Source organism: Streptomyces sp. NPDC031554 (assembly GCF_055580685.1).
Genome location: NZ_JBVIKX010000003.1, coordinates 692,431 through 736,036 on the forward strand (window position 1 = coordinate 692,431; position 43,606 = coordinate 736,036).

The following is a 43,606-nucleotide window of genomic DNA, read 5'->3' on the forward strand; positions in this document are numbered from 1 at the left end:
CGCTGCGCCGCGGGGACGGCCCCGCGGCGGGAGAGGCGTACGCCCGGCTCGCGGAGCGCTGGCGCTCGGTGCGGGACCGGCGCTCGGCGAACTGACGGTGCGGCAGGGACGACGGGTGTTCCGGCGTGACCTGGGTCACGGTCATATGCCCCCGAACAGCGTACGGTCAGCCGCACTTCACGGAACTGACGGGGCGTAGGTCCCGATCCGGGCTTTTGTCGCAAGGGTGACGGACCGCACGTACACGGCCCTTGCGCCGGTTGCCCCTCCTCGTGCCAAAATAGGACAAGGAGTCCGGGGAGGGCTCCTCCGTCCACTTGTGCTCCACCGTGGGGGGAATCTCAGCATTGCACGCTTTGGGGGGTCTGGTGCCTCCTGATCGCCGTGTGACTGATCGTCACACCGGCGTGACTGTCCGCTATGGCACGGTCCATCGGCTTCCGTCGCCGATGAACACCTGGGGGGCAATTCCATCGGTTTGGCCGACGAGGCTGGACGGATGGTGTAGTTGTAGTGCCGAGGACAAGCCGTTCGTCCTATAACCGACTCGACTCGCGTCCGCCATTTCGGGCAACGCGGGTCAAGGTGCAGAATTTAGAGGAAAGAACCGAGAAGGTTCGGTTCTCCCGAGGAGGCCGCTCATGACCGCTCGCACCCCTGATGCTGAGCCGCTGCTGACCCCCGCTGAGGTCGCCACCATGTTCCGTGTGGACCCCAAGACGGTCACGCGGTGGGCGAAGGCCGGCAAGCTCACGTCGATCCGCACGCTCGGCGGACACCGCCGTTATCGCGAGGCTGAGGTTCGCGCACTGCTCGCGGGTATTCCGCAGCAGCGCAGCGAGGCCTGAGCAACCGAAGAACCGGGCAACACCACCGCAGGTCCCCCCATCTGCCGAGTTGTCCGACCCCTTGTTCCAAGCGACGTGGGTCCTGCCCCAACAGGACCGTAGCCCACACGGTGCGTCGTCGATCGCGCCGGACTCCGCCGAGTCCGGCGCGATCTTTTTGTGCCCGCACGTGCCCGTCGGGGCGTCCTGTGGGCGGGTTCGTCGAAGTCCGGGGCTTCCTGTGGAGGGCTGTCGGATCCGCTGTGGGGGCACCCTGGGGCATCCGTGGGGGCGCCCTCCGGAGTGGTGCAATTGCACATATTAAATTGAAGAGTTGTAGGAAGCGGGTAAGAACCCACCTTCTCGAAACTCATGCGGTGACACCCGTCACACGCCGTCGGCCTTGTTGTCGCCATCACGGGTGCGCTAGTGGAATCGTCAATCATCAGGCTGTGGGCGGCCGTTCGTCCTCGCCGGCTTCCCGTGGTGCTCCCGGGAAGCCCTCCGCGGCCGGGGGTGCGCCGTCCGTCGCCAGTCGCTGGAGGCGGCGGCAGACGGGGCAGTGGCGGGTCAGGTGCCGGTAGGACGACGCGGCCGACAGGTGCGCGCGGAGCAGCGCCCGCGTCTCGTGCCCGGCCGATGCCGCCATACGCCACCTCCAGTGGAGCCCGCGGGGAGCGCGGCCCTGAACTTCTGGGGTACCGGCCGAAGGTGACGCCGTCAAGGGCGCGCGGAGGCGCCTCCAGCGGGGTTCGAGGCTCTCGCGGGCGCGCGGGCCCCGCGAGGAGGCGCCGTGCCCCCCTGCGGCTCCGGTGCGGCGCTGCCTCCGCTTCGGCGGGGTGGCCGGTCGGCGGGGGCGCGGAGAGGGCTCACGCCCGGGAGCGCGGGCCTTCTTCCGGCCGTGCGGTCCTGACGGGATGCGCTGTGTCCACGGGAGGCTCCGCCGCGGGCGCGGCCTCCGCCTCCGGTGAGCGGCCGACCGGCGGGCCGGCGGGCCGACGGGCCGGCCGAGGGGGATGCACGAAGAAGGCCCGCACCTCGAGGTGCGGGCCTTCTTCCAACTGTGCGGTCCTGACGGGATTTGAACCCGCGGCCTCCACCTTGACAGGGTGGCGAGCACTCCAAACTGCTCCACAGGACCAGGTTTCGCGGCACTTGGTGTTGCGCTGTGCTGCGAAACGAGACTCTACAGGAGGGTGGCCCGCCTGGTCGAACTCACCCTCCGTGCGGGTTCCGTCACGGTGCGGCCGCGTCGATCGCCTTCACGATCCGCTTGTCGGAGACGGGGTACGCCGTGCCCAGCGCGTGCGCGAAGTAGCTGACCCGCAGCTCCTCGATCATCCAGCGGATGTCCCGCACCGGGGACGGGACGGGACGCCCCTGGGGCAGCTGTTCCAGCAGCCAGGCGTACTCGTCCTGCATCTCGTGGACCTTCTCCATGCGGGTGGTGTCCCGCTGGACGTTGGTCGGCATCTGCTGCAGGCGCCGGTCCGCGGCCACGAGGTAGCGCATCAGGTCCGGCATCCGGCGCAGTCCCGCCCGCGTCACGAAGCCGGGCCCCACCAGTGCGTCCAGCTGTTCGCGCACGTCGGTCAGGTTGGCGAGCAGGGAGGGGCTGCGCACGCCCTTCAGGCGGCGCTCACAGGCCTGCCAGGCCGCCAGGACCTGCTGCACCTGCCCGACCGTCCGCACGGTCGTGTCGACGATCTCGGCGCGCACCTTCTCGTACAGCTTGCGGTACGACTCCTCGTCCCAGGCCGGCCCGCCGAAGTCGCCGATCAGCTTGTCCGCCGCGGCCGTCGCGCAGTCGTCGAACAGGGCCTGGACGGAGCCGTGCGGATTCGCGGACAGGGCGAGCTTCTGGGCGTTCGTCAGCTTGTCGGAGGCGAACTTCGCCGGGTTGACCGGGATGTTGCGCAGGATCAGCCGGCGGGTGCCCTTCCACATGGCCTCCGCCTGCTCCTCCTCCGTGTCGAAGAGGCGTACGGAGACGGTGTCGCCGTCGTCGACCAGCGCGGGGTAGGCCTTCACCGGCTGGCCGGCCCGGCGGGTCTCGAAGACGCGGGTCAGCGTGCCGACGGTCCAGTCGGTCAGGCCCGAGCGCTCCAGGGACTCGCCGCCCTGCCGCTCCGCGGTGGCCGCGGCGGCCTGCGAGATGGCCTCACGGGCCTTGGGCCGCAACCGCAGCTTCAGCGCCTCCAGGTCCTTGTCCTCGGCCAGCTTGCGGCGCCGCTCGTCGACGATCCGGAAGGTGATCCTCAGATGGTCGGGGAGGCGGGACAGGTCGAAGTCCTCGGCCTCGAAGGGGACACCGACCATCCGCTTGAGGTCGCGGGCCATCGCCACCGTCAGCGGTTCCTGGAGGGGCACCGCCTGGTCCAGGAACCGCCGCGCGAAGTTCGGCGCCGGCACGTAGTTGCGCCGGATCGGCTTCGGCAGGGAGCGGATCAGCTCGGTGACGACCTCCTCGCGCAGACCCGGGATCTGCCAGTCGAAGCCCTCGCCGGTGACCTGGTTGAGGACCTGGAGCGGGACGTGGACGGTCACGCCGTCCGCGTCCGCGCCCGGCTCGAACTGGTAGGTGACCCGGAACTTCAGCGGACCCTGCCGCCAGGAGTCCGGATAGTCGGCCTTGGTGACCGCCTCCGCCGACTCCCGGATGAGCATCTCCCGCTCGAAGTCCAGGAAGTCGGGCTGTTCGTGCCGCTTGTGCTTCCACCAGGAGTCGAAGTGGGCGCCGGACACGACGTGGTCGGGCACCCGCCGGTCGTAGAAGTCGTAGAGCGTCTCGTCGTCGACGACGATGTCCCGGCGCCGGGCCCGGTGCTCCAGCTCCTCGACCTCGCTGAGGAGCCTGCGGTTGTCGGCGAAGAACTTGTGGTGCGTGCGCCAGTCGCCCTCGACGAGCGCGTTGCGGATGAACAGCTCGCGGGAGACCTCCGGGTCGATCCGCCCGTAGTTCACCTTCCGCTGGGCGACGATCGGCACGCCGTACAGCGTGACCTTCTCCAGCGCCATCACCGCGGCCTGGTCCTTCTCCCAGTGCGGCTCGCTGTACGTCCGCTTCAGGAGGTGTTCGGCGAGCGGCTCGACCCACTCGGGCTCGATCTTCGCGTTGACGCGCGCCCAGAGCCGGCTCGTCTCCACCAGCTCCGCCGACATGACGAACCGGGGCTGCTTCTTGAACAGGGCCGAACCGGGGAAGATCGCGAACTTGGCGCTCCGGGCGCCCAGGTACTCGTTCTTGTTGCCGTCCTTGACGTCCTTCATCCCGATGTGGGACAGCAGGCCGGCGAGGAGCGAGACGTGGATGCTGTCGCCGGCGGCGTCCCGCTCGTCGAGGTGGATGCCCATCTGCTTGGCGACGGTCCGCAGCTGCGTGTAGACGTCCTGCCACTCCCGGATGCGCAGGAAGTTCAGGTACTCCTGCTTGCACATCCGGCGGAAGGACGACGAACCGCGCTCCTTCTGCTGCTCGCGGACGTACCGCCACAGGTTGAGGTAGGCCAGGAAGTCGCTGGTCTCGTCCTTGAAGCGGGCGTGCTGCTGGTCGGCCTGGGTCTGCTTGTCGGCCGGGCGCTCGCGCGGGTCCTGGATGGACAGCGCGGCGGCTATCACCATGACCTCGCGGACACAGCCGTTCTTGTCGGCCTCCAGGACCATCCGGGCCAGCCGCGGGTCGACGGGCAGCTGGGCCAGCTTGCGGCCGGTCTCGGTGAGCCGCTTGCGCGGATCCTTCTGCGCCGGGTCGAGCGCGCCCAGCTCCTGCAGGAGCTGCACGCCGTCACGGATGTTGCGGTGGTCCGGCGGGTCGATGAACGGGAACCTCTCGATCTCGCCGAGCCCGGCCGCGGTCATCTGGAGGATGACGCTCGCCAGGTTGGTGCGCAGGATCTCCGCGTCGGTGAACTCGGGCCGGGCGAGGAAGTCGTCCTCGCTGTACAGCCGGATGCAGATGCCGTCGGACGTACGGCCGCAGCGGCCCTTGCGCTGGTTGGCGCTGGCCTGCGAGATCGCCTCGATGGGCAGCCGCTGCACCTTGGTGCGGTGGCTGTAGCGGCTGATGCGGGCGAAGCCGGGGTCGATGACGTACTTGATGCCGGGGACGGTCAGGGAGGTCTCGGCGACGTTGGTCGCGAGGACGATCCTGCGCCCGGTGTGCTGCTGGAACACCCGGTGCTGCTCGGCGTGCGAGAGCCGGGCGTACAGCGGCAGCACCTCCGTGAACCGGTACTTCTTCTTCTCCAGCGCGTCCGCGGTGTCGCGGATCTCCCGCTCGCCGGAGAGGAAGACCAGGATGTCGCCCCGCCCCTCCGCCATCAGCTCCTCGACGGCGTCGGTGATCGCGGTGATCTGGTCGCGGTCGGCGTCCTCGGACTCCTCCTCCAGCAGCGGCCGGTAGCGCACCTCGACCGGATACGTCCGCCCGCTGACCTCGATGATCGGTGCGTCGCCGAAGTGCCGGGAGAACCGCTCGGGGTCGATGGTGGCCGAGGTGATGACGACCTTCAGGTCGGGGCGCCGCGGCAGCAGCTGGGCGAGGTAGCCCAGCAGGAAGTCGATGTTGAGGGACCGCTCGTGGGCCTCGTCGATGATGATCGTGTCGTAGGCGCGCAGCTCGCGGTCGGTCTGGATCTCGGCGAGCAGGATGCCGTCCGTCATCAGCTTCACGAAGGTCGCATCCGGGTTCACCTGGTCGGTGAAGCGCACCTTCCAGCCGACGGCCTCCCCGAGCGGCGACCGCAGCTCCTCGGCGACCCGCTCGGCCACCGTCCGCGCGGCGATGCGGCGGGGCTGGGTGTGCCCGATCATGCCGCGGACGCCGCGCCCCAGTTCCAGACAGATCTTCGGGATCTGCGTGGTCTTGCCGGACCCGGTCTCACCGGCGACGATCACGACCTGGTGATCGCGGATCGCCTCCGCGATCACGTCCTTCTTCTGGCTGACCGGCAGCTGCTCGGGATAGGTGACGGCGGGCACGCGGGCGCGTCGCGCGCCCATCCGTTCCTCGGCGACCGCGACCTCCGTCTCGATCTCGGCGAGGACGGCGGTCCGGGCCTCCGGCTTGCGGATCTTGCGCGCGCCCTCCAGCCTGCGCCCGAGCCGGTGCGCGTCGCGCAGGGACAGCTCGGCCAGACGGGGGGCGAGGACGCCGAGGGCGGGGGCGGGATGCGTAGACATACGGGGTCCAGGATCTCATCCCGGAGAAAGAAGGGGCGAACCCTTTTGGGCCCGCCCCTTCCGACACGCACGCGCGCGTATCACCGCACGTCGACGTGGTCCTCCGCACCGCCGCCCACGAAGTGCTTGCTGTCGGGATACAGGAAGACGGGCACCCGGGTGCCGTTAGCCGTCCGTGCGGCCCGGCAGGTTCTCGACGATGAACTGCTCGTCGAAGCCCGTCCTCACGGTCTTCTCGGTGCTCCAGCCGGTGGTGCCGTTGGCCGAGTACTGGATGGCGACGTCGATCCGGTCGCTGGTCGAGCAGGAGACGGGTCGGCGCGGCCCGCGGCGAGATGCCGAGGACGGGACTCCAGGCCCAGCCCGGCTCACCCTGGCTCTTCATGAGCGACGAAAACCCCCTCCGGTTGCCCTGGAGGGGGTTTTCGTTCTTGTGGCTGGGGCCGGGGTCGAACCGGCGACCTATCGCTTTTCAGGCGATCGCTCGTACCAACTGAGCTACCCAGCCACGGAGTCCACGAGGAACTCCAGCGGTCCTGACGGGATTTGAACCCGCGGCCTCCACCTTGACAGGGTGGCGAGCACTCCAAACTGCTCCACAGGACCAAGCTGTGTGTACGACAGTGTCGCACACGGTGTTGCGTGCCCCCAACGGGATTCGAACCCGTGCTACCGCCTTGAAAGGGCGGCGTCCTAGGCCGCTAGACGATGAGGGCTATCGGCCCGCCTGGGCGCTTCGCAGCGCGTCGGGGACGTGAGAAGCATATGGGATGGCGGGAGGTATCGCCAAAACGGTTTACGGACGGGGCCGGGAGCCGGACGGCGTGGGGGTGGTGGGAGCCGTGGCCGGCGCGGGGGACGACGGCGTGGGGGACGGCTGGGTGGGCGTCGGGGAGGCGCCCGGCCGGTTCTCCTTCGGGAGGTGGCGGCTGACCTCGGCGGTGGTCAGGCCCAGGCCGCCCAGCTTGATCTCGTCCCAGGCCTGGAGGCGGCGGGAGTCGCGGTCGAAGTAGAGGATCGAGGCCTCGATGGGGTCGGGGTACTCGCCCTCGACGGCACGCAGTCCGCTGCCGCCCGTGGAGCCCTCCACGCGCAGCCGGGTGCCCTTGTCGAGGGTCTCCGTCCCGGCCCGGTGGAGGTGGCCGGCCAGGACCATCGGGACCTCGCCGTCGGTCCGGCGGGCGGCGGAGGGCTCGTGGGCGACGGCCACGTCCACGGGGGTGCCGGCGGCCCGCTGGGCGCGGAGCGCCCGCGCGAGGCGGTCGCCCGCCTCCTCCTGGGTCCCCTCGGCGCCCGGGACGGCGGAGCGGTCGGGGGTGAACTGGGGATCGCCGATGCCGGCGAAGCGCAGCCCCGCGAGGGTCACGGCCCGGCCGTCGTCCAGGACGTGGACGTTCTTCATGGTCCGCAGGTACGCCTGGGTGGTCGTGGAGTCGTGGTTGCCGCGGACCCAGACGTAGGGGGCGCCGAGGTCGGCGACGGGGTCGAGGAAGCCGTTCTCGGCGGCCGTGCCGTGGTCCATGGTGTCGCCGGAGTCGACGATCACGTCGACCTTGTACTGCGCCACCAGCGAGGCGATGATCTTCCAGCTCGCGGGGTTCAGGTGGATGTCGGAGACGTGCAGGACGCGCACGGTGGTGGGGTCGGGCTGGTAGGCGGGCAGGGTGGAGGTGACGTCGTAGAGCTTGGTCACGTTGGTGACCAGGCGGGCCAGCTCCTGCTGGTAGACGTCGAACTCGGTGACGATGCTGCGGGCGTTGCCGACGACCGAGGGGGCGGAGGAGAGCAGGCCCGAGAAGCGGGGTTCGAGGACCGACTTGGGGTTCCAGGTGACGTAGGCGGTGACGCCGGAGGCGGTGAGCAGGGCCAGCGCCAGGCCGCCGGCGGCGAGGGCGCGGCGGGGGCGGCGGTAGACGGCGAGACCGAGCGCGGTGGCTCCGGCGACGACGGCGACGCAGGAGCGCACGGCGAGGTCGAGGGTGCCGCGTTCGATGTCCCCGGTGACCTCGTCCTGGAGTCCGGAGAGGCGTTCGGGGTGGTCGACGAGGGCCTGGGAGCGGTCGGGGTCGAGCTGGTCGACGTTGACGTCCAGGCGCACGGGGGCGGTGTGGCTGTCGAGGTGGAGGGCGCCGAGCGGGGAGATGTTGATCTTCGTGCCGCCGTCGAGGGCGGGGCGCAGCGTCATCGTGGTGTTCATGGGGCCGACGGGCACCCGGACGTTCCCGACGACCAGCAGTCCGAGCCAGGCGCCCAGCAGCACGACCGCCGTGAGGCCGAGGGCGCGGACCCAGGGGCGGGGCCGGGCGGCGAGTTCGGGGACGGGGCCGGCGGACCGGCGGGCGGTACGGAGACGGTTCACGGCGTTCAGGGCTGCGGCGGGGACACGGACGCGGGCCATTGGTCGCGTATGCCCACGTGTGCGCCCGGACATGCGGACCTGCCCGCCGTACGGCGCTGTCGTACCGGAGAATGGGCCTCGTGCTGGAGATGACGCGCGAGGAGTTCGAGGAACTGGTCGCCGAGGCGCTGGACCGGATCCCGCCGGAGCTGACGCGGCTGATGGACAACGTCGCGGTGTTCGTCGAGGACGAGCCGCCGGCGGACGATCCCGAGCTGCTCGGGCTGTACGAGGGGACGCCGCTGACGGACCGCGGCGAGTGGTACGCGGGCGTGCTGCCGGACCGGATCACGATCTACCGGGGGCCGACCCTGCGGATGTGCGGGACGCGGGAGGAGGTCGTCGAGGAGACCGAGGTGACGGTGGTGCACGAGATCGCCCACCACTTCGGGATCGACGACGCCCGGCTGCACGCGCTCGGGTACGGCTGAGCCGTCGGCGCGGCGGGGCGCGTGTCCTCCGGCGGGCGGCGGGAGTTGGGGGTGTGACTTCTGCGTCTGCTCCCGGAGGTGGCCCCGTGCGCCCCTTGTACGTACCCGTTCGCCTGGCCGCCGCCGTGCTGGCCGTCGCCGTGGCCGCCGGCTGCATGAGCGTGGGGGACGGGGAGGGGGACCGGGCCAGGCCCTCCCGGTCGGCGGCGGAGCGCGGCGGTGACGCGCCGGAGGGCGGGGCCGGCGGCCGGACCGGCGGGCACTGGTCCGGCGCGGGCGCCGGCGGCGGGCGCGGGGACGACGGGGGCGGGACGCGGGGCCGTCCCCGCGGGACCGGCTCTCCCGCGGTCTCGCCGTCGGCCGGGCGGAGCGCGGCGGCCTCGAAGGGGCCCGGGCCCGCCGGGAGCGAGCGGCCGGGGGCGCCGCAGCCGCCGCGGGACGAGCCGACGCCGACGCGTTCCGCGGACCCGGAACCCCCCGCGTCGCCGGAGCCTCCCGCGTCCCCGTCGCCGGAGCCGACGCCGGCCGAGCCGTCCGCGTCGGCGGACGCGGAGCCGGTGCCGCAGCTGGTCGAGCGGGAACCGGCGCCCGAGGCGGGGGCGCCGGTGTAGTACAGTTGGCCGCGACCCACGTCTACGCAGACCGGTTTGCCTTCAGGGGCACGGAGTGCGTATGGTGGTAGATCGTTTGATCCCATTTGCCCGGCGCCACCGCAGAGCGCGCCGTGTGGCGCGTACTCTCCCCTTACCGTGACGGACCGCATTGAGGCGGTCGAATGCGAACACGGAGTTGACGGGCGCGTGCCGACGAGACTCCGGAAGGTTTCGCATTCGCATGTCCATTTCCCGTACTGATCACGTCGTCGTGTCCGAGAACAGCGAGACGGCCGAGGCCGTCGAGGTCACCCCGACCGTCGACGCCGCCCCGACCGTCGAGGCTGTCGAGGCCGACAAGGCGCCCGAGACGTCCTTCGCGGACCTGGGGCTGCCCGAGGGCGTCGTGCGCAAGCTCGCCCAGAACGGCGTGACCTCGCCCTTCCCGATCCAGGCCGCGACCATCCCGGACGCCCTGGCCGGCAAGGACATCCTCGGCCGCGGCCGCACCGGCTCCGGCAAGACCCTCTCCTTCGGTCTGCCGACCCTGGCCACGCTGGCCGGCGGCCACACCGAGAAGCGCAAGCCGCGCGCCGTCATCCTCACCCCGACCCGCGAGCTGGCGATGCAGGTCGCCGACGCGCTGCAGCCGTACGGCGACGTCCTCGGCCTGAAGATGAAGGTCGTCTGCGGCGGCACGTCGATGAGCAACCAGATCTACGCCCTCGAGCGCGGTGTCGACATCCTCGTCGCCACGCCGGGCCGGCTGCGCGACATCATCAACCGCGGCGCCTGCTCCCTGGAGAACGTCGAGGTCACCGTCCTCGACGAGGCCGACCAGATGTCGGACCTGGGCTTCCTGCCCGAGGTCACCGAACTGCTCGACCAGGTCCCGCAGGGCGGTCAGCGCATGCTGTTCTCGGCCACGATGGAGAACGAGATCTCCACCCTGGTCAAGCGCTACCTGAACAACCCCGTCACGCACGAGGTCGACAGCGCCCAGGGCAACGTCACGACCATGTCGCACCACATCCTGATCGTGAAGCCCAAGGACAAGGCGCCGGTCACCGCCGCGATCGCCTCCCGCAAGGGCCGCACCATCATCTTCGTGCGCACCCAGCTCGGCGCCGACCGTATCGCCGAGCAGCTGCGCGAGGCCGGTGTGAAGGCCGACGCGCTGCACGGCGGCATGACCCAGGGCGCGCGCACCCGCACGCTGGCCGACTTCAAGGACGGTTACGTCAACGCGCTCGTCGCGACCGACGTCGCCGCCCGCGGCATCCACGTCGACGGCATCGACCTGGTCCTCAACGTGGACCCGGCCGGCGACCACAAGGACTACCTGCACCGCGCCGGCCGCACGGCCCGCGCCGGCCGCACCGGCACCGTGGTCTCGCTCTCGCTGCCGCACCAGCGCCGCCAGATCTTCCGCCTGATGGAGGACGCGGGCGTCGACGCCGGGCGTCACATCATCCAGGGCGGCACGGCCTTCGAGCCGGAGGTCGCCGAGATCACCGGCGCCCGGTCGATGACCGAGGTCCAGGCCGAGTCGGCGGGCAACGCCGCGCAGCAGGCCGAGCGCGAGGTCGCCGAGCTGTCCCGGGAGCTGGAGCGGGCGCAGCGGCGCGCGAGCGAGCTGCGCGAGGAGGCCGACCGGCTGGTCGCGCGGGTGGCCCGCGAGCGCGGTGAGGAGACGGCGATCGCCGAGACGCAGGCCGCGACGGCCGGGACCGGCGAGAGCGCCGGGACCGCCGTGCCGGAGGACCTGACCGAGGTGTCCGTGCCGGCGCAGCCCGTCACGCGGGACGCCGACCGTCCCGTCCGCGAGGAGCGTCCGGTGACCTCGTCGTCGTACGAGCGCCGTGAGCGTCGTGACGACCGTGGTGGGCGTTCCTTCGAGCGTGACGACCGTGGTGGTCGTTCGTTCGAGCGTCGTGACGACCGGGGTGGTTTCAACCGGGACCGTGACGACCGTGGTGGGCGTTCCTTCAACCGTGACGACCGTGGTGGTCGTTCGTTTGAGCGTCGTGACGACCGGGGTGGTTTCAACCGGGACCGTGACGATCGTGGTGGGCGTTCTTTCAACCGTGACGACCGTGGTGGTCGTTCGTTCGAGCGTCGTGACGACCGGGGTGGTTTCAACCGGGACCGTGACGATCGTGGTGGGCGTTCTTTCAACCGTGACGACCGTGGTGGCCGTTCCTTCGAGCGCCGCGACGACCGGGGCGGTTTCCGCCGCGACGAGCGCGGTGGACACCGGGGCAGCGACCGCCCGTTCAACCGCGACCGCCGCGACGACCGTCCGGGCACCGGCTTCCGCGCCGGCGGCCACGACCGGCCGAGCGCCCGCCGCGACGACCACCGCGGCACCGGCGGCGGCTCCTTCGGACGCCGTGACGACAAGCCGCGCTGGAAGCGCAACGGCTGACGTCGCCCCGGCCGGCCGTCGGCCGACGATCGCCTCGCACCAGGGAAGGGCCCGCACGACTCCGGTCGTGCGGGCCCTTCCCCGTGTCCGAGAGGGAGCGGGGCTCATTCCCCCACGTCGGCCCGAGCCGGTTGCTAGCATTCCCCTGCTTGGCATGGACAGAGCGGCTGGAGGGGAAGAACCGCCGCCGTCGTGCCGTTCTCGCATCCCCTGGGGAGGGACCCATTGGCCCGGCGTGCCCGGATCACACTCACTTTCGCGAGCCTCGTCGCCCTCGGCGCGGGCCTCCTGACCACCGCGGGCCCGGCCGCCGCGGACACCACACCCCTGCCGCTGACCACCGGCGGGGTGTGGGGGATCGACTTCGCCGGGGGCGTCCTGACCACGGTGGAGCGCGCCCCCAACGGCGACCCCTACGTCACCAACCGGACGGTCTCGGCCGACGGGGCCACGGTGGGCGCGCGCGAACTGCGCGCCTACGCCGGCGAGTACGCCACCGGCGCGCACCTGACGCGGACCCCCTGCGACGCCGGCACGTGCGTGCCGCTGCGGGCGGCCGGCAACGGCCACGTGGGCGTCTTCTTCGGCAACTCCGAGGAGTACGGCGGCAAGGAGCGCGCCCAGATCTGGACGGCCCGCGACAGCTACCACTCCGGCTCCGAACCCCTCGTCACCGGCGGCAGGTACGTCGACACGACCGGCCGCTACTTCGTCTACGAGGCCGCCTCGACCGGCAGGCAGTACGTCGACTCGGTGCAGCCCTACCAGGTGCAGCACGTACGCCTCACCCGCGCCGCCACCGCCGCCTCCGTGTGGGGCTCGCGGCTGTACGCGCCGGGCTCGGGCGACGGCACCGTCACCGCGTACGACCTGGAGCAGAAGAAGACCGTGGAGACGCTGGCCACCGGCGCCCCCTGCACGGTCCAGGAACTGCAGGTGGTGGGCCGCTGGGTCTACTGGAACTGCGGCCCCACGGGCGCGGCCGGGGTGTTCGACCGCACGGCGAAGAAGAACGTCACCGTGCCGTCGGGGCCGGCGCTCGTCGGCGACGGCTACCTGGTGCGGCACGACCGCGCCGCCGGCAGGCTGACGCTGACCGACTTCCACACCGGCACGGCGGCGGCCGACCGCGAGATCGCCGACCTGCCGGCCGGGAACACCGCCGACCAGCGGCGGCAGACCTGGGCCGTCGACAAGTTCGGCGGGGACATCGCGTACGCGGACCCGGACGGCACCGTGCACGTGGTGCGCAGCGGGGTGCCGTCGCAGCCGCTGACGGCCATCGAGGCCGAGGTCGACGACGCCTCCGTCGGCGTCGCGGACGACTGGTGGAACAGCACCTGGCAGCTGAGCAGGCCGGCCGCCTGGACCTTCACCGTGAAGGACGCCCAGGGTCACCGCGTGCACACTCAGTCGGGCACCGGCACCGCGCCCGAGGGCAACTGGAACGGCCGGACGGACACGGGTGCCGTCCCCTACAACGGCCGGTTCACCTGGACCCTGACCGCGACGGCGACCCAGGGCACGGGCACCTACACCACGAGCGGTGCGATCGGGCTCTCCGGCGGCCGCCAGGGCCACCACGACCAGGGTGGATACAGCTACGGCGAGCTGGTCACGCTGAACGCGTCGGGTGCCCTGAGCCTGCACTACACCCACGGCAAGGGCACCTTCGACTGGAAGGTGTCCACCGGCGGCTGGCCCGCCGGGACCGTCGCGGTCCCCTTCGGCGACCTGACCGGTGACCGCTGCGCCGAGATGCTGGTCCGCATGCCGGGCGGCGAACTGCGCCGCTACACGGGCAAGTGCGGTGTGTCGTACTCCCCTTCCGGCTCCCGGCTGTCGCTCGGCACCGGCTGGAACGCCTTCGACGTCCTCACCGCTCCCGGCGACGTCAGCGGCGACGGCCGCCCCGACCTGATCGTCCGCAGGGCCACCACCGGCACCGTGTACCTCTACAAGGGCACGAGCGCGGGACGGCTGGCCGCGCCGGTGAAGCTGTACGACAACTGGAAGACGTACAAGAAGGTCGTCGGGGCCGGCGACCTGAACGGGGACGGCGTCGGGGACCTCCTCGCGCAGGACAAGGCGAACAACCTGTACCGGTACCTCGGGACGGGCCGGGGGACGTTCTCGGGGCGCGTGAAGCTGTCCGCCGGCTGGGGCGCCTCCTACAACGCGCTCGTCGGCGTGGGCGACATCACCGGGGACGGGAAGGCCGACCTGGTGGCGCGGGACACCGCGGGAGTGCTGTGGCGGATCCCCGGGACCGGCAAGGGCACCTTCTCCGCACGGGTGCGGACCGCCACCGGCTGGCAGGGCTACAAGGGCCTCTTCTAGTCCTGACGGATCCGACGGATCCGACGGATCCGACACGGCCCCTGACAGGACTTTTCCGGGTCCTGTCAGGAGCCGTCGGGGCCTGACGGGTCCTGTCGGGGCCTGCCCGGCGCGGTCGGCCGGGCCCCGGACGGTCTCCGGGACCGGCAGGGGTCCTTTCTGGCCAAGTTGTGACGTGTGTCACGCTCCCGGCGAGGGAATTGCTGGGGGCATGACAGATGACGGCACGGCGAGTGGGCCCTCGGACGAGGAACGGCTGGCCCAGCTCGGATACACGCAGGTCCTCGCGCGCCGGATGTCGGCGTTCTCCAACTACGCGGTCTCCTTCACGATCATCTCGGTCCTGTCGGGCTGCCTGACGCTGTACCTGTTCGGCATGAACACCGGCGGCCCCGCCGTGATCACCTGGGGCTGGGTCGTGGTCGGTCTGATGACCCTGTTCGTCGGGCTGTCGATGGCCGAGATCTGCTCGGCCTACCCGACCTCGGCCGGCCTGTACTTCTGGGCCCACCGGCTGGCGCCGCCCCGCAGCGCGGCCGCCTGGGCCTGGTTCACGGGCTGGTTCAACGTGCTCGGCCAGGTCGCCGTGACCGCCGGCATCGACTTCGGCGCCGCCTCCTTCCTCGGCGCCTGGCTCAATCTCCAGTTCGACTTCGAGGTCACACCCGGCCGGACGATCCTGCTGTTCGCGGGGATCCTCGTGCTGCACGGCCTGCTCAACACCTTCGGGGTGCGCATCGTCGCGCTCCTCAACGGCGTGAGCGTGTGGTGGCACGTCCTCGGGGTGGCCGTGATCGTCGGCGCGCTGGCCTTCGTACCGGACGAGCACCGGTCGGCGTCCTTCGTCTTCGGCGAGTTCGTCAACAACACCGGCTGGGGCAGCGGCGTCTACGTCGTCGCCCTCGGCCTGCTGATGGCCCAGTACACCTTCACCGGCTACGACGCCTCCGCCCACATGACCGAGGAGACGCACGACGCGTCGACCGCGGGACCCCGGGGCATCGTGCGGTCCATCTGGACCTCGTGGATAGCGGGCTTCGTCCTGCTCCTCGGCTTCACCTTCGCCATCCGGTCCTACGACGACGCCCTCGGCTCCCCGACCGGCGCCCCGCCCGCCCAGATCCTCCTCGACGCGCTCGGCGCCACGGCGGGCAAGCTGCTGCTGCTCGTCGTGATCGGCGCTCAGCTGTTCTGCGGGATGGCCTCCGTCACCGCCAACAGCCGCATGATCTACGCCTTCTCCCGCGACGGGGCCCTGCCCCTGTCCCGGCTGTGGCGCACCGTCAGCCCGCGCACCCGGACCCCGGTGGCGGCGGTCTGGCTCGCGGCCGGCGGCGCGCTGCTGCTGGGCCTGCCCTACCTCATCAACGTCACGGCCTACGCGGCCGTCACCTCCATCGCCGTCATCGGCCTCTACATCGCCTACGTCATCCCGACCCTGCTGCGGCTGCGCAGGGGCGACGACTTCGCCCGCGGCCCCTGGCACCTGGGCCGGTGGTCCCGGGCCGTCGGAGTGGTCTCCGTCGTCTGGGTGGGCGTCATCACCGTCCTGTTCATGCTCCCCCAGGTCTCCCCGGTGACCTCGGAGACCTTCAACTACGCCCCGGTGGCCGTCCTGGTCGTGCTCGGCTTCGCGGCCGTGTGGTGGTTCGCCTCGGCGCGGCACTGGTTCCTCAGGCCCGCCGACGGGCCGGCGGCCCCCCGCGAGACGGCGGAGGTGGCGGCGGAACCGGTCGATCCGTGACCGGTCTTCGCCGCCCGGCGCGGCCGTGTGCCGATACCCGATCGGTGACACGGCCACGTCCGGCTATGCTCGGGGAGGCGACATCGCCTGGGCCCTTAGCTCAATTGGCAGAGCAGTGGACTTTTAATCCATTGGTTGTGGGTTCGAGTCCCACAGGGCCTACCGGGGAGCCCCCGCGTCGGAGTGATCCGGCGCGGGGGCTCTGTCGTTCCCCGGCGCAGCGGTGCGACCCGGGCGGACGGTCCCGGAACTCACATCTGGATGTGAGTTCTCACATCCAGATGATAGAAATGCCCGTATGGGGATCGCCGACCGTCTGGACCTGACCCTGCGGCTCGTCCAGGGAGCCGCGGGGCAGGTGTCCGTCGCCGAACTCGCGCAACGGCTCGGGGTGTCCGAGATGACCGTCCGCCGCGACCTCGACGCGCTGGAGGGGCGGGGCCTGGTGCGCCGGGTCCACGGCGGGGCCGTCCCCGCGCGGGCCCGTGAGGAGGGCGCCGGCTTCGACGCGCGGCAGGCGTGGCAGGGCGTCACCAAGGACCGCCTGGGCGCGGCCGTCGCCGGCCTGGTGGAGCCGGGGGCGCGGGTGCTGCTGGACGCCGGGACCACCACCGTGCACGTGGCCGAACATCTCGCCGCGCGCGGGCCGTTGACGGTCGCGGTGCTCAGCCTCCAGGCGGCGGTACGGCTGGCCGACCGGCCCGGCGTCGAGCTGCTGGTCGTCGGCGGCCGCTCGCGGCCCGGCGAGCGCTCCCTGGTGGGGCCGCTGGCGCTGCGGACCCTGGAGTCCCTCGCCTTCGACCTGTTCGTCATGTCCATCGGCGGGGTGCACGCCGGGCACGGCTGGTCGGAGTTCTCGCTCGACGACGCGGCCGTGAAACGGGTGGGGCTCGGCCAGGCGGACCGCACGGTCGCGGTGGCCGACGCGACGAAGCTGGGCGTGCGCGCCTTCAACCGGGTCGCCCCGCTCGACGCCGTCCACACCTTCGTCACCGACGGCGCGGCGGCCGTCCCCGACACCCACCCCGCGGGTCCGCAGACCCTGCGGGCGCTGCGCGAGGCCGGTGTGGAGACGCTGCTGGTCTGAGACGCCGATCCACCGCTGGTCCAGGACGCCCGTCCGCCCACCGAGCCGAGGAGTGAGCACGTGTCCCACCCGTCCCCGACGATCCCCGTCGCCGGCCCGTACCGTCCGGGCGCCGGCGACGACCCCGCGAAGCCCGCCGCGCGCGCACGGGCCGTGAACGGGACCGCCTCCGACCGGTCCCGGGCCGGGCACCCGCAGGCCACCGGCGTACCGGCCGCCGGCGGTGCCCGATGACCGCCCCGGCGGGCCGGCCCGGCATCGACGTCCCCGACCCCCGCGGCCGGACCGGACTCGACCGCCAGGGCCGCGACCTGACGGGCAACGCGCGTGTGCGCGTGGTCGACGTCGAGGTCCTCGCCTGCGACTGGTCGGTGCTGCGCCGCACCACCTTCGACTACCGGCACGGCGACGGCCACTGGAGCCGCGAGCGGCGCGAGACCTACGACCGCGGCGACGGCGCGACCATCCTGCTCTACGACCCCGACCGGCACACGGTGCTGCTCACCCGTCAGTTCCGCCTGCCCGCGTACGTCAACGGCCACCCCGACGGCATGCTGCTGGAGACCGCGGCCGGACTGCTGGACGGCGACGACCCGCGGGAGGCGATCCGCCGCGAGGCGGTGGAGGAGACCGGCCGGACCGTCCGCGAGGTCGAGCACGTCTTCGACGCCTTCATGAGCCCCGGCTCGGTCACCGAACGCCTGAGCTTCTTCGCCGCCCCCTACGACGGCTCGGTGCCCGGCGTCCGGCGGGCCGGCCTCGCGGACGAGGGGGAGGACATCACGGTCGTGGAACTGCCCTTCGCCGAGGCGCTCGCCCTGGTCCGCACCGGCGGGATCGCCGACGCGAAGACGATCATGCTGCTCCAGTGGGCGGCGCTGGAGGGGCCGTTCGGCCGGAGCCGGCCGGCGGGAGAGGAGCCGGCGGAGGAGGGGCGGGCGGGTCTCAGCTCGCGCTGATTCCGGTCAGGTCGGCCAGCGGCAGCGTGTGCTGGGTGGTCAGGACCTTGGCCCGCAGGTAACGCACGTTGTGCGGGGTGGTGAAGACGCCGGTGGGCACGCGGTCGTGGACGTCGATGCCCAGGCTGCGGAGCTGCTCGGCCTTGTCGGGGTTGTTGGACAGCAGGTCCAGCTCCGTGACGCCCAGGGCGCCCAGCATCTGGGCGGCGGCGGTGTAGTCCCGGGCGTCCTCCGGCAGCCCGAGGGCGGTGTTCGCCTCGTAGGTGTCGAGGCCCTGGTCCTGGAGGGCGTAGGCGTCGAGCTTGTTGTAGAGGCCGATGCCGCGGCCCTCCTGGCGCAGGTACAGCAGGACCCCGCCGCGGTCGGCGATGCGCTCGACCGCCTCGCGCAGCTGCGGGCCGCAGTCGCAGCGGGCGGACCCGAGGACGTCGCCGGTCAGGCACTCGGAGTGCAGCCGGACGAGCGGGACAGGACCGGGATCGCCGAGGACGACGGCGACGTGCTCCCGGCCGTCGACGAGGCCGTCGAAGGTGACCAGTTCGGCGTCCGCCGCATAGCCGTCGTGGAAGCGCAGCGGTACCCGGACGCGGGCGCGCTGGGTGGCGGCGGGAGTGTCGGGCATGCGAGTCCTCCGGGTCGGGGGGCGGTGCGCGTCTTCTGCTTCAGATTTGAAGCAGATCCATGGTGGGTGACCCTACCCCATGCTTGAAATTTGAAGCAATGGAGCGGCGGGACGGCTCACGGCGTCCCGGAGCAGGGCGAGGAGCGCCGGCGCCACGGCGGATCCTCGGGCGGCGCCTCGCCGCCGTCCCCCTGCAGGCCCCGCGCGACCTGCGTGAAGATCTCCTCCAGCTGCCCCACCTGCGCGGGCGTGAGCCGGTCGAAGAGCAGGCCGCGCACGGTCTCGACGTGACCGGGCGCCACCCTCTCCAGGACCGCCGTGCCCTCGTCCGTCAGGACCGCGACGCTCCCCCGCCTGTCCGAGGGGCAGTCCTCGCGCCGCACCAGCCCGTCCTTCTCGAGCCGCGTCACGGCGTACGTCAGCCTGCTGCGGGTGACTTTCAGGTGCTCCGCCAGATCGGTCATGCGCAGCCGCCGCTCCGGCGCCTCGGAGAGATGGGCCAGGATGGAGTAGTAGGCGTGGGGCATGCCGGCCTCCTGCTGGAGCTGCCGGTCGATCGCGTCCTCCAGGAGGAGGTATCCGGCGATGTACGCGCGCCAGGCGCGCTGCTCCTCAGGGGTGAGCCAGCGAGTCGTCATGCGCCCAGTGTAGTTTTGTTTCAAACTTGAACCAAGCGTTGCCGTGCCGCCGGTTCCCGTCCCCGCCGCCCCGGCTCGGCCCCGCCCCCGATCCCGATCCCGCCCCGATCCCGGAGAGACCCGCGCCGATGCCGTACCCGTACGTCCTGCTGTCCGCCGCCGTCTCGCTCGACGGTCACCTCGACGACACCGGCCCCGACCGGCTGCTGCTGTCCGGCCCGGCCGACTTCGACCGGGTCGACGAGGTGCGGGCCTCCGTCGACGCCATCCTGGTCGGGGCCGGCACGATCCGCGCCGACAACCCGCGCCTGCTGGTCAACTCGCCCGTGCGCCGTGCCGCCCGGGTGGCCGCGGGGAAACCGGAGTACCCCCTCAAGGTCACGGTCAGCGGGACCGGCGAGCTGGACCCGGCGGCGCGGTTCTGGCACACCGGCGGGGAGAAGGTCCTCTTCACGACCGACGCCGGCGCGGACCGCGCCCGCGTCCTCGGCCTCGCGACGGACGTCGTCCCGCTGGGCCCCGGCCTCGACTGGCGCCGGCTGCTGGAACACCTCCACGACGTGCGGGGCGTACGGCGCCTCATGGTCGAGGGCGGCGGCGCGATCCACACCCAGCTCCTCCAGGAGGGCCTTGCCGACGAACTCCAGCTCGTCCTGGCCCCCCTGTTCGTGGGCGACCCGGACGCGCCCCGGATGTTCGGCCCCGGCGGCTACCAGGGCGGGCGCCTGCGGCTGGTGGGGACCCGGCGCATCGAGGACGTGGTCCTCATGACGTACGAGCCCACCGCACCGGGCGCCGGACCGCTGCCCGCCGCCGCCGACCGGCACTGGCTGGCCCTCGCCTGCGAGCTGGCCGCCGCCTGTCCGCCGTCGCGGACCGCGTTCAGCGTCGGCGCGGTCGTGGTGGCGGCCGACGGCACGGAGCTGGCGCGCGGCCACTCCCGCGAGGCGGGCGATCCCGTCGTCCACGCCGAGGAGGCGGCCCTCGCCAGGATCGACCCCGCCGACCCCCGGCTGGCCGGCGCGACCGTCTACAGCAGCCTGGAACCCTGCGCCCGGCGCTCCTCCCGGCCGGCCCCCTGTGCCCGCCTGATCCTCGACGCGGGCGTGCGCCGGGTCGTGACGGCCTGGCGGGAGCCGGACACCTTCGTCACCGACGCCGACGGGAGCGGTCTGCTGGCCGCGGCGGGCGCCGACGTCGTCGTCCTTCCCGAGTACGAGGAGCAGGCGAAGGCACCCAACGGCCATCTGCTCCGCCGGACCCCCTGACCCGCCCCCGGCCGGGCCCCGGCCTCCTCCCCGGCGGGACCCTGGGCCGGGCCTGTCGGTCCGCCCCGGTTCCGGCAGTGGTTCCGGCCGCGGCTCCGGCCGTGGTTCTGAGCGTCCCCCGCATGGCGTAGACTGGTGTCACACCGACGCGGGGTGGAGCAGCTCGGTAGCTCGCTGGGCTCATAACCCAGAGGTCGCAGGTTCAAATCCTGTCCCCGCTACTCAAGGCCGAGGGCCGGAATCCGATCACTGGATTCCGGCCCTCGGTGCGTCCGGCCGGCCTTTCGCGTCACACACGGTGAACGCCCCGGAGCCCTGCGCACAACATCTGAGTCACCATCAAAATCCCGATGGCTCCTGAACGTTTCGAGCGGACGGTCAACTCGCCCGTTTTTCACCGCTCCTGGGGCGAAAGTCCAGGCCCTGAATGTTGTTGATCAAGTCGAACGGCTTGGAATCCCGCCCCCGCGTCTATTAACGTTCGATAACGCAGCGCGGTCGTCCCAGCCGTCACAGAGGCGGCTCCGTGCGCACGCGCCGAATCCCGCGAGGGAACCGGGGAACCACCAACTTGGGGTGAATCACGCGGAAGCCGCCGTACAGTCACGGCCGGTATACGCGCGTAGGAGACCTTCCCGCTCCGAACCCGTCAGCTAACCCGGTAGGCGACGGAAGGAAAGGAGTGCGCCCGCGTGGCGTCCAACCGGCCTGCCCCAGAAGCCCCCGCCGTGCCCGGCCAGCAGACCTTCGGCTACGGCACCTACCGCAGCGACGAGGGCCCCTGGGAGGAATGGAACCCCACCGCGGATTCCGTTCGCCCGGTGCGGGGCAAGCACCGTGTCGCCAAGCAGCGCGGCGGACTCGCCCGCAGCTCCACCGTTCTCGGCGTCGGCGTCATAGCCGCCGTCGGCGGCGCGGGCATGGCCAGCGCCAACACCGGCAAGTCGCCGGTCTCCATCTCCATGCCGGACCTCCCCTCGGTGGGTTCCCTCATCTCGGACGACGACACCCCCGAGGAGGCGGCGCCCGCGCTCAGCGCCTTCGGCGCCTTCGGCACCGAGACCGCCGCCGCCGACAGCGCCGACAGCGGCGCCGACGCCGGAGAGGCACTGCGCAACCGGATCATGGCGCAGGCCGAGTCGCAGCAGACCCAGGTCGAGACCAAGGCGCAGGAGGCCGCCGAGGCCGCCGCGGCCAAGGCCGCCGCCGACGCCGCCGCCAAGGCCGAGAAGGAGGCCGCGGCCAAGGCCGAGGCCGCCAAGAAGAAGGCCGCCGAGGAGGCCGCCAAGAAGGCGGAGGCCGAGCGCCTCGCCGAGCTGGCCAAGCAGTACGCGCTGCCGACCTCCTCGTACACGATCACCTCGACCTTCGGCCAGGCCGGCGCCTACTGGTCCTCCGGGTACCACACCGGCCTCGACTTCGCCGCCCCCACCGGCACGCTCATCAAGGCCGTGCACAGCGGCACCATCACCTCGGCCGGCTATGACGGGTCGTACGGGTACAAGACCGTGCTCACCCTCGAGGACGGCACCGAGATCTGGTACGCCCACCAGTCCTCCATCGGCGTCAGCGTCGGCCAGAAGGTCGCCACCGGCGACATCATCGGCCGCGTCGGCGCCACCGGCAACGTCACCGGGGCCCACCTCCACCTGGAGGTCCACCCCGGCGGCAGCAGCAGCGGCATCGACCCGGGCGCCTGGCTCCGGGGCAAGGGGCTCACCCCCTGAGGTCCTCCGGGAGGTGTCACGGGGGTCGGTGAGGTCTGCGCCCGGATGTTTCCCGGATGTTCGTGAACCCCGGCCGGAGGTGCGGAATGCGCGCCTCCGGCCGGGGCGTTGTCTTCAGGCATGACTTCTCTGCGCAAGCTCGGCTCCTCCGACCTCGAGGTCTTCCCGCTCGCCCTCGGCGGCAACGTCTTCGGCTGGACCGCGGACGAGGCGGCCTCCTTCGCCGTCCTCGACGCCTACACGGCCGCCGGCGGCAACTTCGTCGACACGGCCGACTCCTACTCGGCGTGGGTCGAGGGCAACCGCGGCGGGGAGTCCGAGACCCTCATCGGCAAGTGGGTCAAGGCCCGCGGCAACCGCGACGACGTCGTGATCGCCACCAAGGTGAGCCAGCACCCCGACCACCAGGGGCTGTCCGGCGCCACCATCAAGGCCGCCGCCGACGCCTCGCTGCGGCGCCTGGGCACCGACCGCATCGACCTCTACTACACCCACTTCGACAAGCCCGAGGTGCCCGTCGAGGAGATCGTCGGCGCGCTCGACGAACTGGTGAGGGCGGGCAAGGTGCGGCACATCGCCGCCTCCAACATCTCGCCCGGACGCCTCCGCGCCTCCCTGGAGTTCTCCGACCGCGAGGGCCTCGCCCGCTACGTGGCGCTCCAGCCGCACTACAACCTGGTCTCCCGCGACACCTACGAGGGCGAACTCCAGGACCTGGTCGCCGCGTCCGGCCTCGCCGCCGTGCCGTACTACGCGCTGGCGTCCGGCTTCCTCACCGGCAAGTACCGCCCCGGTACGACGGTCGACAGCGCCCGTGCCCAGGGTGCCGCCCGCCACCTGGAGACCGGGCGGGGCCAGAAGGTGCTCACCGCGCTGGACGAGATCGCCCGTGCCCACGACGCCGAGGTCGCCACGGTGGCCCTGGCCTGGCTCGCCGCCCGGCCGACCGTCGCCGCCCCGATCGCGTCCGCCCGCACGGCGGACCAGCTCCCCGCGCTGCTGGCACTGGCCGAACTGGAGCTGACGGAGGCCGAGCTCACCCGCCTCACGGAGGCGTCCGCCTAGGGTCTTCGGCCCGAGGAACGTGCCCTCCCGCCGCTCAGGACCCGTACGGGGTGGAGGGGGCGTACGGGTCCTGAGCGGCGTACGGGTCGGGCGAGGTCTGGGGGTGGGGCACGGTGTGCGGGTGGGGCGAAGTCTGCGGGTGGGCGGCGTACCCGGGATACCCGTGGTACCCGGACGGCGAGTGCAGTGTCGCCGGGAAGCCGTACCACCCGGGCACGCCGTACATCCCGTGGACCGGCAGGGGCGCCGGGGCCGCCAGCCGGGACGCGTGCTCCAGCGCCGGCCGGGCCACCTCCCTGCGCCGCCACAGCTCGCTCAGCAACTCCCGTTCCCGCACGACGAAGTCGGCGCCGCCCCGGCCCTGCCGCCCGCGGTGCCGCAGGAACGCCAGTGACGTGGCGTAGGCCTCGTACCGCGCCACCTCCCGTGCCGCGGGCCTGCCCAGGTGCCGTCGGGCGTACTGCCGGGCCAGCCTGCGGGCCCGCATCGAGCCGAGAGCGTACGGCTCGGCCGGGCCGAGCCAGCCGGCGGCCGTGTAGGCGGGCAGCTCGTCGCGCACGGTGCCCAGCTCGCGCTGGCGCGTCCACACCACCAGCCAGGTCAGCACTCCGAACGCGGGCACCATGAAGGCCCCGTACACGGCGAAGAACCCCCAGTCGCCGAAGGTCGCGGAGCCGTTCCACAGGGCGTGCATGATCATCGCGAGCAGCAGCCCGCACAGCGGCAGCACCACGCGCCGCACGCGCCGGCGCTCCCCGGACAGCGCGGCGATGCCGAAACCGAGGCCGGTCAGCACCGTGAACAGGGGATGCGCGAACGGCGACATGACGACACGCACGAAGAACGTGGCGACGGTGACGGAGGCGATGCCGCCGTCCCCGGTGAGCTGGTCGGTGCCGAACGCGTTGCCGAGGTAGAGGATGTTCTCGGTGAACGCGAAGCCGGTGGCGGTGATCCCGGCTATCACGACCCCGTCGACGATCCCGGTGAAGTCCCGCCTGCGGAACAGGAACACGAGCAGGACGGCCGCCGCCTTGGCGGTCTCCTCGACGACCGGCGCGATCACGGTCGCGCCCAGGGTGTCGGCATGGGCCGGGTCGGCCGTCGCCGTCGCTATCCAGCGCACCGCGAAGCTGTTGGCGACGATCGCGATCAGCGCCGCCGCGCACGCGCCCCAGGAGAACGAGAAGACCAGGTTCCGCCAGGGACCGGGTTCCACCCGGTCGAGCCAGCGGAACGCGGCGATGAGCAGGGGCACCGGAAGGATCGCCAGCCCCAGTCCGACCAGGAACCCCTCCGTGCCCGTCTGCTCGCGGACGAGGGCGACGATCACCAGACCCGACAGGGCGAGCAGCGTGATCAGCGCGCCGTAGCGGACCCAGGTGTGCTGCCACCAGTGCGCGTGCCGCCGCCCACCGCCCTCGGCCGGGCCGCCGGGACGCGGCGGGTGAGGGGGCAGCGGTGGGAACGGGGAGCTGGTGGCCACGGCATCGACCCTAACGAGGGAGCGGACGGTGGTGGGAGGGGATGTCGGCTGGTCAGTGATCCCGGTGACTCTCGTGCTGTACGCGGCGGAAGAGCAGATCGTTCACCACGTGACCCTTGTCCAGCCCCTGGCCCTCGAAACGGGTCAGCGGCCGGAAGCCGGGGCGCGGTGCGAAACCGCCGTCGGCGCGGGTGTTGGCGAAGTCGGGGTGCGCGGTGAGCACCTCCAGCATCTGCTCCGCGTACGGTTCCCAGTCGGTCGCGCAGTGCACGAGCGCGCCCGGCCGCAGCCGGGTCGCGGCGAGGGCGAGGAACTCCGGCTGGATCAGACGCCGCTTGTGGTGGCGCTTCTTGGGCCAGGGGTCGGGGAAGTAGACGCGCAGCCCGGCGAGGGAGTCCGGGGGGAGCATCTCGCGGAGCAGGATGATCGCGTCGCCGTTGCCCACGCGGATGTTCGTCAGGCCGCCGCGCTCCGCGAGGTTGAGCAGGTTGCCCTGACCGGGGGTGTGGACGTCCACGGCGAGGATGTTCGTGCCGGGGTCGGCGGCGGCCATCTGCGCGGTCGCCTCGCCCATGCCGAAGCCGATCTCCAGCACGACCGGGTTGTCGTCGCCGAACAGCTCGGCGAGGTCGACGTCGTGACCGTCGATGTCCAGGCCCCACTTCGCCCACAGCCGCTGCAGCGCGTCGGCCTGGCCCGTGGTGACCCGGCTGCGGCGCGGCTGGAAGCTCCTGATCCGCCGCTCGAAGTGCGACCCGGCGGGATCGGCCCGCGGACCGTGGGGGAAGCGCGGCTCCCCCTTGGCGCGGGTACGGGGGACGGGCACGCCTCGATGGTGGTCACCGGTGTGGTGGCCGCCGGGGGCGGGCCTGGCGGGTTCTGGGGCACTCAACGAATCAGACACAGTGGACTCGATTTTACGGGCGACGGTAGAGCGGGAGGGCGGGCCGGTCGGGCAGGGTCGGCCGGGCCGGTGGGGCGGGCGGGGCGGGGGCGCGCGGGGCGGGGCGCCGGTGCGGGTGCGGCCCGGTGGCGGCGTCGCGTCGGGGCGCATCGGGCCGGACCTGGTGGGGCCGGGTGGTCGGCGCGGGCCGGCCCCCGGGGTCCGGTGCTCGGCTTCCCGGCGCCCGGTCGACCCCGGCACCGTCCGCACGGTGGACGCCCGCCTACCCGGGCCCCAGCGCCTCCAGCGCCCTGCGGGCCACCTCCCGGCCGATCGGCAGGGAGGCGGTCGTCGCGGGGGAGGGGGCGTTCAGCACGTGGACCGCGCGCGCGGACCGTCGTACGAGGAAGTCGTCCACCAGGGAGCCGTCCCGCCGGACGGCCTGGGCGCGGACGCCGGGAGCCGCGCGCACCAGGTCCCGCGGTCCGACCGCGGGCAGCAGACGGCGCACCTCCGTCACGAAGGCGTGCTCGGACAAGGACCGGTGCAGCTCCCCGGCGCCGTGACGCCAGTGTTGCCGGGCCAGGCGCCGGGCACCTGGCCAGGCCACCGTCGTCGCGGCCTCCCGCGGACGCACGACCCACCGGCCGTACCCCTCGCGGGCCGGTGCCGGGACCGCGTTGGGCCCGACGTGGACGCTGCCGTCCAGGCCTCGGGCGAGGTGCACGCCGAGGAACGGGAGGGCCGGGTCGGGAACCGGGTACACCAGGCCGCGCACCAGGTCGTGGCGGGCCAGCTCGTAGTACTCGCCGCGCAGGGGCACGATGCGGACCCCGGGCTCGTCCCCGGCCAGGCGGGCGATCTCGTCGCAGTGCAGACCGGCGCAGTTCACCAGGACGCGGCCGCGGACGACGTCCCCGCGCGCGGTGCGGACGGCCACCCCGCGGTCGGCGCGGCGGTCGATCCGGACGACCCGCGCGCCGTAGCGCAGCTCCGCGCCGGAGACCTCGCCGAGCCGACGGGCGACCGCGGTGAAGTCGCAGGTGCCGGTCGAGCCGACGTGGAGCGCCGCCAGGCCGGTGACCTCCGGTTCGTGCTCCGCGATCTGGGCGGGGCCCAGCTCGCGGACCGCGATCCCGTTCTCCCGGCCGCGCTGTGCCAGGGCGTGCAGGCGCGGCAGCTCGGCGCGGTCCGTGGCGACGATCAGCTTGCCCGTGACGGCGTGCGGGATGCCGTACTCCGCGCAGAACTCGATCATCTCGGTGGAGCCCCGGACCGTGCAGCGCGCCGTGAGGGAACCGGGGCGGCAGGAGACGCCGCTGTGGATGACGCCGCTGGTGCGGCTCGTCCGGTGGCGGGCCGGCCCCGGCTCCTTCTCCAGCACCGTCACGCGGGTGCCCGGCGCGGCGCGGCTGATCGCGTGCGCCGTCGACAGGCCGACGATGCCGCCCCCGATCACCAGCACGTCGCAGTCGTAGCCGATCGCCCGCACCTGCACCACCTCCCGGCTTCGATAGTGCACTGCGCCACTGACAATGCCTTCGAACCCGTGCGGCCAGTGCCCTCGAACCCGTGCCCTCACACCCGTGCGGCGCCGCCTGCGCGACTTTCTAGGCCGGCGTCATCAGCAACGGCCGGGCCCGCTCGCGCAGCTCGACCACGCGCGGCTCGTCGCCGTACGGCTCCAGGCGGTGCAGGAGGTCCTTGACGTACTCGGTGGTGCGGGCGGACGAGATCCGGCCGGCCACCTCCACCGCCCGCACGCCCTGCGCGCAGGCCGCGTCCAGATTGCCCGACTCCAGCTCGGCGACGGCCGAGACGACGAGCCGCAGGCCGTGCGAGCGCACGAACTCCTCCGTCGGCTGCGACAGCGCCTGCTCGGTGAAGCGGCGTACCTGGCGCGGTGCCTTCAGGTCGCGGTAGCACTCGGCGGCGTCGGCGGCGAAACGGTCGTAGGAGTAGAAACCGAGCCACGACGGGTCGTGGTCGCCGTCACGGGCCCGCTCCAGCCAGCTCTCGGCCGCCTTGAGGGCGGCGCCGGCGGCCTGGGCGTCCCCCGCCCGTGCGTGGGCGCGTGCCTCGACGAGGCGGAAGAAGCTCATCGTGCGGGCCGTGGCCAGGCCGCGGTTGCGCTCCAGGGCGGCCTGGGCGAGGTCGACGCCCTCGTCCCCGAAGCCGCGGTAGGTCGCCTGGAGGGACATGGAGGCCAGGACGTACCCCCCGAGGGGCACGTCGGCTGCCGCGCGCGCGAGGCGCAGCGCCTGGATGTAGTAGCGCTGGGCGGCCTCCTGCTGGCCGGTGTCGAAGGCCATCCAGCCCGCGAGCCGGGTGAGTTCGGCGGAGGCGCCGAACAGGGCGCGGCCGACCTCGTCGGAGTACGCGCCGAGCAGCAGGGGCGCGGCCTCCACCCGCAGGCACTCCGGCACCATGGACGAACGCCAGTCGCCGCCCCCGTACTTGGAGTCCCAGCGCCTGGCGTCCTCGGCGGCCTCCCGCAGTTTCCGCACGTCGCTGTGGCCGACCTTGAGCGGCGCGCCCGAGGCCTCGGCGGAGTTCACCTCGCGCGCCACCGAACTGTCGGCCGGGGTTATCAGCCACCGCGAGGCGGGCGTCGCGTACGCGCTCACCGCGAACGAGCCGGCCAGCGACTGCCAGATGCCCCCCGAGCCGGCCCGGCGGCCCGCGAGGTCGAGCCGGTACAGCTCGGTCGCCGAACGCACGGCCTGGCCGACGTCCCGGGGGAAGGCCAGGCCCACTTCGGGCGCGGGGTCCGCGTCCGCCAGCCCGATCTCGTGCAGGGGCACGGGCCGGCCCAGTTTCTGGCCGATGGCGGCCGCGATGAGGTGCGGTGCGGCGCCCTGCGGCACCATGCCCTTCGACACCCAGCGCGCCACCGACGTCTTGTCGTAGCGAAGCGTCAACCCGCGTTGTGCGCCGAGGTCGTTGACGCGACGCGCGAGACCCGCGTTGCTGATTCCCGCGAGGGCGAGAACGGTGCCGAGTTTTTCGTTCGGCCCGCGTTGCTCCCTGGACATTGCGCCACCCCTCGACACAGACGGCTGCCGCGATGGCATAACCATGCGGCATTCGTAAACCCAGCGTAGTTCGCCGCATCCCAAGCGTTAAGGGGCATTCTTCCGGATGGCGGGATTGTGGTCCGTACGCAAGTGCGGTCCCCATACGCACCGTTGCGGCGTGCTCCCGACGTGTGGCCGTGCGCCTGTCCGTGCGCTCTGGTCCGGCCACCGGGGGAGCGCTTCCATGGGCGGTGCGTGGGTCGGCCCGCTGTACTGGATCCAGTGGGCTGGGGGACACCGCCGCCATCATCCCCGCGGGCGGCGGAGCGGTCCGGGGGGCGTTCGCCGCCTCCCGGGCCGGCGCGCCGGGGCGAGGGCCCGACTGTGACGCAGCGTGTGCGAGGCCGTTCCAACGACGGCGACACGCCCGGTAATTGGCCGAAAATCGACCCTGTGTTCCGTCGGCGAATACGCCTCCCACCACGGAAATCCAGGGCGCTCGAGGCGTTCTGGGGGAGCGTATCGGGGGCGCATTCGCGTCGCACACGCGGGGGTGCGCGCAGTGATCGCCGCCCCGCGCGCGGGAGTTCACCCGGCCTTCCGGGGTGGCGAGGGAGCGCTCGAACGGGCGCACTTCGCGGATCTCGCACGGCGTCACCTTCCTCTGCGGCGCGTTCTTCGTGGCAGCATGTGAACCGTTCGTACGGTGCAGCTGTTGTCCACGGCCTGTGGAGGCGTCGATGCGGTGGTTGGTGGGATGGAGCAGCACCGCCGCGGCCCCCGGCCCCGGTGCTTCCGGAGCGGGGGCCTACGGCGGCCCCGGCGCGTACGTCGGTGAGGACGGTGGCCGGATCGGCCACGACGGCGAGACCCTGCAGCCGGTGGGCTCCCAACTCCTGTGGGGCGACCCCGACCCGCTGTGGGCGGTCGGCGACTGGCGTTCCGACGAGGTGCGGGTGGTGCGGGCCGACGCCCGGACCCGCATCGCGGTCCTCGGCACCTGCGGGGCGACGGACGAGCAGCTGCGCGTCGGCCTGTTCGCCGCGCGCGGGGGAGCGCTGCGGCATCTGACGGCCTGGCCCGGCAGCTACACCGCGATCGTCCAGGTCGACCGGCGCGTCACCGTCTGCGGCGATCTCGCGGGCGTACGGCCGGTGTTCCACACCCCCTGGGCGGGCGGCACGGCGTACGCCACGGCCGCGCTGCCGCTGGCCGACCTCGTCGAGGCCAACCTCGACTTCGGCCACCTCGCGGCCCTCCTCGCCGCCCCCGACGTACCGGCCGCCGTGCACGACTCCACCCCCTACGAGGGCGTGCGGCGCGTTCCGCCGGGCCACGCGCTCATCCTGCGGGCCGGAGCCCGGGAGATCGCGGGCTACGAACCCGTCGCCTCGCTGGCGGTGGCGGCCGTGCCGGCGGACCCGGACAGCGCGGTCGACGCCGTCCGCGACGCCCTCGTCGAGGCGGTGCGCGCGCGTCTGTCCGCGCCCCGGCACGTCCCCGACATCGATCCCGGCCCCGTACCCGGCATGGGCCCCGCGGAGCGGCGCGCCGCGCGCGGGATGCCCGTCCCGGGCATCGGCGCCGACCTGTCCGGCGGCCCCGCCTCCGGGACGCTCGCGCTTCTCGCCGCCGGCCTGCCCGGCATGCCCGGCACCCTCCTGGGCCACGGCACGGGCGCCGGCGAGCGCCTCCTGGCCGTCACCTTCAACGACCTCGCCGTCGGCGGACGCGAGGCGGAACTGCAGCGGGCCGGCACCCTCGCCGCCAACCCCCGCCTGCACCACGTCGTCGTCACCGGCGGCGAGGAGACCCTGCCGTACGCCGACCTGGAAGGCCCGCTGACCGACGAACCCGGCCCCAGTCTGGTGACGGCCGCCCGCCACCGCGCCCGTCTCGCCGCGGGCAGCGCCGACCACTTCACGGGGTACGGCGCCCGCCAGGTCCTCGACGCCCACCCGGCCCGCCTCGCGGACCTGTTGATGGACCGCAAACGACGCCACCTGGTGCGCCCCGTCGCCGCCCTCACCAGGGCGGACGGCTCCGTCCTCGTCCCCGCGCGCGTGTACGGCGCCGCCCGCCGGCTCGCCCGCACGCCGTACCGGGCGGGGGTGGAGGGCCTCGCCGAACGGCTGATGCACCGCCGCTTCGACGACCCCGGCGGCGCGGTGGGCGCCTCGCTGGCGGCCCTCGCCTGGGGCGGGCCCGGTCCGGCGGCGCGATGGCTGACCGGTGAGGCACTGGCGGAAGTATCGGTTCGCCTCCAGAACGCCGCCCACCGCGCCGGAGGGGGACCGGGCCGGCGGCCCGGCGACCACCGCGCGCAGGCCGCCCTCGCCCGCCACGCGGCCGACCTGCGCGTCCTGGAGCAGGCCGCCGAGATCCGTTCCCAGCGCCTGCACGCCCCCTTCCTCGACAACCAGGTCGTACGCGCCTGCCGCGCACTGCCCGAGACCCTGCGCGTGCAGCCGGGGGCGCGCGCGGCGATCCTGCGCACCGTCCTCAAGAGCTCCGGGGTCGCCGACCTCCCGCCCGGCTGGGGCGCCCCCACCCAGGCCACCACCACGGCCGCGGCCCGCGCGGGCCTGCGCATGGCGGCGGACCCCCTCATCGGCCTCTTCGACGCACCCCTGCTCGCCGACGCCGGCCTGATCGAGGCCCGCGTCGTCCGCAAGGCCCTGCGCGGGGCCGCCGCGGGCGAACCCCTGCCGCTGGACGGCCTCGCCGACCTCGTCTCCCTCGAACTCTGGCTCCGCCGCCTCCTCTCCCGCAGGGGCACCTGCTGGACGGGCACCCCGGCCCGCTCCCGCGCGGTACCGGCGGGAATCGCCCCGCAGCGACGGGCGGTGGCCTCGGGGGGCGAGGGCGCGGACCTGGCCGCGCGCTGAGCGGTGCGACCGGGCCGCGCGCTGAGCCGTGGGGTTCGGGCGGGTGCTGAGCGGTGGGGTTCGGGCGGTGCGGCTCGGCCGCGCGCTGAGCCGTCGGGCCCGCGCGGGCGCGGCACCCGCAGGGCCCGTCCGGCCCTCCACCGGCGCGCGCTCTTCGCATCCCGGGCCGACGGCCATCGGCCCGCTCCCGCTCTCGCACCGGCCCGCTCTCGCACCGGCCCCTCCACGACGGGCCGACGGCCCGCCGGGCCGCCCCACCGGAAATCCGGTGCTCCGCCCCACGGCCCCGGGGACAATGGCGCCGTGCGGTACAGAATCCTGGGAGTCACCCAGACAGCGGACGACGACGGCACCCCCACAGCCCTTCCCGGCCCTCGCCTGCGCGCCCTCCTCACCGCCCTCGCCCTGCGTCCGGGCCGCACCGCCGTCCCGGAGACCCTCATCGACGAGGTCTGGGCCGACGCCCCGCCCCAGGACGCCCCCGCCGCGCTCCATGCCCTCGTCGGCCGTCTCCGCCGCACCGTCGGCAAGGACACCGTCACCTCCGCCCCGGGCGGCTACCGCCTCGCGGCGACGGAGGACGACGTCGACCTCTTCGTCTTCGAGCGTCTCGTCCGGCAGGGCACCGGGGCCCTGCGCGCGGGAGACCCGGCCACGGCCGCCCGCACGCTGGACGAGGCCCTCGCCCTGTGGCGCGGTCCGGCCCTCGCCGACCTCCCCGACCACTTCGCGGCCGCCCGCCCCGAAGCCCTGCGCCTGGAGGCGTCCCGCACCCGCGCCGAGGCGGACCTGCTGCTCGACCGCGCCGACGAGGCCGTACCCCGCCTGACCGAACTGACCGCCGCCCACCCCTACGACGAACCGCTGCACGCGCTCCTCATCCGCGCCCTGCGCGACACGGGCCGCCCGGCCGACGCCCTCGCCGCGTACGGGAGGGCCCGCCGCATCCTCACCGACGGCCTCGGCACCGATCCCGGCCCGGCCCTGCGCGCCCTGCACGGCGAACTGCTCGACGGCTCGGCGGCACCGGCCGGACGGGGCCCGTCGGCCGGGGAGGACCGGCCGGCCGGGGAGGGCGCGCCCCCGACCTCGCCGCGGCTCCCTGTACACACAGGTCCTGGACACACAGGTCCCGGACACACGGGCCCCGGACGCACCGGCAACCTCCGTCCACGGCTCACCTCTTTCGTGGGCCGGGAACCCGAGATCGCCGCCATCCGTTCCGCATTGCACAGGGCCCGCCTCGTCACCCTCACCGGACCGGGCGGCTCGGGGAAGACCCGTCTCGCCGAGGAGGCCGCCGCCGGTCTCCCGCAGGCGTGGCTGGTCGAGCTGGCCTCGCTCGACCAGCCGGAGGCGGTGCCCGGCGCGGTGGTCAGTGCCCTCGGTCTGCGCGAGACCGTGCTGATGACCAGCGACCTGGCGACCCCGCAGGACGACCCGGTCGCCCTGCTCGTCGAGTACTGCGCCCCGCGCAGCCAACTCCTGATCCTCGACAACTGCGAACACGTCATCGGTGCCGCCGCCGGCCTCGCCGAGACCCTGCTCACCCGCTGCCCCGGACTCACGATCCTCGCCACCAGCCGTGAACCCCTGGGCGTCCCCGGCGAGTCGGTCCGTCCGGTCGGCCCCCTCCTCCCCGACCAGGCGCACCGCCTCTTCACCGAGCGCGCGGCCACCGTTCGTCCCGACCCGGCCGTCGCCCTGCGGGACGGGGAGGCGGTGGCGGAGATCTGCCGCCGGCTGGACGGGCTGCCCCTCGCCATCGAGCTGGCCGCCGCCCGGCTCCGGCTGCTCACCCCCCGCCAGATCGCCGACCGCCTCGACGACCGTTTCCGCCTCCTGACCTCCGGCAGCCGTACGGCCCTGCCCCGCCAGCAGACCCTGCGGGCCGTCGTCGACTGGTCCTGGGACCTGCTCGACGAGGCGGAGCGCACGGTGCTGCGCGAGTTGTCCGTGTTCGCGGGCGGATGGGACCTGGAGGCGGCGGAGGCCGTGTGCACCGGCCCCGTCACCGACCTCGTGGGGGCGCTCGTCGACAAGTCCCTGGTCGTCGCGGACGCCGGCACGCGGGACGGCGGCGACCGCATGCGCTACCGCATGCTGGAGACCATCCACGAGTACGCCGTCGAGCGCGCCGCCGAGACCCCCGCGGTGCGCGAGGCGGCCGGGCGACGGCACCGGGCCTGGGTGCGCGCGCTCGTCGAACGGGCTGACCCTATGCTGCGCTCGGCCGAACAACTCCCCTGGATAGCCCGCCTGGAGACCGAGCGGGACAACATCCGGGTCGCCCTCCAGCGCGGCCTCGCGGCGGGCGACGAGGAGGAGGCCGCCGCCGTCTGCCTCGCCATGGGCTGGTTCTGGTGGCTGCGCAACTACCGCCACGAGGGAGCCGCCTGGACGGACCGCACCCTCCGCCTGGGCGCGGTCCTCGACCGGCTACCCGCCGGGCACCCGGACCGGACGGCGGGGAGAACGGCCACCCCCACCGGACCGAGCACCTCCTCCGCCCTCACGGACGCCCCCCTCACCGCTCTCACCGCCCCTGTCGAACCCGCCGTGCCCGCCGTCCCCGTCCTCCGCGCCGACCCGGCCGTGCCCGCCGACCTCACGGAGCGGATGGCCGCCGTCGACGCCCTCGGCGCCTTCCTCGCCGAGCCCGACGGAGAGGAGACCCACCCGCGGCACGCCCAGCGGATGAACCTCCGGATGCTGCACCTGTTCCTGCTGTCCGAGTCCCAGCCCAGGGGCGTGACGGCGGAGGACCCCCGCCATGCCGCGTACCTCCAGCGGCTGCGCGACCGGTACGGGCCGGGCGGCCCGGAGGCGGCCCGCATGCCCGGCATGATCTGGCCGCTGACGGCCTTCCAGCTGCGCGAGGCGGAGGACCTGCGCGCCGTCATGGAAGCCGCGGTGGCCAACTGCCGGGCCTACGGCGGCGACTGGGAACTGGGCTGCGTCCTGATGTTCCGCGCGCACGTGGTCGTCGACTCCCCCGGCGGACTGCGGGGTGTGGACGACGACCTGGCCGAGCTGCGCGTGCTCAGCCGGCGCGTCGGCGACCGCTGGATGCGGGCCCAGGTGTGCAGCGCGGCCGGTGAGGCGGAGATGGCCCGCGGCAGGTTCGCGGAGGCCGAGCGGGAGTACCGGGAGGCGCTGCGGCTCGCCTACGAGGTCGGTGCCCACGCGGAGTCGCCGTTCCTCATCGCCCGTCTCGCGGAGATCGCCCACCGTTCGGGGGACCGGGCGGCGGCCCTCGCAGCGCTCGACGAGGCGGACACCGCGGCCGAGCGCTACGGCGTGGCGGACGCCAGCGCGTTCGTGCTCCTGCTGCGTGCCGGGATCGCCGTGGACGAGGGCGACACCGCCCGCGCGCGGGAGCTGTACGACGCGAGCCGTGTCGCCACGTCGGCGGGTACGCCCCCGCCCCAGTTCATCGCGGCACTGGGGATGCTCGAGGCGGAGGTCACCGCCGCCGAGTCGGGTCCGGAGCCCGCCCTGGCGCTGTTCGCCGAGACCCTGCGCCGCGCGCTGGACGACCACTGCGCCGAGGCCGTCACCTCGGTGATCGTCGACGGCGCGGCGGTCCTGCTGGCCCGGATCGGGGACTTCCCGCGTTCGGCCCGGCTGCTCGCGGCCGCCGACGTGCTGTACGCCCCCCATCCGCGTCCCGTCCCGCAGCGCGCCCGGGCCGAGCGGGCCGAGGCGGCCGCCCGCGAGGCCCTGGGCGCCGGACGGCACGAGGCGGAACGGACGCGGGGCGCGGCCCTGACGGTGACCGGCGCGCTGCGCGAACTCACCGGGGCCGTGCACGCCCACCCGGCACCGGCCACCGGCGCTCCGCACCCCCCGACCGCTACGTACAGGTGAACTTCGCGTCGGCCCGGTCCGCGAGCGCCACCGTGTCGAGGTGGTGGTGCGGCTCGGCCACCAGCGTCACGGTCTCCCGGCCGGCCAGGTCCACATGGACGGGCACGGCGGGGCCACCGCCCCTGACGGTCCCGGACGACCACAGCCGGACCCCGTCGGCGTGGACGGAGAGGACGACCCTGCCCGGCTCGCGGGCCCACAGCACCGACGGCGGATCCGCAGCGCCCGCGGCGGGACCACGGGACCGACGGAGCGCACGACCGAAGGTCCCACGGACCGTACGAAACCCATGGACCGCGGGTCCACGGGCTCACAGACCCCGTGGACCCGCGGCCGTGGCACCGGTCGGCCCGCGTGAAGGGCCCGCGCGAAGGATCTGCGGCGCGGGGCCACGGACTCGCCCCGCGCCCCGCACCGCCTAGGAGGCAGGCCGGGACCGCAGTCCCTCCAGGAGGATGTCCAGCAGCCGCGACGAAGCCGCCGCCTGGTGGGCCGGGTCCGGCAGGGAGGGCGCCGCGGTGGCGATGACCAGCAGGACGTCCGACACCGAGACGTCCGGCCGCAGTTCGCCCGCCGCCCGCGCCCGGTCCACCAGCCGGCCCACGACGTCGAGCAGGGCCGCGACCCCGGTGCCGTCCACGACGGCCTGCCCGCCCGCGTCGGCGAGCAGTCGCAGTTCGCCGCCGCCCGGCTGGCTCCGCTGCTGCGGAACCCGGGCCCCGTCGGCGGCGGTGCCCTCCGTGCCCTCCTCGGCGACGCCGACCCGCAGCACCTGCGGCGGCAGCAGCCGCCCCGCGCCGGACGCCACCGACGTGCGCAGGAAGCGCGACAGCGCCGACCACGGCTCGTCCTCCTGACCCAGCGCCGTCCGTGCCTGGTCCGTCAGCCGGGAGGTCTCCTCCTCGGCTATCCGCCGCACCAGTACGTCCTTGCTGGGGAAGCGCCGGTACACCGTGCCGACGCCCACCCGCGCGCGCCGCGCCACGTCCTCCATCGGCGCGCCGTACCCCAGCTCGCCGAAGACCTCGCGCGCCGCACGCAGTACGTGCTCCAGATTGCGCTGTGCGTCCACGCGCAGCGGCGTGGTCCGCGAGGTGTCCCCGCGCCCGTTGCCCGTCGCCGCGCTGACGATGCCGCCCGGTCCAAAGGTGGACGCGGACGACCAATGCGTGTCCTGAATGTGCATGAATGTTCCCCCGGTAATGACGTCTCCCCCCGGAGACTCTCCCCGCCATCGAATGCACGGGGCACATGGAACAGGGGACAACGAAACCGGATCCGCCGGTGAGGTTCTGCGTCAGCAGCACCTCGCGGACCCGACGAGCGCTTCCCCCTGCACCCCGTCGACACACGAACATAGTTGAGAGGGAGTCAATTCAGAAGGGGCAGGTTCCGCACGGAGCGCCCCCCGATCGGAGCACGGACCGCATACGTCCCGATAATGCCCCTTCCCGCACCCCGGCGAACCCGGTCTGACCTGCGCTCCTGCCCTTCCCGGCGGCGTTCGGGCCGCCCCCGCCCCCACCCGGCTCGCGGTCACACGAATTGTCGGGGCTGTGGACAAACTCCGGCGCGGGGTGCGTCATGGGACGGTGAAGGAACGTGCGCGCATTCTCGTTGTCGGCGGCGGCTACGTCGGGATGTACACGGCCCTGCGACTCCAGCGGCAGCTGAGACGGGAGATCGGCCGGGGCGAGGCCGAGATCACGGTCGTCACGCCCGACCCGTACATGACGTACCAGCCGTTCCTGCCCGAGGCGGCCGCGGGCGCCGTCTCCCCGCGACACGTCGTCGTCCCGCTGCGCCGCGTCCTGCCGCACTGCCGGATCGTCGCCGGCGAGGTCACCGCCATCGACCACGCCCGGCGCACCGCGACCCTGACCACCCTCGCCACGGACGAGGAGGGCACCGGCCCGCGCCGTCTGACGTACGACGAACTGGTCCTCGCGCCCGGTTCGGTCTCCCGCACCCTGCCCATCCCCGGCCTCGCCGACCACGCCATCGGCTTCAAGACCGTCGAAGAGGCCATCGGCCTGCGCAACCACGTCATCGAACAGATGGACATCGCCTCCTCCACGCGCGACCCCGCGGTCCGCGACGCGGCCCTCACCTTCGTCTTCGTCGGCGGCGGCTTCGCGGGCGTGGAGGCGCTCGCCGAGCTGGAGGACATGGCCCGCTACACCACGCGCTACTACCACAACGTCGGGCCCGAGGACCTGAAGTGGATCCTCGTCGAGGCCTCCGACCGGATCCTCCCGGAGGTCGGCGAGGACATGGGCCGCTACGCGGTCAGCGAGCTGCGCCGCCGCAACATCGACGTCCGCCTCGGCACCCGCCTGGAGTCGTGCGCGGACCGCGTCGCCGTCCTCAGCGACGGCGCCCGCTTCCCGACCCGTACGGTCGTGTGGACCGCCGGCGTCAAACCCCACCCCGTGCTCGCCGCCAGCGACCTGCCCCTCACCGAGCGCGGCCGCCTCAGGTGCACCCCGGAGCTGACCGTCGAGGGCGTCACGCACGCGTGGGCGGCCGGGGACGCCGCCGCCGTCCCCGACGTGACCGCCGGCCGGCCCGGCGCGCACACCGCCCCGAACGCCCAGCACGCGGTACGCCAGGCCAGGCTCCTCGGCGACAACATCGCCCGCTCCCTGCGCGGCGAGCCCTTGCGGACGTACGCGCACCGGTACGTCGGCTCGGTCGCCTCCCTGGGACTGCACAAGGGCGTCGCGCACGTCTACGGACGCAAGCTGAAGGGCTACCCGGCCTGGTTCATGCACCGTGCCTACCACCTCAGCCGCATCCCCACCTTCAACCGCAAGGCGCGCGTGCTCGCGGAGTGGACGCTGTCCGGACTCTTCAAACGGGAGATCGTCTCGCTCGGATCCCTCGAACATCCTCGCGCCGAATTCGAACTGGCTGCCGGTGGAAAACCTTCTGACGAGTCCTCCGGCGACCCGAAGGGGTCGTCCTGACCCGATCCAGGAACTCCGCCGACCGCCCCCACGTCTGACGAACGACGGCCCGAACGACGGCCGCACTGCCAGACTGCTCCCTGCTCACCGCCCCTTTCGAGCCCCTCGGGCGGGCCACCACCCGCCCCTGCCGACCCACGAGGCTGTTCCCACGTGCTCCACACCCCGGGTGCTGCGACAATGTGCGGCCGCCGCCGCGCGGCCTTCGAAGACCAGGCAGGCCGGGCCCGGAGCCGGCCGTCGACGACTACACGAGGCAAGGATTCGTGAACTTCACGCGCTGGAGCGCCCGGCTCCCCGGAACGCAGCGCCGCGCCGCCGCGCGAGCGGAGCACCCGGTCACCCTCACGGACCGGCGGAGCGAGAGCTCCGGCCCGGGCTCCGTACCCGCGGCCCGCGCCGAACGGCTCACCGACGGCGACCCGCCCCCGGTCCCCGCCGTCGACGAACTCCCCGCCCGCGAGGTCCTCGACCGCGTCCCGGCCCTGGTGGCCCTCGTGCACGGCCCCGACCACCACCTCGCCTACGTCAACGACGCCTACACGGCGGCCTTCGGCGCCCGGCACCTCGGCGAACCGGCCGCCGAGGCCCTCCCCGAGCTGCGCGACCTGGGCCTGATGCCGCTCCTCGACCAGGCCCAGCGCAGCGGCAAGCCCCGCACCCTGAAGTCCCGCAAGGCACCCGACGGCCGCTCCTACACCTTCACCTGCACCCCGGTGCCGGAGCACCACGGCGAGGGCGCCGTCCTGGTGTTCGCCACCGACGTGACCGACCACGCCGAGGCCGCCGAACGGTTCAGGGCCAGCGAGCGCCGCCAGCGCGAGACCGCCGTCACCCTCCAGCGTTCCCTGCTCCCCCAGGAACTGGAGGAACCCGACGACCTGCGCATCGCCGCCACCTACCACCCCGGCGGCACCGAGGCGGCGGTCGGCGGCGACTGGTACGACGTCATCACCCTCGGCGGTGGCCGCACCGCCCTCGTCATCGGTGACGTCATGGGACGCGGCGTCCGGGCGGCGGCCGTCATGGGCCAGCTGCGCACCGCCGTCCGCGCCTACGCACGCCTGGACCTCCCGCCGCACGAGATCCTCCAGCTCCTCGACGGCCTCGCCATGGAGATCGACGCCAACCAGATCGCCACCTGCGTGTACGCCATCCACGACCCCAACGAGGGACGGCTGGTGTACGCCTCCGCGGGCCACCTGCCGATCCTGGTCCGCGACGACAGCGGCACCGTCCAGCGCGCCGACGAACCCACCGGCCCCCCGCTCGGCACGGGCGGCTGGATGCACGCCTCCGGCTCGATCCCCCTCGGCCCCGGATCCACCGCCGTCCTCTACACCGACGGCCTGGTCGAGCGGCGCGACGAGGACCTCGACGAGGGCATCGCCGCCCTGGAGCGCGCCCTGGCCGGCGCCACCGGCTCCCCCCAGGTGGTCTGCGACCGCCTGGTCCGCTCGGCGGGCGTCACCGCGGACCACGACGACGACGTGGCCGTCCTGGTCCTCCAGCACCCGGCCCGCACCGGCCCCGACGGCGAGCTGTTCCACAACGCCGCCCTGGAACTGCTCGGCGGGGTCGAAGCGGCTCCCCGCGCGCGTGCCTTCGCCTCCGGCGTCCTCACCAGCTGGCGCTTCCCCGCCGAGCTGCACGACCTGGGCGTCCTCGCGGCCAGCGAGCTCGTCGCCAACTCCCTCCAGCACGGCACCCCGCCCATGCGCCTGCGCCTGCGCCGCACCGACCGCCGACTGATCATCGAGGTCACCGACGGCGACGACCACCTGCCGCGCCGTCGCCGCGCGGAGCCGGCCGACGAGTCGGGCCGGGGCATCGCCATCGTCGCCACGATCGCCTCCAACTGGGGCAGCAGACGCACCCCCGGCGGCGGAAAAGCGGTGTGGTGCGAGTTCGTCCTGCCCCAGCCCGCCGACTGAAACCAGCCCCGAACACCCCTTCCCCGGCGCGCGCCACCTAGGCGAACACGCCTCCCGGTGCTAGTAGCTCCCCATGGCAGACGCAACGGGCTTTCACCTCAAGGGAAGCGCCCCCGAGCGCTACGAACACCATGTCGCGCCCCTCATGGCGCCCTTCGTGACCGCACTCGTGGACGCCGCGGACCTCTACCCCGGCGCCACCGTCCTCGACCTCGCGTGCGGCACCGGCTTCGCGGCCCGCGCCGCCGCCGCACAGGCCGGCCCCACCGGCCGCGTCGCCGGCGCCGACCCCGACGGGGCGATGCTCGAGGTCGCCGTGGAGCACCACCCGCGCCTCTACCCCGACATCGAGTTCACCGCCGCACCCGCCGACGACCTTCCCTACCCGGACGCGACCTTCGACGCCGTCCTCTGCCAGCAGGGCGCCCAGTTCTTCCCCGACCTCGACGCCGCCCTGCGCGAGGCGGCCCGCGTGCTGCGACCCGCGGGCCGCTTCGCCGCCACCGTCTGGTCGAACCTCGAAGCGTCCCCCTACTTCGCCGCCCAGCTCCTGGCGGTGCGGCAGTACGGCGGTCCGGACGCGGCAGCGGACTTCCAGGAGGCCTTCCGGGCCACGGACCGCCTCACCGCGGCCCTGGACGCGGCGGGCTTCCGGCGCACCACCCGCCGCGACCTCACCTTCACCATCACCCTCCCCCCGCTGCGGGACCACGTCCCCGGCCACCTCTCCGCGATCCCCTGGGGCCAGGCGATCACCGAGGCCGGGGGCGAGGAGGCCCTCGTCCGGGCCGCCGACACCCTTCGCGCCGCCCTCCCCGCCGGCGCGACGGCCTTCCCCTTCACGGCGACCCTGGTGACGGCCCGCCGCTGACCCGGTCCCGACACGCAGAAGGCGGCCGTCGCCTCCCGACGACGGCCGCCTCCACGCCGTACCTCACGCCTCCACGCCGTACCTCACGCCTTTGCGGGGACCGGCTCCACGGCGGCCCCACCACGGGCCACCACCCGCTTGCGCGCCACCCACGGCTGATCCTGCGCGACGGTGAGCTGCCGCCCCAGCCGCAGCGCCAGCACCGTGATCCCCAGCGAGAACAGCAGGAACGTCACGACGTACGGCGCGTGCAACGAGGCCCCCATCGGCCCTCCCACGGCCGGTCCCACCGCCAGCGCCAACTGCTTGACCAGCGCGAACGCCGAGTTGTACTGCCCGGCAAGCCCGGTCGGCGCCAGGTCGGCCACCAGCGGCGCGACCGTCGGCGACAGCATCGCCTCGCCCAGCCCGAACAGCGCGTACGTCGACACGAACGCGGCCGTCGCCATCTCCTGGCTGCCGTTCCCGAGCCCGGCGTATCCCGCCACACCCCACGCCACGGCCCAGATCAGCCCCACGGCCGCGATCACCCGCGACCGCTTCTGCCGCTCGACGAACCTCAGCACCGCGAACTGGGCGACGACGATCACCGCGGTGTTGGCGGCGAGAGCGGTCCCGAGGGCGGACGTCGAGATGCCCGCGGCCTCCACCCCGTACGCGCTGAGACCCGACTCGAACTGCCCGTAGCAGGCGAAGAACAGCACGAAGCCCAGCACGGACAGCTGCACCATGGCCCGGTTGCCGAGCAACTGCTTCCAGCCGCCCTCGGCCGCCCCCCGCGGAGCACCCTCCACCCGCGGCGAGCGGGGCATCCGCACGCTCGTCATCACCACGACCAGCAGCAGGAACATCGCCGCCTCGATCGCGAACAGCAGGGTGAAGGAGGACACGCGCGTGGTGTCGACGAGATGCCCGCCGATGAGCCCGCCGACCCCGAGTCCCAGGTTCTGGAGGAAGAACTGCGTCGCGAAGGCCCGCGACCGGGTCTCCGCGGTCGAGCAGTCCACGATCATCGTGGCCAGCGCCGGCTGCATCACGGCCTGCCCGGCCCCCAGCGCGGCCGCGGCGGCCAGTACGGCGGCGGCGCTGCCGGCGAGTCCCAGGCTCAGCGCACCCAGCGCGGCGGTGACCAGGGCGGCGATCAGCACCGGCAACGGACCGCGCCGCACGATCGCCCGGCCGGCGAACGGCAGCACGATCAGCGCGGCCACGGCGAACACGGCGAGGACGAGCCCCGCCGTCACGGCACCGAGTCCCCGCACCTGCGCCACATAGACGTACAGGTAGGGGACGGTGAAGCCGAGCCCGAACGCGCTGAGTGCGTTGCCCACGTGGATCCGGCGCATCGCTGCGCCCATGGCCCTGGTCACGTTCACCTCTTCCAGGTAGTTGGTGAGTCTCAGTTCTTAGAACCGAAGACTTCGAAGATAAATTTCGAAGCTAAACAGTACACTCCGAAGAACTTCAACGCGAACGAGCCCCGTGCGATACTGACGCCCATGGGTGACACCCCCGGCAGTACGGGCATCGGCGGCGAGCCGACCCTCGAAGAGCAGATCGCCGCCTACCAGCGGGAGTTCCAGGACCTCGACCCCCAGGTCGAGCAGATCGTCTCGGCGCTCTCCCGCCTGAACCGCCGCATGAACGTCGCCTACGGCCGCCAGACCGCCGCGCTCGGCATCAGCAACGCCGACTGGGAGGTCCTCAAGGCCCTCGTCCTCTCCGGCGCCCCCTACCGCATGGGCCCCAGCGACCTGGCCAAGCGGCTGGGTCTGACGCCGGCCGCGATGACCCACCGGATCGACCGCATGGTCGCGGAAGGCCTGGTGACCCGGCAGCGGGACGAGACCAACCGGGTCCGGGTGATCGTGGAGCTGACGACCGAGGGCAGAGAGAAGTGGCTCGAGGCGATGCGGATGGCGACGGTCTTCGAGGAGGACCTCCTCCAGGACCTCTCCGCCGACGACCGAACGGCTCTCGGCGATGTCCTGACCAGGCTTCTCCGCCGGGTGGAGCACGCCCAGCCGGACGCCGGCGGACGCCTCACCGACCTGGACTAAAGATCTTGACAAGGACTGCTTGACAGCCCCATGCCCGACCCGTAAGGTTCTTCGGGTTGCCGCGGAGCCGTAACGGTTCTTCGGTCGCACCTCCGCCGCAGTAGCGGCACACACACCAAAGCAAGATCTCCCAGCGGGTTTGTATTCGGCGTGCCCGAATTCAATTCGATTTGGGTCCGGCGGCTCGATTAGCGCTCGCCGGGGAGGATCCGCTAAGGTTTGAGACGTCGGAACGGCCCAACGGCCGGGAAGACAACCCCCCTCTGACGGGGAATCGGGGCCGAAAGGATCTGATAGAGTCGGAACCGCCGGAAAGGAAA

At 73.2% G+C, this 43,606-nt stretch carries 30 protein-coding genes, 6 tRNA genes and 1 riboswitch (1 of these 37 cut by a window edge); of the genes, 19 read left to right on the plus strand and 17 right to left on the minus strand.

All coding sequences use genetic code 11. The annotated features are described in order from the left end of the window. Both ACZ5FU_RS11785 and bldC read left to right on the plus strand, forming a co-directional pair. Positions 1-95: the end of a DUF8083 family protein gene (locus ACZ5FU_RS11785; protein ID WP_451780524.1), read on the plus strand. 748 nt of this gene lie to the left of the window's left edge; only the last 95 of its 843 coding nucleotides appear in the window; its start codon lies beyond the left edge, outside the window; its stop codon occupies positions 93-95. Between the two features lie 546 nt (positions 96-641). Continuing rightward, positions 642-848 carry a developmental transcriptional regulator BldC gene (bldC, locus tag ACZ5FU_RS11790; protein WP_003949541.1) on the plus strand — a complete coding sequence of 69 codons (207 nt, stop codon included), beginning with the start codon at positions 642-644 and terminating at the stop codon, positions 846-848. A gap of 424 nt (positions 849-1,272) precedes the next feature. On the opposite strand, the gene ACZ5FU_RS11795 is transcribed toward bldC, so the two are convergent. From ACZ5FU_RS11795 to ACZ5FU_RS11830, 8 genes are all read right to left on the minus strand, one after another. Next, the gene (locus tag ACZ5FU_RS11795) at positions 1,273-1,476 is read right to left on the minus strand and encodes a DUF6274 family protein (protein ID WP_451529198.1); all 204 of its coding nucleotides are present in this window, start codon (positions 1,474-1,476) and stop codon (positions 1,273-1,275) included. A gap of 417 nt (positions 1,477-1,893) precedes the next feature. Then, positions 1,894-1,968 (minus strand) — tRNA-Asp (locus ACZ5FU_RS11800). A 95-nt stretch (positions 1,969-2,063) separates the two neighbouring features. Continuing rightward, the gene (gene hrpA / locus ACZ5FU_RS11805; protein ID WP_451529197.1) at positions 2,064-6,008 is read right to left on the minus strand and encodes an ATP-dependent RNA helicase HrpA; all 3,945 of its coding nucleotides are present in this window, start codon (positions 6,006-6,008) and stop codon (positions 2,064-2,066) included. A gap of 165 nt (positions 6,009-6,173) precedes the next feature. Next, complete coding sequence (locus ACZ5FU_RS11810) at positions 6,174-6,380, minus strand: hypothetical protein (protein ID WP_451529196.1); 207 nt, start codon at positions 6,378-6,380, stop codon at positions 6,174-6,176. A gap of 62 nt (positions 6,381-6,442) precedes the next feature. Then, positions 6,443-6,516: transfer RNA gene (locus ACZ5FU_RS11815), tRNA-Phe, on the minus strand. A 23-nt stretch (positions 6,517-6,539) separates the two neighbouring features. Then, positions 6,540-6,614: transfer RNA gene (locus ACZ5FU_RS11820), tRNA-Asp, on the minus strand. 37 nt (positions 6,615-6,651) lie between these two features. Further along, positions 6,652-6,724, minus strand: a tRNA-Glu gene (locus tag ACZ5FU_RS11825). 80 nt (positions 6,725-6,804) lie between these two features. Then, positions 6,805-8,406 carry a metallophosphoesterase family protein gene (locus ACZ5FU_RS11830; RefSeq protein ID WP_468833908.1) on the minus strand — a complete coding sequence of 534 codons (1,602 nt, stop codon included), beginning with the start codon at positions 8,404-8,406 and terminating at the stop codon, positions 6,805-6,807. An 80-nt stretch (positions 8,407-8,486) separates the two neighbouring features. On the opposite strand from ACZ5FU_RS11830, the gene ACZ5FU_RS11835 reads away from it, so the two are divergent. The 7 genes from ACZ5FU_RS11835 to ACZ5FU_RS11865 all read left to right on the plus strand — a co-directional run bounded on the left by ACZ5FU_RS11835 (position 8,487) and on the right by ACZ5FU_RS11865 (position 17,988). Continuing rightward, positions 8,487-8,837 carry a metallopeptidase family protein gene (locus ACZ5FU_RS11835; RefSeq protein ID WP_451529194.1) on the plus strand — a complete coding sequence of 117 codons (351 nt, stop codon included), beginning with the start codon at positions 8,487-8,489 and terminating at the stop codon, positions 8,835-8,837. Positions 8,838-9,671: 834 nt separating this feature from the next. Then, entirely contained in the window at positions 9,672-11,858 is a 2,187-nt protein-coding gene (locus ACZ5FU_RS11840; RefSeq protein ID WP_469045261.1) for a DEAD/DEAH box helicase, read from the plus strand. A 225-nt stretch (positions 11,859-12,083) separates the two neighbouring features. Beyond that, positions 12,084-14,198: an FG-GAP repeat domain-containing protein gene (locus ACZ5FU_RS11845; protein ID WP_451529192.1), complete on the plus strand. Its 2,115-nt coding sequence runs from the start codon at positions 12,084-12,086 to the stop codon at positions 14,196-14,198. 211 nt (positions 14,199-14,409) lie between these two features. After that, entirely contained in the window at positions 14,410-15,942 is a 1,533-nt protein-coding gene (locus tag ACZ5FU_RS11850; protein ID WP_451780515.1) for an amino acid permease, read from the plus strand. 89 nt (positions 15,943-16,031) lie between these two features. Beyond that, positions 16,032-16,104: transfer RNA gene (locus tag ACZ5FU_RS11855), tRNA-Lys, on the plus strand. A gap of 136 nt (positions 16,105-16,240) precedes the next feature. Next, positions 16,241-17,029 carry a DeoR/GlpR family DNA-binding transcription regulator gene (locus ACZ5FU_RS11860; RefSeq protein ID WP_451529190.1) on the plus strand — a complete coding sequence of 263 codons (789 nt, stop codon included), beginning with the start codon at positions 16,241-16,243 and terminating at the stop codon, positions 17,027-17,029. 230 nt (positions 17,030-17,259) lie between these two features. Then, entirely contained in the window at positions 17,260-17,988 is a 729-nt protein-coding gene (locus tag ACZ5FU_RS11865) for an NUDIX domain-containing protein (RefSeq protein ID WP_451529189.1), read from the plus strand. Here the strand turns inward: ACZ5FU_RS11865 and ACZ5FU_RS11870 are convergent. Together ACZ5FU_RS11870 and ACZ5FU_RS11875 are read right to left on the minus strand one after the other, a co-directional pair. Beyond that, complete coding sequence (locus ACZ5FU_RS11870; RefSeq protein ID WP_468645451.1) at positions 17,975-18,610, minus strand: GTP cyclohydrolase II; 636 nt, start codon at positions 18,608-18,610, stop codon at positions 17,975-17,977. The genes ACZ5FU_RS11865 and ACZ5FU_RS11870 overlap by 14 nt on opposite strands. Before the next feature lie 116 nt (positions 18,611-18,726). Beyond that, on the minus strand, positions 18,727-19,248 hold the full coding sequence (locus ACZ5FU_RS11875) for a MarR family winged helix-turn-helix transcriptional regulator (RefSeq protein WP_451529187.1): 522 nt from the start codon (positions 19,246-19,248) through the stop codon (positions 18,727-18,729). 128 nt (positions 19,249-19,376) lie between these two features. Between ACZ5FU_RS11875 and ACZ5FU_RS11880 the strand changes: the two genes are divergently transcribed. From ACZ5FU_RS11880 to ACZ5FU_RS11895, 4 genes are all read left to right on the plus strand, one after another. Further along, positions 19,377-20,516 carry a dihydrofolate reductase family protein gene (locus tag ACZ5FU_RS11880; RefSeq protein WP_451780513.1) on the plus strand — a complete coding sequence of 380 codons (1,140 nt, stop codon included), beginning with the start codon at positions 19,377-19,379 and terminating at the stop codon, positions 20,514-20,516. A 147-nt stretch (positions 20,517-20,663) separates the two neighbouring features. Next, positions 20,664-20,737 (plus strand) — tRNA-Met (locus tag ACZ5FU_RS11885). A gap of 304 nt (positions 20,738-21,041) precedes the next feature. Then, positions 21,042-21,199, plus strand: a riboswitch (cyclic di-AMP (ydaO/yuaA leader). A gap of 9 nt (positions 21,200-21,208) precedes the next feature. After that, the gene (locus ACZ5FU_RS11890; RefSeq protein ID WP_451529185.1) at positions 21,209-22,243 is read left to right on the plus strand and encodes a M23 family metallopeptidase; all 1,035 of its coding nucleotides are present in this window, start codon (positions 21,209-21,211) and stop codon (positions 22,241-22,243) included. Positions 22,244-22,363: 120 nt separating this feature from the next. After that, a complete protein-coding gene (locus ACZ5FU_RS11895; RefSeq protein ID WP_451780511.1) occupies positions 22,364-23,308 on the plus strand; it encodes an aldo/keto reductase in 945 nt (314 codons plus the stop codon). A gap of 34 nt (positions 23,309-23,342) precedes the next feature. Here ACZ5FU_RS11895 and ACZ5FU_RS11900 read toward each other — a convergent pair whose 3' ends face one another. The 4 genes from ACZ5FU_RS11900 to ACZ5FU_RS11915 form a co-directional block, all read right to left on the minus strand. Continuing rightward, positions 23,343-24,794 carry a PrsW family intramembrane metalloprotease gene (locus tag ACZ5FU_RS11900; protein WP_468645447.1) on the minus strand — a complete coding sequence of 484 codons (1,452 nt, stop codon included), beginning with the start codon at positions 24,792-24,794 and terminating at the stop codon, positions 23,343-23,345. A gap of 52 nt (positions 24,795-24,846) precedes the next feature. Beyond that, entirely contained in the window at positions 24,847-25,698 is an 852-nt protein-coding gene (trmB, locus tag ACZ5FU_RS11905) for a tRNA (guanosine(46)-N7)-methyltransferase TrmB (protein WP_468833903.1), read from the minus strand. Positions 25,699-25,960: 262 nt separating this feature from the next. Further along, entirely contained in the window at positions 25,961-27,199 is a 1,239-nt protein-coding gene (gene lhgO, locus ACZ5FU_RS11910; RefSeq protein ID WP_468833901.1) for an L-2-hydroxyglutarate oxidase, read from the minus strand. Positions 27,200-27,287: 88 nt separating this feature from the next. Further along, positions 27,288-28,712 carry an MFS transporter gene (locus tag ACZ5FU_RS11915; RefSeq protein ID WP_451529180.1) on the minus strand — a complete coding sequence of 475 codons (1,425 nt, stop codon included), beginning with the start codon at positions 28,710-28,712 and terminating at the stop codon, positions 27,288-27,290. A 722-nt stretch (positions 28,713-29,434) separates the two neighbouring features. On the opposite strand from ACZ5FU_RS11915, the gene ACZ5FU_RS11920 reads away from it, so the two are divergent. Then, positions 29,435-31,582, plus strand: a complete 2,148-nt coding sequence (locus tag ACZ5FU_RS11920) for an asparagine synthase-related protein (RefSeq protein WP_451780501.1) — start codon at positions 29,435-29,437, stop codon at positions 31,580-31,582. A gap of 303 nt (positions 31,583-31,885) precedes the next feature. Continuing rightward, positions 31,886-35,452: an AfsR/SARP family transcriptional regulator gene (locus ACZ5FU_RS11925; protein ID WP_468833898.1), complete on the plus strand. Its 3,567-nt coding sequence runs from the start codon at positions 31,886-31,888 to the stop codon at positions 35,450-35,452. Here ACZ5FU_RS11925 and ACZ5FU_RS11930 read toward each other — a convergent pair. Next, positions 35,439-35,657, minus strand: coding sequence for an NPCBM/NEW2 domain-containing protein (locus tag ACZ5FU_RS11930; RefSeq protein ID WP_468833896.1), 219 nt, complete (start codon positions 35,655-35,657; stop codon positions 35,439-35,441). The genes ACZ5FU_RS11925 and ACZ5FU_RS11930 overlap by 14 nt on opposite strands. Before the next feature lie 213 nt (positions 35,658-35,870). Beyond that, the gene (locus tag ACZ5FU_RS11935; RefSeq protein ID WP_468833894.1) at positions 35,871-36,638 is read right to left on the minus strand and encodes a TetR/AcrR family transcriptional regulator; all 768 of its coding nucleotides are present in this window, start codon (positions 36,636-36,638) and stop codon (positions 35,871-35,873) included. 406 nt (positions 36,639-37,044) lie between these two features. Here ACZ5FU_RS11935 and ACZ5FU_RS11940 point away from each other — a divergent pair, with 406 nt between their 5' ends. The 3 genes from ACZ5FU_RS11940 to ACZ5FU_RS11950 all read left to right on the plus strand — a co-directional run bounded on the left by ACZ5FU_RS11940 (position 37,045) and on the right by ACZ5FU_RS11950 (position 41,226). Beyond that, complete coding sequence (locus ACZ5FU_RS11940; protein ID WP_468645436.1) at positions 37,045-38,421, plus strand: NAD(P)/FAD-dependent oxidoreductase; 1,377 nt, start codon at positions 37,045-37,047, stop codon at positions 38,419-38,421. Positions 38,422-38,687: 266 nt separating this feature from the next. Next, entirely contained in the window at positions 38,688-40,355 is a 1,668-nt protein-coding gene (locus tag ACZ5FU_RS11945; protein WP_469045262.1) for an ATP-binding SpoIIE family protein phosphatase, read from the plus strand. A gap of 73 nt (positions 40,356-40,428) precedes the next feature. Beyond that, complete coding sequence (locus tag ACZ5FU_RS11950; RefSeq protein WP_468833889.1) at positions 40,429-41,226, plus strand: class I SAM-dependent methyltransferase; 798 nt, start codon at positions 40,429-40,431, stop codon at positions 41,224-41,226. A gap of 83 nt (positions 41,227-41,309) precedes the next feature. Here ACZ5FU_RS11950 and ACZ5FU_RS11955 read toward each other — a convergent pair whose 3' ends face one another. Beyond that, a complete protein-coding gene (locus ACZ5FU_RS11955; protein WP_451780489.1) occupies positions 41,310-42,602 on the minus strand; it encodes an MFS transporter in 1,293 nt (430 codons plus the stop codon). 123 nt (positions 42,603-42,725) lie between these two features. On the opposite strand from ACZ5FU_RS11955, the gene ACZ5FU_RS11960 reads away from it, so the two are divergent. Further along, the gene (locus ACZ5FU_RS11960) at positions 42,726-43,286 is read left to right on the plus strand and encodes a MarR family winged helix-turn-helix transcriptional regulator (protein WP_451529172.1); all 561 of its coding nucleotides are present in this window, start codon (positions 42,726-42,728) and stop codon (positions 43,284-43,286) included. The last annotated feature ends 320 nt before the right edge of the window (positions 43,287-43,606 follow it).

Excerpts from the sequence above, each read along its gene's own strand:
- ACZ5FU_RS11865 (WP_451529189.1), top strand. The coding sequence starts at position 17,260 with ATGACCGCCCCGGCGGGCCGGCCCGGCATCGACGTCCCCGACCCCCGC.
- ACZ5FU_RS11895 (WP_451780511.1), top strand. The coding sequence starts at position 22,364 with ATGACTTCTCTGCGCAAGCTCGGCTCCTCCGACCTCGAGGTCTTCCCG.
- ACZ5FU_RS11870 (WP_468645451.1), bottom strand. The coding sequence starts at position 18,610 with ATGCCCGACACTCCCGCCGCCACCCAGCGCGCCCGCGTCCGGGTACCG.
- ACZ5FU_RS11920 (WP_451780501.1), top strand. The coding sequence starts at position 29,435 with ATGCGGTGGTTGGTGGGATGGAGCAGCACCGCCGCGGCCCCCGGCCCC.
- ACZ5FU_RS11860 (WP_451529190.1), top strand. The coding sequence starts at position 16,241 with ATGGGGATCGCCGACCGTCTGGACCTGACCCTGCGGCTCGTCCAGGGA.
- bldC (WP_003949541.1), top strand. The coding sequence starts at position 642 with ATGACCGCTCGCACCCCTGATGCTGAGCCGCTGCTGACCCCCGCTGAG.
- ACZ5FU_RS11960 (WP_451529172.1), top strand. The coding sequence starts at position 42,726 with ATGGGTGACACCCCCGGCAGTACGGGCATCGGCGGCGAGCCGACCCTC.
- ACZ5FU_RS11830 (WP_468833908.1), bottom strand. The coding sequence starts at position 8,406 with ATGGCCCGCGTCCGTGTCCCCGCCGCAGCCCTGAACGCCGTGAACCGT.
- ACZ5FU_RS11840 (WP_469045261.1), top strand. The coding sequence starts at position 9,672 with ATGTCCATTTCCCGTACTGATCACGTCGTCGTGTCCGAGAACAGCGAG.
- hrpA (WP_451529197.1), bottom strand. The coding sequence starts at position 6,008 with ATGTCTACGCATCCCGCCCCCGCCCTCGGCGTCCTCGCCCCCCGTCTG.
- ACZ5FU_RS11950 (WP_468833889.1), top strand. The coding sequence starts at position 40,429 with ATGGCAGACGCAACGGGCTTTCACCTCAAGGGAAGCGCCCCCGAGCGC.
- ACZ5FU_RS11915 (WP_451529180.1), bottom strand. The coding sequence starts at position 28,712 with ATGTCCAGGGAGCAACGCGGGCCGAACGAAAAACTCGGCACCGTTCTC.
- ACZ5FU_RS11880 (WP_451780513.1), top strand. The coding sequence starts at position 19,377 with ATGCCGTACCCGTACGTCCTGCTGTCCGCCGCCGTCTCGCTCGACGGT.
- ACZ5FU_RS11850 (WP_451780515.1), top strand. The coding sequence starts at position 14,410 with ATGACAGATGACGGCACGGCGAGTGGGCCCTCGGACGAGGAACGGCTG.
- ACZ5FU_RS11935 (WP_468833894.1), bottom strand. The coding sequence starts at position 36,638 with ATGCACATTCAGGACACGCATTGGTCGTCCGCGTCCACCTTTGGACCG.
- ACZ5FU_RS11875 (WP_451529187.1), bottom strand. The coding sequence starts at position 19,248 with ATGACGACTCGCTGGCTCACCCCTGAGGAGCAGCGCGCCTGGCGCGCG.
- ACZ5FU_RS11795 (WP_451529198.1), bottom strand. The coding sequence starts at position 1,476 with ATGGCGGCATCGGCCGGGCACGAGACGCGGGCGCTGCTCCGCGCGCAC.